Raw genomic sequence first — 57671 nt, forward strand, 5'->3', positions numbered from 1 at the left:
CCGCAACCCCCCACCCCTCGGTGTCGGGGGGGCTGGTTTTTTTTTTTACCACCCCGGCGCCGCTCCCCTCGCGAGGGGAGCGGCGCCGTCGGGCGTTCGTGGAGCGGGAGACGTGCACCGTGACGCTCGGCCCGGCACTCCGGGAGGAGGAGCCCCCGGGAACCCGCTAGGCGCGCGCGGCCTGCCCGCGGTCGTCCGCGAAGTCGCCCGTGACGAGGAACGTCACGCGCTTGGCGATCGAGACGCCGTGGTCGCCGAACCGCTCGTAGTAGCGGCCCACGAGCGTCACGTCGACCGTCTCCTGCGGGGTCCCCGTCCAGTCCGGGCCCAGGACCGCCGCGAACGTGTCCTGGTGCAGGTGGTCCAGCAGGTCGTCGTCGCGCTCGACGTTCGCTGCGACCGTCAGGTCACGCGTCGTCAGGAGCGTCGTGGTGCGGCGCGCGACCCGCGTCGCGGCGTCGTGCATCTGGGCGAACGTCCCCTCCAGCAGAGGGTGGATCGCGTGCGCCGGGTAGCGGCCGCGTGCGACCTGGGCGACGTGCCGGGCGAGGTCGCCCATGCGCTCGAGCGTCGCGCTCATGCGCAGTGCGCTCACGACGACGCGGAGGTCGGTCGCGACCGGCTGCTGCTGCGCGAGCAGCAGGACGCAGCGTTCGTCGAGCTCGCGCTCGAGGGCGTCGATCGCGTGGTCGGACGCGATGACGGACTGTGCGAGCTGGAGGTCGGCAGTGAGCAGCGCCGTCCCCGCCCGACTGATGGCAGACTCGACCAAGCGACTCATCTCGGCAAGGTCGTCACCGACCTGCTTGAGCTCGGCCTCGAAGATTTCCCGCATCGCATCCCTTTCATGGTGACCAGCAACCCCCACCATGTCAGGCCAGGTGAACCGGGAGGTGAACGGTCAGGTGAACGACAGGACGCCGCCAGGTGAACTCTTGGGCGCGCCGCACCGGAACCGTCCCGGAACGGGCGCGGACGGTCCGGCGGGGTCCTCTCCGACCGTACGCTGGAACCGTGGAAGGAATCCAGGAGGGCGTCGGGCTGCTCGTCGCCGGGGTCATCGGGCTGCTCGTGGGCGTGTTCGCGACGCTCGCGTTCCGGTTCAGCGAACGCAGCGCCCACCGCATGCCCGACGGGGAGGCCCCCGAGCTCGACGAGGGGCTGGTGCGCGTGCTCGCGGTGCTGCGCTCGGCCGCCGTGGTCCTCGACGGCGAGGGCGAGGTGGTGCGGGCCAGCCCACCGGCCTATGCCTTGGGCGTGGTGCGGGGTGACGCGGTCGTGCACGCCGCGATCCTCGACATGATCGCCGAGGTCCAGCGCGACGGGGTGATCCGCGACGAGGAGCTCGAGCTCCCGCGCGGCCCGGTCGGCCGCGGCATGGTCATGCTCCAGGTCCGCGTCGCGCAGGTCGGCCCGCACCACATCCTCGTGCTCGCCGAGGACCGGACCGAGGCGCGACGCATCGACGCGATCCGCCGTGACTTCGTCGTCAACGTCTCGCACGAGCTCAAGACCCCGGTGGGCGCGCTCGCGCTGCTCGCCGAGACGGTCCAGGACGCCGCGGACGACCCCGTCGCGGTCCGCCGGTTCACCGGACGCATGCAGCAGGAGGCCACGCGCCTGTCCGCGCTGGTCCAGGAGATCATCGAGCTCTCCCGCCTCCAGGTCGCCGGCGCGCTCCAGGCCGTCACGACCGTCCCTGTGCGCGGCGTGGTCGAGGAGTCCGTCGACCGGGCGCGCACCAACGCCCAGGGCAAGGGCATCGTCCTGACGGTCGGAGGCGACCTCGACGCGGTCGTCTACGGCGACCACGCGCTGCTCGTGACCGCGGTCCGCAACCTGCTCGACAACGCGGTCGCCTACTCGGGCGAGAACACGCGCGTCGGGGTCGGCGTGAGCGTCGTCGGAGACCTCGTCGAGATCGCTGTCGTCGACCAGGGCATCGGGATCTCCGCAGGTGAGCAGCAGCGCGTGTTCGAGCGGTTCTACCGGGTCGATCCCGCGCGCTCGCGCGACACGGGCGGCACGGGCCTCGGCCTCAGCATCGTCAAGCACATCGCTGCCGACCACGGCGGCGAGGTGACCATGTGGTCCGAGCCCGGCCGTGGTTCCACGTTCACGCTGCGCATCCCGGCGGCGGACCCGACCGCGGTGGAGGCTTCGCCGTCGGGCACCGAGGGTGCTGAGGACGCAGGCGGCGCAGAGAACACCGACGGCGCGGCGGACGTTCCCGTGACCCCGCCCCTCACCGAGGCCCAGGCCCCGACCGACGTCGCCGCCCCCTCCCGGGCGGGCGACCCACAGACCGATCCCTACCCCGGCACGTCCCCCAGAACCAAGGAGGTGGGTGCGTGACGCGCATCCTGGTCGTCGAGGACGAGGAGTCGTACCGCGACCCTCTGACCTATCAGCTGGCCCGCGAGGGCTTCGACGTCGTCGAGGCGGCGACCGGGCCCGAGGCTCTGGCCGCCTACGACGCGGGCGGCGCGGACCTCGTGCTGCTCGACCTCATGCTCCCCGGCCTGAGCGGCACCGAGGTCTGCCGCGAGCTGCGCCAGCGCGGCAACGTGCCCGTCATCATGCTCACGGCCAAGGACTCCGAGATCGACAAGGTCGTGGGGCTCGAGCTCGGTGCGGACGACTACGTGACCAAGCCCTACTCGTTCCGGGAGCTCCTCGCGCGCGTGCGCGCCGTGCTGCGGCGCCAGGGCGGGCCGGAGGCCGCCGCGGGGGAGCCCGAGGACGACGGGGCGCTCGAGGTCGGTCCGGTCAAGATGGACGTCGAGCGGCACACGGTCTCGGTGCACGGTGAGCTCGTCTCGTTCCCGCTCAAGGAGTTCGACCTGCTCGAGCTGCTGCTGCGCAACGCGGGCCGGGTCCTGACGCGCGGGCAGCTCATCGACCGCGTGTGGGGGGCCGACTACGTGGGTGACACCAAGACCCTCGACGTGCACGTCAAGCGCATCCGCTCGAAGATCGAGCCCGACCCGGCGACCCCGCGCTACCTGCTGACGGTGCGTGGGCTGGGCTACAAGGTGGCCGACGGCGACGCGTAGCTCAGGTGCGGTGCCGACCCGTCGGGGCGGGCACCGGCGTGTCCGGGCCGGAGAGCTCGGACACGCCGCTCAGCCGCCGCTGGTCCCGCCGGGCGCGCCGGGGTCACCGGGCTCGCCGGGGCTACGGGACGTGCCGGGGCCGCTCGGCTGGTCGCCGCCGGGGCGGCGCCTCGGGCGCCCGCGCAGGGCACCGCGTCGTTCGGGTCCTCGCCGCTCCGCGGCAGGCCTGGGCGCCTGGGGGACGTCGCTGCCGTAGAGCTCGTCCCACTGCTCGGAGATGGTCTCGGTCACGCGGCGCGTGACGTGCTGGGTGAGGACCAGGCGGGCCTGGGCCCGTTCGGCGCGCAGGATCGCGCTGTGCTCCTCACGCAGCGCGATCACGGTCGACAGGGCCATGCCGATCATGACGACCGAGAACGGCAGGGCGATGAGGATCGCGGCCGTCTGCAGAGCGGTGAGCCCACCCGAGATCAGGAGGGCCATCGCGAGGAGGCCCGACAGCACGGCCCACAGGATGCGGTTCCAGACCGCGGGGTGCGGGTCGCCACCCGAGGTCAGCATCCCGACGACGAACGAGCCCGAGTCGGCCGACGTCACGAAGAACACCCCGATGAGCACGATCGCGAGCACCGTGAGGACCGGGCCGCCCGGCAGGTCGCCCAGGAGCTGGAACAGCACGGTGTCGGTGTCGACGCTCCCGTCGGCGCCTACGAGCCCGCCGTCGCCGAAGATCTGCCGGTAGAGCGCCGAGCCGCCGAAGATCGAGAACCACAGGAACGTCACGAGCGTGGGGACCAGGAGCGTGCCCATGACGAACTCGCGGATGGTGCGCCCGCGCGAGATGCGCGCGATGAAGACGCCCACGAACGGGGCCCACGAGATCCACCAGCCCCAGTAGAAGATGGTCCACGACGACTGCCACTCGAGCCCGGCGTCGCCCTGGAAGGCCGTGGTGTCGAACGTCAGGCGGATGACGTTCTGGAGGTAGTACCCCATGGACTGCACGTAGTCGCGCAGGAGGAACAGCGTGGGGCCCACCACGAGCACCGTGAGGGCCAGGACGCCGGCCAGGACCATGTTCCCGTTGGAGAGCCATTTCATGCCGCGCCCCAGGCCCGAGGCGACCGAGAGGGTCGCGACGGCCGTGATCCCGATGATCAGGCCGATCTGGAGCGCCAGGCCCGGCTCGGCGACGTTCAGGAAGCCGAGCCCGGCCCCGATCTGCAGCACGCCGAAGCCCAGCGAGGTCGCGACACCGAACACCGTGCCCAGCACCGCGACGACGTCGACCACGTCGCCGAGGCGGCCCTTGACCCGGTCGCCGAGCAGGGGTTCGAGGGCCCACCGGATCGAGACGGGCCGCCCCTTGCGATGGATCGCGTAGGCGAGCGCGAGGCCCGCGACGACGTAGATCGCCCAGGCGTGCACGCCCCAGTGAAGGTAGCTCTGCCCCATCGCGGCCTGCGCGAGGGCCGCCGGGTCGCCCGTGACGCCCGGCTTGGGCGACGCGTAGTGCGTCAGCGGCTCGGCCGCTCCCCAGTAGACGAGCCCGATCCCCATGCCGGTCGCGAACAGCATCGCGAACCACACGGGCAGCCGGAACAGCGGGGTCTCGTCGTCCTTGCCGAGGACGATGTCGCCGAAGCGGCTCAGGCCCATCCACAGCGCGAAGATGACGAACCCGGCCACGATCAGCACGTAGTACCAGCCGAACGCTCCGATCACGTCGGCCTGGAGCGTGCCCAGGACCGCCGTGGTCCCGTCCGTGAACACCATCGCGAGCAGGACGAACAGCAGGATCAGGCCGGCCGCAGGGTAGAAGACGCGGGGGTACATGCGCCCGGGCGGCACGGGGAGGGCCGCGGCGGCGGCCCCGGCCTCGGTGCCCGACGCCGGGGCGGGAGCGGGGGAGGCGGCGCTGTCGCCCGCCGGCGCGGTCCCGTCCTCGCTCGCATCGCTGGTGGGGTGGTCGCTCGTGCCGTCGTCGCTCACGCGGGGTCTCCTGACGTTCGTCCGTGCGGGTCGTGCGGTGCCCGTGAGCGAGGGGCCGACGACGTGCAGGTCCGGCTCGGTCTGCTCGACGACCTGTTCCTGCCAGCGTTCCCGACCTGCCTGGATGAGGCAACCGCTGGCCCCAGGGAGGGGGCCGCGGCGACCCCGTCACAGTGGTTTATCCACAGGCCGCAAGAGTCTGTGCACTGTTCATCTGTCGTTCACCCGGACAACCGGAGCGCGTCACCCGGGCTGCTTAGCGTCGTTGTTGTCACCGGCGCTCGCTGGTGCCGCCCCCGCGTTGAACAGGATGGAAGAAGAGAGTGAAGCTCAGCCGATTCACCCGCGCAGGTTCCGCAGCAGCCGTCGGCATGCTCGCGTTGACGTTGGCAGCGTGCGGCTCGAACAGCACCGACTCCGGTGGCGACGCCACCACTGATGGCGCAGCGAGCGGCTCGACCGAGGACCTCACGGGCACGCTCGCCGGTGCCGGCGCCTCGTCCCAGGAGAAGGCCGTGGCCGGCTGGATCGCCGGCTTCGGCGACATCGCCCCCGGCGTGACCGTCAGCTACGACGCGGTCGGCTCCGGCGGAGGCCGCGAGCAGTTCCTGTCCGGCGCCACGCAGTTCGCCGGCTCCGACGCCGCCCTCAAGGAGGACGAGCTCGCGACCGCGACCGACCGCTGCTTCGGCGGCGAGGCGATCGAGGTCCCGCTCTACATCAGCCCCATCGCCGTGATCTACAACCTGCCCGGTGTCGACACCGAGCACCTCCAGCTCTCGGCCGAGACGCTCGCGAAGATCTTCAACCGCGAGATCACGACCTGGAACGACCCGGCGATCGCCGCGGAGAACGAGGGCGTCGAGCTCCCCGCGACCGCGATCATCCCCGTGAACCGCTCGGACGAGTCCGGCACCACGGAGAACTTCACCGAGTACCTCGCGGCCGCCTCGAACGGCGCCTGGCCGCACGAGGCCAGCGGCGACTGGCCCCTGTCCGGCGGTCAGTCGGGTCAGGGCACCCAGGGTGTCGTCGACACCGTCACGGGTGCCGAGGGCGCCATCGGGTACGCCGACGCCTCGCGCGCCGGTGACCTGGGCACGGTCGCGATCAAGGTCGGCGAGGAGTACGTGCCGTTCTCGCCCGAGGCCGCGGCCAAGGTCGTCGACGCCTCGCCTCGTGCGGAGGACGCGACCGACAGGCGCCTCGTCGTCGAGATCGACCGCACCACGACCGAGGCCGGCGCCTACCCGCTGGTCCTCATCTCCTACTCGATCGCCTGCGACACCTACGACAAGGCCGAGGACGCCGCGAACGTCAAGGCGTACCTGACCTACGTCGCCAGCGAGGAGGGCCAGGCACGCGCTGCCGAGGCCTCCGTCGCCGGCTCCGCCCCGATCTCGGACGCCCTGCGCACCGAGGTCCAGGCAGCGCTCGACTCGATCACCGTCAAGAGCTGATCGCAGAACTGCACACGGTCACACACCCAGGGGCGGGTCGCGTCGAGGCTGTCAGCCTGATGCGGCCCGCCACGGGCGCGTGACTCCCGGATCGTCGTCCTACCACCGCCGCACCTCAGTCATCGGAGCATCAGTGGCCGTCACCTCTCCTCCCTCCACCCGAGCCGGGCTCGGGTCCGAGCCCCAGGTCCCCGCGACCAAGGGCGGCCTGGCCGGCCGGGTCTTCGCCGGCCTGTCGACCGGTGCCGGGATCCTCATCCTCGTGGTCCTCGCCGCGGTGGCCGTGTTCCTCGTCATCGAGGCGTGGCCCGCGCTGACGGCCAGCCCCGAGGAGCTCCAGGAGATCTCCTGGTTCAAGGCGGACTCGCTGCTCGCGTACGTCGGCCCGCTCGTGTTCGGGACGCTGCTCGCCTCGATCCTGGCGCTCGCGATCGCGGTCCCGGTCTCGGTGGGCATCGCGCTCTTCATCTCGCACTACGCGCCACGGCGCCTGGCGCAGGGGCTCGGCTACCTGATCGACCTCCTCGCGGCCATCCCGAGCGTCGTGTACGGCCTGTGGGGCGCCCTGTGGCTGCTCCCGATCCTCAACCCGTTCTTCACGTGGCTGAGCGGGACGCTGGGCTTCATCCCGTTGTTCGCGGGCTACCAGGCCCCGGCCAAGAACATCATGTCGGCCTCGATCGTCCTCGCGGTCATGATCCTGCCGATCATCACGGCGGTCTCGCGCGAGGTGTTCCTCCAGACCCCGGTGCTCCACGAGGAGGCCTCCCTGGCCCTCGGTGCGACGCGCTGGGAGATGGTCCGCATGGCGGTCCTGCCGTTCGGCCGCTCGGGCGTGATCAGCGCCTCGATGCTGGGCCTCGGCCGCGCGCTCGGCGAGACCATGGCCGTGCTCATGGTCATCTCGCCCGGGTTCCTCTACTCGCTGTTCCTCCTCAAGCCGGGGCAGCAGCAGACGATCGCCGCGAACATCGCCTCGAAGTTCCCTGAGGCGAGCGGCCTCGCGGTGAGCACCCTCATCGCGACGGGCCTCGCGCTGTTCGTCATCACGTTCGTCGTCAACATGATCGCGCGCTGGATCATCGCGCGCCGCAAGGAATTCTCGGGAGCGAACTGATGACGGTCACCGACCTCACCCCCGCCACGCCCGGCGTCCCGGACGGCTCGGGCACCGTCCAGCTCGTCGCGACGCAGAAGCGACTGCCGCGCTGGGCGCCGTGGGCCTTCGCCGCGGGCGGCGTGCTCGTCGCGTTCGGCATCCTCGCGGTCACGGGCACCCCGACGATCGCGGGCGTCCTGGGGCTGGGAGCCGTGCTCTACGCCCTGGGCCTCACCATCACCTCGCGCGTCGTCGAGGGCGCCCGCTGGGCCACCGACCGCCTCGCGACCACGCTCGTCACGTTCGCGTTCCTGCTCGCGCTCATCCCGCTGGTCTCGCTCCTGTGGATCGTGGTCACGCGCGGCGCGAAGCTCTTCGGGGCGACGTTCCTGTCGACCGACATGGTCGGCGTCTACGGCGACATGACGAGCGGCGGGATCTGGCACGCGATCGTCGGCACGCTCCTCATCACGGGGGCCGCGACGATCATCTCGGTCCCGATCGGCCTGCTCACCGCGATCTACCTCGTCGAGTACGGGCGCGGCGCCCTGGCCCGCTGGATCACGTTCCTCGTGGACGTCATGACGGGCATCCCGTCGATCGTCGCGGGGCTGTTCGCGTTCTCGCTCTTCACGCTGATCTTCGGCCCGGCGTACCGCGCCGGGATCATGGGCGCGGTCGCGCTGTCGCTGCTCATGACCCCCGTCGTGATCCGTTCGGTCGAGGAGATGCTGCGCCTGGTCCCCAACGAGCTGCGCGAGGCGTCGCTCGCCCTGGGCGTGCCCAAGTGGCTCACGATCGTCAAGGTCGTCCTGCGGACCTCGATCGCGGGCATCGTCACGGGCGTCATGCTCTCGATCGCCCGCGTCATCGGGGAGACGGCACCCCTGCTCCTCACGGTCGGTCTCATCACGCAGGTCAACTGGGACCTCTTCGACGGTCGCATGGCGACCCTCCCGGTCTTCGCCTACCGCCAGTACGAGCAGGGCGGCGTGGGGATCGACCGGGCCTGGGCCGCGGCCCTGACCCTGATCCTGATCGTCATGCTGCTCAACCTGATCGCCCGGCTCATCAGCCGCCTGTTCTCGCCCAAGACCGCTCGCTGAGCCGAGCCCACCAGTCGAGCCGGACCGCGCACCCCGCGCGACCGGCCACCGGAAGGAAGCACATCATGTCCAAGCGAATCGACGTCTCGGACCTCAACGTCTACTACGGGGACTTCCTCGCCGTGGAGGGCGTGACCATGGCGATCGAGCCACGCTCGGTCACGGCCCTGATCGGCCCCTCGGGCTGCGGGAAGTCGACGTTCCTGCGGACGCTGAACCGCATGCACGAGGTCATCCCGGGCGCCCACGTCGAGGGCAAGGCCGTCATGGACGGCCAGGACCTCTACGCGCCCGACGTCGACCCGGTCGCGGTCCGTCGCCAGGTCGGGATGGTCTTCCAGCGTCCGAACCCGTTCCCGACGATGTCGATCAAGGAGAACGTCCTCGCGGGGGTCAAGCTCAACAACAAGCGCATCTCCAAGTCGGACGCGAACGACCTGGTCGAGTCCTCGTTGCAGGGTGCGAACCTCTGGAACGAGGTCAAGGACCGCCTCGACCGTCCGGGTTCCGGACTGTCCGGCGGTCAGCAGCAGCGCCTGTGTATCGCCCGTGCGATCGCGGTGCGCCCGCAGGTGCTCCTCATGGACGAGCCGTGCTCCGCGCTCGACCCGATCTCGACCCTCGCGATCGAGGACCTCATGTCCGAGCTCAAGGACGACTACACGATCGTGATCGTCACGCACAACATGCAGCAGGCGGCCCGCGTGAGCGACCGCACGGCGTTCTTCAACATCGCGGGCACGGGCAAGCCGGGCAAGCTCGTCGAGATGGGGGACACCGCGACGATGTTCTCCTCGCCGACGGTGCAGGCGACCGAGGACTACATCTCGGGCCGCTTCGGGTGATCGGTGCGGTGCCGAGCCCGAGGTTCGTCGCCGCCCGCGAGATGCACGACGGCGAGGCTCCCCCAGGAGGGGAGCCTCGCCGTCGTGCGTGGGGCAGCGGTCAGATCGCGGAGCCCTTGAGGGATCCGGTCGTCGGCTCGGTGCCGGCGGTGATGAAGCACTGGACCACGCGGTCGTCGTCAGTCTCCCACCCGACCTGGACCGGGAGCATGGGCCAGATGTCGAGCGACGACTCCTCGTAGCTCAGGCCGACGAAGCCCTCGAACTCGGCGAGGCAGAACTCCTCGGTCAGCGAGGCGATCGCCTCGTCTCCCGGGTAGTCCCCGGCCTCGAGCTCCTTCTCGGCGTAGAGCTCGTCGGTGTGCGGGTCGCCGCACGGGACGACGGGCATGGAGCTGACTTCTTCGTAGTCGTCGCTGTCGGTCGGCTGCTCCGCGTCGGCAGCCACCTGGTTGACGCAGTCGCCGATCTGGAGCGAGAACACGTCGGCGTCGGAGGCCGCGGTGACCTCGCCGCCGGGCTCGTCGCGCTGGGCCTCTTGCGGGCCGAGGATCGCGCTGCAGCCGGAGACGAGGAGCACCGACGTGAGGAGGACCGCGCCGACCGCGAGAGATCGCGTGGGGCGAAGGTGGGGGAGAGCCACTGGCGTGCCGTTTCTACGAGGGGGAGGCCGCGACGGCCGATCCCGATGGCGGGATGCTACCGGCTGCCGCAGACAAACGTCAGGGTGATTTCTCCGTTTCACCCTGAGGCGGGACGCACGACGGCGAGGCACCCCCTCGGGGCGCCTCGCCGTCGTGCACCGCTCGTCGCGCGGAGGGCACCGACCCTTCCGTCGTGCGGGAGGCCGGGCCGTCAGCCGCGGATCAGGGCAGGTAGTCCTCGTACTCCGGCAGCAGGCCGTTGAGCACCGGGACCTCGGCGGTCTGGGTCTCGCCCGTGCTCGACGTGAGGGTCACCGAGATGGTGCCGCCCGGCGGCACGTCGATGTTGCCGAACTGGGCCTCGAAGCCGTTGTCGACGCTCAGGTAGACGGTCTCGCCGGCCTCGAGCGGGATGTCGATCGGGTCGGTGCCCTCAGGGGCGACCGTGATCTCGACGGGCTCGTCGGAGTCGTTGGCCATGCCGCCCAGCAGCGTGCCGGGCTCGCCCTCGGCGGCCGAGATGATGAGCAGGTTGAGCCCGCGCACCTCGTCGGTGAGGTTGATGCGCACGCCGTCGGACGGCGAGTAGGCGATGTCCGTCGTGATGGGCGAGCAGGCCGACACGGCGAGGACGCCGGCCACGATCGCGGGGATCGCGAGCACGAGCGATCGCCGAGTCGTGGTCAAGCGGGACGGGGTGCTGGTCACGTGCGCTCCAATGTGCTGCGGGCAGTCTCGGTGTGCGACGGGTGGGGCCGGTGCTCGGCGCCCGGGCGCACATGACCACAGCCTAGTCGCTCCGACGGATGCGCCGCTCGGGCGGCGTGGCGACGACGTGCGCGCCCCGAGCAGAGCGGCCTGGTCGCAGCCCGGGGCGCCATGGCAGGCGATCCCGTCGGCCGCGATCCGTGCGCCCCGGGCCCCACGGGACGGGTGAACCGCCCGTGAACGGCCTCGGACGTCAGGGGACTGCGGGCGTGATCAGCGGAATCACGGGGCTCTCGCGGGCCACGGGCGAGGCGAGGGCTCGGAATCGCAGGGGCCCCCGTGGTAAGATCGACCTCCGCGAAAGGGGACATCTGCAGATGACGTTCACAGTAGGCGAGACCGTTGTCTACCCACATCACGGTGCCGCAAAGATCGAAGAGATCAAGACCCGCACCATCTGCGGGGAGGACAAGATCTACCTGAAGCTGAAGGTGGCTCAGGGCGATCTGACGATCGAGGTCCCGGCGGACAACGTCGACCTGGTGGGCGTCCGCGACGTCGTCGGCCAGGAAGGTCTCGACAAGGTCTTCGAGGTTCTTCGCGCACCATACACGGAAGAGCCGACCAACTGGTCGCGCCGCTACAAGGCCAACCTCGAGAAGCTGGCCTCGGGTGACGTGATCAAGGTGGCAGAGGTCGTCCGCGACCTGTCGCGTCGTGACGCAGACCGCGGCCTGTCGGCCGGGGAGAAGCGCATGCTCGCGAAGGCTCGACAGATCCTGGTCTCGGAGCTGGCCCTGGCCGAGCACACCGAGGAGGACAAGGCTGAGGCCATCCTCGACGAGGTCCTGGCTTCCTGAGCCACGAACTCACCACGTACCACCGACGACGCACGGGCTGCTGGCAGCCCGTGCGTCGTCGTCTGTGGGCGGTCGGCCGCGCGGGCGCGACGAGCTCCTCGACAGGGCGCTCAGGGCTCTCGGCGCCGACCGGTCGTCTCGACCGCGGGCCGACGACGGTCCACAAGCCGAGATCGTCTACCGTGACGTTGTGACGACCCTTGCCATCCTGACCGCCGCCGGCTCCGGCACGCGCCTCGGTTTCGATCTCCCCAAAGCCCTGGTCCCGCTCCGTGGACTGCCCCTCGTGCTGCACGCCGCGCGCCGCCTCACCGCGTCGGGCGTGGTCGACGCGCTGGTCGTCACGGCACCGAACGGGCTCGTGTCCGCCATGTCGGACGTGCTCGAGCACGACCCGCACGTGAGCGTGCCCGTCGTGGTCGTCCCGGGTGGCGCCACGCGCCAGTCCTCCGTGGCGGCCGGGTTGTCCCGTGCACGCGCGGACGTCGACGTGGTCGTCGTGCACGACGCCGCGCGCCCGCTCGCCCCGGCAGCCATGATCCGACGCATCGTCGAGACCGTGCGCGAGGGGCACCAGGCGGTCATCCCGGGCCTCCCGGTCGTCGACACGATCAAGCTCGTCGCACCCCGGGACCCTCAGAGAGCTCTCCCGGACGGGGTGGACCGGGTCGCTTCGACCCCCGAGCGCACCCTGCTGCGCGCGGTCCAGACTCCTCAGGCGTTCGACCGCGCCCTGCTGGTGCGCGCGCACGCCGCGGGAGCGGCACGAGCACGCACCGAGGCCACGGCGGCGACCGACGACGCGAGCCTGGTCGAGGCGCTCGGCGAGGAGGTCTTCGTGGTGCCGGGACACGAGCTCGCGATGAAGGTCACGACGGCGCGCGACTTCTACTACATCGAGAAGCTCCTCACGGAGGAGGTCCGATGATCCTGCCACGCACCGGGATCGGGACCGACGTGCACGCGTTCGCGCCCGAGGGGCAGGACCGCGACCTGTGGCTCGCGGGGCTGCACTGGCCGGGCGAGCGCGGCCTCGCCGGGCACTCCGACGCCGACGTCGCGGCGCACGCGGCCGCCGATGCGCTCTTCTCGGCGTCCGGCCTGGGCGACCTCGGCTCGAACTTCGGGACGAGCGCGCCCGAGTGGGCCGGGGCGAGCGGGGCGTCGTTGCTCGCCGAGGCCGCGCGGCGTGTCCGCACCGCGGGGTTCGAGATCGGGAACGTCGCGGTCCAGGTGATCGGCAACCGTCCCCGCCTCGGGCCGCGCCGTGCCGAGGGGGAGGCCGTGCTGAGCGCGGCCGCCGGCGCTCCCGTGACCGTCACGGCGACCACGACCGACGGTCTGGGGCTCACGGGGCGCGGCGAGGGTGTGGCCGCGATCGCCACGGCGCTGGTCGTCCCGACCTCGGACTGACGCGCGACGCGGCGGACGCCTGCGTCGTCGGGGGCGCGGGGGAGGTGCGTCCTGGGCCGTGCAGGCGGGTCCGGGGCCAGGACCCCCGGTGCCCGCCCGCACGGCCCAGGACGGGTCGGGTCAGGCTGTCGGGAGCCAGATGCGCATGGTCGACGGGCCGCGGTTCGCCCAGTCGTGGTACGGCGTCAGGACGACGTCGAACGGATCGTCCGCTCGGCCGGGGCCGTCGCCCGTGCCGCCCGGAGCCGCCCCCGGGCTCTCCGGGTAGGGCCACGCGGCGTCCGCCGGTGCAGACCTCCACCCGGTCGCGACCACGTGCCCGCCCTGCTCGCGCAGGGGGGAGGACGGGTCGACCACGAGAGCGGCGACGTCGTCGACGGTCTGGTCGAGCGACTCGGCGCACAGCACCTCGGGCCCGCGCTCGACCGCGACGCAGCCGCGCACGGCGTCGATCCTGTCGTCGGCCGTCACGACGCGGGGCGACACGTCGAGCTCGAGGAGCACCTCGTCGCCCGCCCGGAAGGCCCGCCGGACCTCGGCCGTGCCAGGCTCGACGCTCCAGGTCTCACCACCCGAGGACAGCCTGGCCGAGGCCGACCACGCCGGGACCCGTACCCGCAGGGACAGCTCGCGGCCGGTGTCCCGCAGCACGCGGAAGGTCACGGCCCCCGAGTCGGGGAAGTCGGTGTGCACGTCGACCTCGACGGGCGTCCCGTCCGGCAGAGCCGTGCGGATCTCGGCGTCGGCGTACTGGTGCACCTGGAGGCCGTCCTCGTCGACGGTCGCGAAGTACGTGGCGAGGCTCGCGAACGTGCGTGCGACGTTGGGCGGGCAGCACGAGACCTCGAACCAGGGGGCCCGGAGCGAGGAGGAGGCGCGCGCGCTCGCGACGTCGACCGGTGGTACGACGCCCGGCACCCGCTGGTGCAGGGTGTTCGTGTAGTAGAACGACGTGCCGTCGTGGGCCGGTGACGTCGCGACGACGTTGAAGAGCGTGCGCTCGACCAGGTCGGCGTAGCGCGCCTCGCCCGTGGCGAGCAGGAGGCGCCAGCTCGTCATGATCGAGCCGATCCCGGCACAGGTCTCGGCGTACGCACGGTCGGGCGGCAGGACGAAGTCCTCGCCGAACGCCTCGTCCTGGTGGTGGGAGCCCTGGCCGCCCGTGATGTAGGTGCGCCGAGCGACGGTGTTCTCCCACTGGGTCGCGACCGCGCGCAGGAGGTCGTGGTCACCCGCGTCGGCGGCGACGTCGAGCGCACCCGCCGCGAGGTAGTTGGCGCGCACGGCGTGCCCCCGGAAGACGGTCGCCTCCCGGACGGGCTGGTCGTCCTGGAAGTAGGAGCGACCGAACTCGATGTCGCGCAGCGTGCCGTTCCCGTGCCGCTCGACGAACAGCGCCGCCTGCTCGAGGTAGCGTCGCTCACCCGTGACGCGGGACAGCTCGGCGAGCGCGACCTCGATCTCGGCGTGCCCGCAGATCCCCTGGTTGCCCTGGGGCCCGAAGGTCGCGCACACGTGGTCGGCGGCACGCCGGGCCACCTCGACCAGGAGTTGGTCGCCTCCCGTGCGGGCCCGGGCCACCGCGGCCTGGATCAGGTGGCCGTAGCAGTAGAGCTCGTGCCCCCACTCGAGGTCCGAGTAGCGCGCCCCCTGGCCGGGACGTCCGAACATCGTCGACAGGTAGCCGTCGGGCTCCTGCACTGCGGCCACACGCCGGACGATCGCGTCGAACCGGGCGTCGAGCTCGTCGTCGGGCCTCCTGCCCAGCTCCCAGGCCATGGCCTCGAGGAGCTTGTACACCTCGGAGTCGGAGAACTCGCGGCCCCGGCGGGCTGCGGGAAGGCGACCCTCGACCGCGGCGTCGAAGTTGCCCAGCCAGCCCTCCTTCTCGAGCCAGTGCTCGATGTGGGTCAGGGTCGCGACGCGGTTCGTCTCCTGACGGTCGGCCCAGAAGCCGCCCGTGATCCGGACTTGGTCGAGCCCGAGCGGGCGCAGGACCGACGAGACGGGGACGACCGGTCGGCCGCCGGTCGACCGGCTGGTGGTGGTGGTCACGGATTTCCTCCGGTGAGGTCGATGCCCACGAGGATGGGCGAGGTGATGGGTGGGGCGGGACGGCGCGGGACGACCGGAGGTCAGCCCTTGAGGGCGCCCGACATGAAGCCCTGGACGTAGTGGCGCTGCAGCAGCAGGAAGAGGACGACGCACGGCAGGGCCAGGACGACCACGCCCGCCTCGGTGGCCCCGTAGTCGACGATGCCCATGATCTGCTGACGCATGTTGGCCACGGCCAGCGGCAGCGGGAGCTTCGACGAGTCGGAGATGAGGATCAGCGGCGCGATGAAGTCGTTCCAGGCTGCGAGGAACGCGAAGAGGCCGACCGTGATGAGCCCGGGCTTGACCGCGGGCAGCAGGACCCGGCGCAGGGCTCCGAACGACGTGCACCCGTCGACCAGGGCGGCCTCCTCCATCTCGGTGGGGACGGACTCGAACGAGATCCGCATCATGAAGGTCGCGAACGGGAGCTGGAACATGGTCAGGACCAGCGCGAGGCCCAGGAGCGAGTTCTGCAGGTGCAGGGCGTTCAGGAGGACGTACAGCGGGATCAGCAGGGTCGCGTAGGGCACCATCAGGATCCCGAGCGTCAGCATGAACAGGATGTTCTTGCCGGGGAACGCGAAGCGGGCGAACGCGTACCCGCCGAGGAGCGAGGTCACGAGGGTGAACAGGACCGTCAGGCCGGAGACGACGACCGAGTTCAGGAGGTACTGCCCGATCCCGGCCTGGTAGCCCGCGAGGGTCACGTAGTTGCCGAACCCCCAGCCGTCGGTCTGGGCGCTGCCCGCCTGGGGCGAGACCGAGGCGACCCCGGCCCAGATGAGCGGGAAGAGGAAGATCAGGGCGAGGCCGCCCGTGAACACGTAGTACGGGGTCCGCAGGGCGAGCCCCCCGAGCGTCGTGGTCGGGGCCGCGCGTCCCACCATCCGCCGACGGCGCCGAGCCGCAGGGGGTGCGGCCGGGGCGGACGACGGGACGGGAGCGGACGGGGTCTCGGTCGTGGTGGGCATGTCCGGGGTCCTCACTTCTCGTCCGTCTGGCGCATGCCGCGGAACTGCAGGGCGTTGATGACGATCAGGGCCAGGAGCACGAGGATCGACAGGGCGGCAGCACGGCCCAGGTCGTTCTGTCCCTGGAACGCCATGTTGTAGATGAGCTGGACGACCGTGATGGTGCTGTTGTCCGGGCCGCCCTTGGTCAGGATGTAGAACTGGTCGAACGCGAGCAGCGACCCCGTGACGCACATGATCGTGCAGAGCATGAGCGAGGGGCGCAGGAGCGGCAGGGTGATGCTCCGGAAGATCTGGAACGGCTTGGCACCGTCGATGCGCGCCGCCTCGTAGACCTCACCAGGGATGTTCTGCAGGCCCACCAGGAGCAGGAGCATGTAGAAGCCCGCGAAGCGCCACACGATGAGGAAGACGGTCGACCAGAGGGCGGCCGTGGGGGTGCCGAGGAACGAGATCGGCTCGTCGACCAGGCCGAGCTTCTCGAGGAAGGGGCTGATCGGGCCGGACTGCGGGGAGTAGAGCGCGTAGAAGAGGAGCGAGGCCGAGGCCAGCCCGAGCGCGCTCGGGACGAGGAACGCCGTGCGCAGGAACCCCTTCCACCGCGTGCTCTCCTGGACCAGCAGCGCCATCCCGAGCCCGAGGCCCAGGAGGAGGACCGTCGCGATCACGGTGTACTTCAGCGTGAAGACGATCGAGGGCCAGAAGTACTTGTTGGCGACGACGTCCTGGAAGTTCTCGGGGAAGTTGGGCCCGCGGTTGCCCGCCAGCAGGGGCCAGTCGGAGACCGACATCTGCACGACCAGGAGGATCGGGACGATGAAGAAGAGGCCGACGAAGACGGCGGTGGGCATCGCGTAGAGCCAGCCCTGGGCTCCCCGGCCTCGCAGGGCGCTGCGTCGACTGCGGCGCCCGGCGGGGCGCGCCGCGGGCCTCGGGGTGCTCACGGGGGCCGTGGTGTGCGTGGTCACGGGAGTCCTCTCTGACTCGGGTGGACCGTGGTGGGTGCGACGGTCCGCACCCACCACGGTGCTCGTCCTGGGTGGACGGAGCTGGCTACTGGTCGAGGACGGCCGTGATCTCGTCGTTGTCGGCGTCGATGCTCTTCGCGTCGCCGAACACCGCTCCGCGCACGAGCGTCAGCCACGGGCTGTCGGGAGCGTTGAACGCCTGCTGGAAGTTGATCGCGACGGGTGTGCTGCCCTTGGCCGCGACCTCGTTGATGGTCACGAGGCGCGGGTCGACGGCCGCGTACTTGTTGTCGGCCAGGTCCGCGCGCGACACGACGTCGTTGTTCTTGGCCAGGACCTCGACCTGCGCGTCCTCGCTCGTGAGCCACGAGAGGAAGTTCCAGGCCGCGGCCTCGTTCTTCGAGTCCTTGGAGATGCCGATCCCGTCACCGCCCACGAACGTGGACTCCCCGCCGTCGGGTCCGGGGATCGGGGCGACGCCGACGTCGACGGTCTCGGCCGCGGTCGACAGCAGGGTCGCGGGGTACGGCATCACGCCGACCTTGCCCTCCTGGAAAGGACCGGTCCACGTCGCGCCGGTCTCGTCCTTGGTGCCGTTGCCGATCGCGCCGGAGTCGACCATGTCCTTGTAGACCGCGTAGACGTCCTTGGCGGTGTCGCTCGCGAGCAGCGACTCGGTGCCGTCCGCGCTCAGGACCTGGTCGCCGCCGGCCCAGACCGACGGGAACCACGTGAAGAGCGTGCACCCGCCGCAGTTGCCGCCGAAGTACGTGCCGGACACGCCGTCCTTGCCCAGCGCGCTGATGGCCTTGGCGTGCTCGCCGTACTCCTTGAGCGTCGTCGGTGGCTTCTCGGGGTCGAGCCCGGCCTCGCGGTAGAGGTCCTTGTTGTAGAACATGACCGAGAGGTCGAGGACGAACGGCAGGACGTACTCCTGGTCCTCGTACGTCCCGGCGTCGATGTGGCCCTGCGCGAGCTCGTCGGCGTAGGGGAGCCCGTCGATCCGGTCGGTGATGTCGGTGAACAGGCCCTGGGAGGTCCAGTTCGGGACGTAGACGATGTCCGCGGCGAAGAGGTCGGGGAGGCTGCTGCTGCCTGCCGCCGCGCCCACCTTGGCGACGTAGTCGTCGTTGGGCGTGATGGTCAGGGAGACCTGGTTCTCGTGGCTCGCGTTGTACGCGTCGACCAGGAGGGTGGCCTGCTTCTCCATCGGGGCGCGGGTCCACAGCGTGAGCTGGGTACCGTCGTCGACCCCCTCGGGCGAGTCGCTCGCGGCCGTGTCGCCGCCCGCCCCGCTGTCGCTGTCCTCGGCGGGCGAGCACGCCGCCAGGCTCGTGACCAGCATGCCGGCCGTGAGGAGGGCCGCCAGCGGGCGGACTGCGCGGATCGACTTCCGTGTGGTGCTCATTCGAGCCTCCAAGCTCTCTTCGTTGAGGGTGGTGCGGGGTGTTCGGGTGCTGCTCTGCACGTCCAGGGGTCCTGCACACGGCGACGAAACCGTTTCGGAAGTGCGTCACGATCATCTGGCGATCGAGACGCTCCTACCCCCACGACGAGATCTTTTCGCTGAATGAGGCCGCTAGGAGCACGTTAGCGCTCACATCGCCTCTTGCGAAAGATGCCGAAAAGGTTTTCTGAGACTATTGCGGAGTCGGGGAGCCGTCAACCCGCTCAGGGGGTTACAGTTTCGTCACGACCTCCGGATCCATCAGGGACCGGGACATCTCGAGGGAGCAGGACGATGGTGCGCGAGGACGAAGGGGGATCCCCGCCGGTCGACAGGGCCAAGCGTTCTGTCACGCTGACCGACGTCGCACGGCTCGCCGGGGTCTCGGTGGCGACGGCCTCCAAGGCGCTCAACGGGCGCGACCAGGTCAAGGCCGAGACCAGGACGCGGGTCATGGAGGCCGCCGAGCGGCTCTCGTTCCAGCCCAACGCGCTCGCCCGCGGCCTCCTCGCGGGCAGGACGGGGACGGTCGGCCTGCTGACGAGCGACCTCGAAGGGCGCTTCGTCATCCCCATCCTCATGGGAGCCGAGGACGCGTTCGGCGCCGGTCGCGTCTCGGTCTTCCTGTGCGACGCGCGAGGCGACTCGATCCGCGAGCAGTACCACCTCCAGGCCCTGCTCTCGCGTCGTGTCGACGGGCTGATCGTCGTCGGGCGCCAGACCGACCTGCGTCAGTCCCTGGGGCAGCGGCTCCCCGTGCCGGTGGTCTACGCCTACGCGCCGTCCCAGGACGACGCGGACCTCTCGATCGTCCCCGACAACGTCGCGGGCGGCCGGGTCGCCGTCGAGCACCTGATCGCGTGCGGGCGCCGCCGCATCGCCCACGTCTCGGGCGACCCCACGTACGCCGCGGCCCAGGACCGGGCGGCCGGCACGGCAGCGGCGCTCTCGGCCGCGGGCCTCGAGCTCGCGGGTGACGGCGTGCTGTTCGGGGAGTGGTCGGAGCGGTGGGGTCGGAGCGCCACGGCCATGCTCCTGGCCAAGGACCCGTCGATCGACGCGATCTTCGCGGCGAGCGACCAGATCGCCCGAGGCGTGCTCGACACCCTCCGTGAGCTCGGCCGCGACGTACCGGGCGACGTCTCGGTCATCGGCTTCGACAACTGGGAGCAGTTCGCGCTCGGCGCGAGGCCCGAGCTCACGAGCGTCGACAACAACCTCGAGGTCCTGGGACGCTACGCCGCACAACGACTGTTCGCCGCGATCGACGGGCAGCGGGCGTCGGGCGTCGAGAAGCTCCCGTGCCGCCTCGTGCCGCGCGGATCGACCTCGCCCGTGGGCGCGCTCGGGGCCTAGGCGCGGCAGCCCGTCATCCGGCGGGCGTCACGACCAGGCTGTCGGTCACGGCGCGGGCCTGTGCTGCGCCGTCGGTGTCCTGCGTCGCGTACGACTCCGTGACGAACACGAACGCGGTCCCCGTCCCGGTCGCGACCTCGACGATCGTCTCGACCTGGGAGACCTCGACGCCGTCGACCGAGCGCGTGCCGCCGAACCGGTGGGCGGGGAACCCTGCGAGCTCGATCGGCCCGGGCTGCGTCGGGTCGACGGTCCAGTCGTCCGTCTGCGCCAGGTAGTCGGCGGCTGCGGCGGTCTGCTCGGCGAGCGTCGAGGTGCCGGGGGCCTCGGTCGTGACGACCACGTTGGCCGTGAACCCCGGGTCGCCGAACGGCTTCTCCGTCCGGACGACGAGGGGCGCGTCCTGCCCGGCACGGTCCCAGCCCGCGGGGACGGTCAGCGTGACCGAGACCCCGTCGTCCGTGATCTCGGCCGCGTGCGCGGTCGCGGTGGGCGGCGCCGCTTCCTGCGTGGCGCCGCCGCACCCCGCGAGCAGGGGCACGAGCAGCGCGCAGGCGGTGACGAGGAGGAGCGGGCGGTGCGAGCGGGCCACTGGTGTCCTTTCGGCCGAGACGTTCCCGACGGGAACCGATCCTCCCAGCCTGCCACGTCCAGGTCGTGGCCCGTCCTGTCCTCGCGGCTCCCACATGCGAATATGCGACATTGAAGGCATGGTGGACAGCAGCGGGCGACGTTCGTGCGCACCACCGAGGTCGGTCACGAAGGAGTTCGACGATGAGCCGCATGTCCATCGAGGAGCGCCGCGCACAGATCGTCGACGCGGCGATGTCGATCGCCATCCGTGAGGGTGTGGAGGCCGTCACGGTGCGCGGGGTCGCGGCCGAGGCCGGGATCTCGCTCGGGACGGTCCACTACTGCTTCGAGGACAAGGACGCGATGCTCCGGGCCATGGGCCACAGCGTCGCGCTCGTCGCCTCGGACCCTGTCCGCATGGCGCTGGACCCCACCCAGGACCTGTACACGATCGCGCACGCGGCCGCCGACGGGCTGTGGCAGGGCCTCACCCCGCGCCGCCACATGCGGTTGCTGACGTTCGAGTTCGCGACGGCCGGTTCGCGCAACCGTGCGCTGCGCCCGGTCGCGCGGGCGCACCTCGAGCAGACGTGGGCCATGACGCAGGGCATCCTGGACCAGCTCTCGGAGATCGCGGGCATCACGTACTCGATGGACACGCCGTTCCTCGCGCGCATCGTCGCGGGGTACATCGACGGGATCGAGATCGCGTGGCTCGTCCAGCAGGACGACGAGGCGACGATCCGCAGCTTCCACGCGCTCGCGGACTACGTCCTGTCGCTCGTGGTGCACCCTGACGGGGCGGCGGACGCTGCGGGCCCCGCCGAGGCGTCCTAGCGGGCCCAGCAGCCTCGGCGGCTGCCGTCCGGTCCGCAGGCCGCGGCCGGTCCGCAGCAGGCCCGACGACGCCGCTCACCCCGGGTGGCCCGCTCACCCGCGCGGGGCCGTCAGCGCGGCCCGAACACCTGGTCCGTGTAGGGGTTCGCGAACACCCCGCCCGGGTCGGCCTGGGCGCGGACCCGGCGGAAGTCCTCGAAGCGCGGGTAGCGCTCGGCGAGGTCCTCGGCGCCCAGGGTGTGGAGCTTGCCCCAGTGCGGTCGTCCGCCCACGCTCGCGACGATCTTCTCGACCCCCTCGAAGTAGCGTTCGTGCGGGAGCCGGAGGTACTGGTGGACCGCGACGTAGGCGCTCTCGCGTCCGTGGGCGGTGGAGAGCCACACGTCGTCGGCCGCGGCGAACCGGACCTCGACGGGGAACGGGACGTTCTCGCCCGAGGCCCTGACCCAGGCGTCGATCTCCTCGAGCACGTCCACGAGGGCCGCGCGAGGCACCGCGTACTCCATCTCGCGGAAGCGCACGCGCCGCGGCGAGACGAACACCTCGTGCGAGGGAGCGACGTAGGTGCGGGGAGCGAGCGCACGTGCCGAGAGCGCGTTGATGCGGGGCGTCGCGCGCGGCAGGGCCGTCGCGAGCCGGTTGACGACCTCGAACGCCCCGTTGGACAGCAGCTCCTCGTCGACCCAGGCGCGCGCCCGGGTCACGGCGTCCGGCCGCTCGCCGCGGGCCGCGTGCAGGGAGGCCGCGGCCTCGTCGTCGGGCGCCAGGCGGTCGTTGCGCTTGGTGAGCGCGCGGCGCGTGTGCGGGAACCAGTAGAACTCGAAGTGGTCGTGCGCGTTCTCGAGGCCCTCGGCGTCCGTGCCGCCCCCGCGGCCGCCCGAGGCCGTGCTGAGCTCCTCGAGGACCCGGTCGAGCGGCCAGGGCTCCTCCTGGGCGCGCAGGTGGAACGCCGGGACGACGTCGAGCGTCACGGCAGCGAGCACGCCCGTCGAGCCGAGGCCCAGGCGGCTCGCCTCGAACAGGTCCGGGTTCTGCTCGGGCGTGGCCTCGGTGACCGAGCCGTCGGCCCCGACCACGCGCACCCCGCGGACCTGGGTCGCGAGCCCGCCGAGCGAGGCCCCCGTGCCGTGCGTGCCGGTCGAGATCGCGCCCGCGATCGACTGGCGGTCGATGTCGCCGAGGTTGCGCATCGCGAGCCCCGCCGACGCCAGGACCTGGTTGAGCCGGTGCAGGCGGATGCCTGCCCCCACGGTCACGCGCGCGCCGGTCTCCGTGCGCGTCACGTCCTCGACCCTCTGCAGGTGGTCGAGGCTCAGCAGGAGTCCGTCGGTGACCGCGGCTCCCGTGAACGAGTGCCCGGCGCCGACCGCACGGACGTGCAGGCCGTCGTCGGCCGCTCGGCGCACGGTCCGCGCGAGCTCGTCGGTGTCACGCGGGGCAGCGCGGCGCAGGGGATCAGCGGTCTGGTTTCGCGCCCAGTTCGTCCATGAACCGGGAGCCTGCTGGCTCGTCACACCCGGCACTATCTCACGAGGGGTAGGTTTCCTACCATGACGTCGACGCCCGTGCAGAGCAGCACGCAGGACCCGTCCGCCCGGTCCCTCGGGGACGCTGCGACCGGTAGGCCCCGATCATCCGCTTCGTCCGCGGAGACGCGCACCCTGGGCGAGCGGCTGTCGGCCGCGACCGAGCGCGTCCCCGGCCCTGTCGCGGTCGTCGACCTCGACGTGTTCGATGCCAACGCGCGCGAGTTGCTGGCACGCGCCGGGGGAGTGCCCGTGCGCCTCGCGTCCAAGTCCGTGCGCGTGCGCTCGCTCGTCGAGCGCGCGGGCCGGCTCGGCTTCGCGGGGATCATGGCGTACTCGCTGGCCGAGGCGCTGTGGCTCGTCGAGCAGGGCGCGCGCGACGTGCTGGTCGCCTACCCGACGGTCGACCGCCGGGCGCTCGCGGAGCTCGCCGCGGACCCGGCCGCACGCCGGGAGATCACCCTCATGGTCGACGACGTCGCACAGGTCGCGCTCGTGGCGACCGCGCTCTCGGGGCACCGGGGGGCGGACGCGGTGGGGCGCGGGGCCGGTGCGGGCGAGGCGGACACCCCGCCCGTCCTGCTGTGCCTCGACATCGACGCCTCGCTGCGGCTGGGGGTCGGACCCTTCACCGTCCACCTCGGGACCCGCCGCTCGCCCGTCCACACCCCCGCGGAGGCCGCGGCGCTCGCGCGCGCGATCGCGACCCTGCCCGGGCTGCGCGTGCGCGGCCTGATGTTCTACGAGGCGCAGGTCGCGGGGCTGCCCGACACGAGCCCCGCGGTGCGGCTCGTCAAGAAGGCCTCGGTCGCCGACCTGTCCACACGCCGGGGCGAGGTCATCGCAGCCGTGCGCGACGCCGTCGGGCACGAGCTCGAGCTCGTGAACTCCGGGGGGACCGGCTCGCTCGAGACGTCCGCCGCAGACCCCGTCGTGACCGAGGTGACGTCCGGCTCGGGCCTGTTCGTGCCCGGCCTGTTCGACGGGTACCGCTCGTTCGTGCCGCACCCCTCGGCGTACTTCGGGCTCGACGTCGTGCGCGTCCCCGCGCCCGGCTACGCGACCGCGTTCGCGGGCGGGTACGTGGCCTCGGGGCCCGCCGGGGCCGCGCGCGTGCCACGCGTCGTCGAGCCCGGGTGGCGGCTCACGTCGTCCGAGGGCGTCGGCGAGGTCCAGACCCCCCTGCACGTCGCCCGAGGGCACCGTGACGCGCGTGAGCTCGCGGTGGGCGACCGCGTCTGGTTCCGGCACGCCAAGGCGGGCGAGCTCATGGAGCGCTTCGACCGCGTGCAGCTCGTGCGCGGCGACCAGGTCGTCGAGGAGGTCCCCACCTACCGGGGCGAGGGCAAGAACTTCGGGTAGCGCCGCCGTCGGGCCCGCGTCCCACCTGCTGAGAAGGTGGCGACCTGCGGGAATACGCGCGGGCGCCGCGCGATTGAGCACGGCATGACGAGCCTTCCCGACGCCGCCAAGGCGCTCCTCGACGCCCCCGAGTTCGCCACCGTCGCCACGCTCGAGGCGGACGGCAGCCCGCAGACCTCGGTCGTGTGGGTCGCGCGCGACGGCGAGGACATCGTGTTCTCGACGATCCACGGCCGCCGCAAGACCGACAACCTGCGCCGCGACCCCCGTCTGAGCGTGCTCGTCTACCCGCGCGACGCCCCGTACCAGTACCTCGAGGTGCGCGGCGAGGCCGCGATCGAGGAGGACCCCTCGGCCTCGCTCATCCACGCGCTCGCGCAGAAGTACACGGGAGCCGAGCGCTACACGGGTGACGACGGCACGGACAACCGCCGAGTGGTCGTGCGCGTGACCCCGACCAAGGTCCACTGGCGCGACTGACGACGGCCCCGTGCCGCTGCGCCGTCCGACGGCGGCCGCGGCGACGGCCCTCGGGACGACGACCTCGGAGGGCGCCGGGGAGACCCGCGCGACCGGCTCGCGCGGGTGAAGACGCGCACCGGTACGCCGCCCCCGCCGGGGCGGGTTCTGCCGGGAGGGGTGCACCCCGGTAACCTTGCGGGCGTGAGCCTTCGACTGTTCGACACCGCGACGCGGGACGTGCGCGACTTCATCCCCCAGAACCAGGGTGAGGTCGGCATCTACCTGTGTGGGGCGACGGTCCAGTCGGCGCCGCACATCGGGCACATGCGCTCGGCCGTCGCGTTCGACGTCCTGGTGCGCTGGCTGCGTCGCACGGGCTCGCGCGTGACCCTCATCCGCAACGTCACCGACATCGACGACAAGATCCTCGCCAAGTCCGTCGACGCGGGCGAGCCCTGGTGGGCGTGGGCCGCGATCAACGAGCGCGCCTTCACCGCGGCCTACGACGCGCTGGGCGTGACCCCGCCCACGTACGAGCCCCGCGCCACGGGGCACGTCCCGGACATGGTCGAGCTCATGCAGCGCCTCGTCGACTCGGGGCACGCCTACACGACCGGCCCCGGCGACGTGTGGTTCGACGTCCGTTCCTGGGCGGACTACGGCTCGCTCACCAACCAGCGCCTCGAGGACCTCGCCCCCGCCCCTGCGGACCCGGCCGAGGACTCCCTCAAGCGCGACCCCCGCGACTTCGCGCTCTGGAAGGCCCCCAAGCCCGGCGAGCCCGCCACGGCCTCGTGGGACACCCCGTTCGGGCGCGGACGGCCCGGCTGGCACCTCGAGTGCTCGGCCATGGCCCACCGGTACCTGGGGAGCACGTTCGACATCCACGGCGGCGGCCTGGACCTGCGGTTCCCGCACCACGAGAACGAGCAGGCGCAGTCCCGTGCGGCCGGCGACGGGTTCGCCCAGTACTGGCTGCACTCGGCCTGGGTCACCCAGGGCGGCGCCAAGATGAGCAAGTCGCTCGGCAACGGGCTGCTCGTCCGCGAGGTGCTCTCCACGACCAGCCCGGCCGTGCTGCGCTACGCGCTCGCCGCGGTCCAGTACCGCTCGATGCTCGAGTGGACCCAGGACACCGTGACCGAGGCCGAGGCCACGTGGGAGCGGCTCAGCGGGTTCGTCCAGCGTGCGAGCGAGCGCGTGGGCGAGGTGGACGTCGCCGACGTGCGCGAGGCCGAGCTCCCGACCGCGTTCGTGACGGCCATGGACGACGACCTCAACGTGCCGGCAGCGCTCGCCGTGGTCCACGAGCACCTGCGGGCGGGCAACTCCGCGCTCGCGGACCGTTCGCCGGCCGCCGACGCGGTCGCCCGTCACCACCTCGTCTCGCTCCGCGCGATGCTCGACGTGCTGGGGCTGGACCCCGCGGGCGAGCAGTGGGCCGACGCCGGGGACACCCGCTACCGGCATGCGCTCGACGCGGTCGTGACCGCCGAGCTCGACGCCCGCGCCCAGGCACGGGCGGCACGCGACTTCGCCACCTCCGACGCGATCCGGGACCGCCTCGCGGCCGCCGGGGTCGTCGTGGAGGACTCCAGCGACGGGGCCCGCTGGTCCCTCGCTGCACGCCAGGGCACCTGACCAGGGGCCCTGGCCCGACGGCCGGACGGCGCCCACCGGGGCGCGGGGTCCGCCACCGACAACTTCACTCACTCACATCGACCGACGGGGCAGACCCATGGCTGGAAACTCACAACGACGCGGCGCGACCCGCAGCAGCAACAAGAAGGGCGCCGTCGCCGGCACGGGCGGCAAGAACCGTCGCTCGCTCGAGGGCCGTGGCCCGACGCCCAAGGCCGAGGACCGCACCTACCACAAGGCGCACAAGGCCAAGGTCGCGGCCGAGCGCCGCGAGGCCACCTCGACGGGTCCCCGCTCGCACGACGCCAAGAGCGCAGCCCGTGGCGGGCGCCCCAGCGGCCGCACGCCCTCGCGCACGACCCGCTCGAGCAGCGCCAACGAGGTCGTCAACGGCCGGAACGCGGTGCTCGAGGCGCTCCGTGCCTACATCCCGGTCTCCGCGGTCTACATCGCGACCCGCCTCGAGGCCGACGACCGCACCAAGGAGATCCTGAACATCGCCTCCGGGCGCGGGTACAACCTCCTCGAGGTCACCAAGGCAGAGCTCGACCGCATGACCGACGGCTCGGTCCACCAGGGCGTCGCGATCCAGGTCCCGCCCTACGACTACGCCGACCCCGAGGACCTCCTCGACCGTGCGCACGAGGCGGGCGAGCCGCCGCTCATCGTCGCGCTCGACGGCGTCACCGACCCGCGCAACCTCGGCGCCGTCCTGCGTTCCGCGGGCGCGTTCGGTGCGCACGGCGTCCTGGTGCCCGAGCGCCGGGCTGCCGGCGTCACGGCGTCGGCCTGGAAGGTGTCCGCCGGTGCCGCGGCGCGCGTGCCCGTGGCCCGCGCGACGAACCTCGTGCGCACGCTCACCGAGTACAAGGCCGCGGGCTGCTTCATCGTCGGGCTCGACGGCGGCGGCCCGGTCGCCGTGGGCGAGCTTGCGTTCGGCAAGGACCCGCTCGTGCTCGTCGTCGGCTCCGAGGGCAAGGGTCTCTCGCGCCTCGTGCGCGAGACGTGCGACGTCGTCGCCTCGATCCCGATCCTCTCGGACGTCGAGTCGCTCAACGCGGGCGTCGCGGCCGGCATCTCGCTCTACGAGGTCGCGCGCCTGCGCGCCGCCGAGGACTGAGCCTCCGCACCACGCCGCCCCAGGGCGCCCCGCAGGCCGCCACCAGGCGGCGCGCGGGGCGCCCTGCGCGCTTCCGGGGCTCTTGGGGGCTCAGGACGCCGGGCCTGGGCCCGGAAGCGCGGCGCGGGTCCGGGCTCCGCGGGTGCGCCGCGTGGACTCCCGGGGCATGCTCGCGACATGGACCCTCGCCCCGTGCATCGGCACTACCGGGTGCTGCTCCTCGTCCTGACGTTCTCGACGGGCATCATCGACGGCATCTGCTACCTGGCGCTCGACCAGGTCTTCACGGCCAACATGACCGGTAACGTGCTCATCCTCGGGATGGGGCTGGCCGGCGGGCAGGACGTCCCCACCGCCGGCCCGCTCGTCGCGCTCCTGGCCTACGTCGCGGGGGCTGCGGTCGCCGGCTACGCGTTCCGCAACCATCCGGCCGGCTGGCACCGGACGACCACCGGGTTGTTCGCGGGCGTCGGCGTGGGGGTGCTCGCCGCCTCGGTCGTGGTGTACGTGGTGGGCGAACCCCGGGGGTGGCGCCTGCTCCTGGTCGTGGCGGTGCTCGGCGTGTCGATGGGGGTGCAGGCCGCGACGGCGCGGCACCTGTCCGTCAAGGACCTCACGACGACCGTGGTCACCTCGACCCTGACGGGGCTGGCCGCCGACTACTTCCAGGACAGCCACGGCCGCGAGGCGTGGGTCCGGCGCGTCTCGGCCGTCCTGGCGCTCGGCGCGGGGGCCGCGACCGGGGCGCTCGTGCTGCGCGCAGGGCTCGAGGTGGCCCTCGTGGTGCCGGGGGTCATCGCGCTCGGTGCAGCCCTCGTGGGCGAGCGCTACCGGCGCCAGGACGTCGGGGCAGCACGAGCAGCCCGCCCCTTGCCGTCGGGGTCCTGACCGTCGCGGCCCCGGAACCCCGGAGTCCGGCGCGCCGGGTCCCGCCCAGGGGACCTCACTCCTGCTGGTCGACCTCGCCCGGCGCCAGGCCCAGGATCGCCTTCTCGTCGGGCCGGTGCCGGAGCACGTTCTCCACGTACGACGCCGTGGCCTCGGGCATGGGGATGTCACGCCCGGCCTTCTCGGAGATGAACCAGCGGTGGTCGAGGATCTCGTGGAAGAGCTGCGCAGGCTGCAGCTTGCGCCGCAGGTCGCGCGGCACGGCTTGGATCGTGGGCTCGAACACGCCGCTGAGCCAGTCGTGCGCGACGAACTCCTCGTCGTCGTTCTGCCGCTCGGCCGCCGCCCGGTAGGAGTCGAGGTCGTTGAGGAGCCGGCGCGCCTGGTTCTCCTGGACGTCGAGCCCCGTGAGCCGGATGAGGCGGCGCGAGTGGTGCCCGGCGTCGACGACCTTGGGCTGGATCTGGACCGTGGTCCCGTCGATGTCGGTCGTGATGTCGAGCTCGCCGACGTCGAACCCCAGGTTGTTGAGGCGTTCGATGCGGGCCGCGACGCGCCACCGCTCGTCGGACGCGAACGACTCGGCGTTCGTCAGGGCGTCCCAGAGCTCGTTGTACCGGGCGACGAGCGCGTCGCCCACGAGGATCTCGTCGATGTCCTCGTCGAGCAGCTCACCCGCGGAGAGGTCCATGAGCTCGCCGATGATGTTGGTCCGGGCGAGGTCCACGTCGTAGTTGCGCTGGCCCGGGCTCAGCTCGCGGTGCAGGTCACCCGTCTCCGCGTCGACGAGGTAGGCCGCGAAGGTCTCGGCGTCGCGTCGGAAGAGCGTGTTGGACAGCGACACGTCGCCCCAGTAGAAGCCGATGAGGTGCAGGCGCACGAGCAGCACGGCGAGGGCGTCGATGAGCCGGGTCGCGGTGTCCGGCTGGAGGGCCTGGCTGAAGAGCGCGCGGTAGGGCAGCGAGAACTGCAGGTGCTCGGTGATGAGCACGGCCTCGAGGCGCTCGCCGTTCGCGTCCGAGCGGCCCGTGATGACCCCCACGGGCACGACGCTCGGCACGTCCATGCGGCTGAGCTGGCGCAGGAGCTCGTACTCGCGGTACGCGACGGACTCCCCGATCTCCTTGATCGCGATGACGCGCCCGGACATGCGCACGAAGCGCACGATGTGGCGGGAGATACCGCGGGGGAGGGCTGCGAGCACCTCGTCCGGCCACTGCTCGAGCGGGATGTCCCAGGGGAGGTCGAGCAGGGCTGGGTCGGGGGCTGACGCGGTGATCTGCAGGTTCTGCACCATGACAGGTCCTTTCTCCGCGGTGGCCGGTCGCGCGGGGTGGCTCGACGGACTGCGGTGCGCGCCGTGCGGCAGGTCGCCGCGGGTCCGCACCCGACGTCGGTCACGACTGCGGACGTTCCGCAGCCACGGGGAAGGATATGCGAAAGGGGCGGACCCGGCACACAGCCGAGCCCGCCCCCGTGTCGCTGTGGGTCAGCTGAGACGCAGGCCCGTCGCGGTCGAGAAGATGTGCGTGTTGCCCGGGCGGATCGCCACGTGGATGCGCTCGCCCTTGGCGGGCACGTTGCGCGGGTCGACGCGGACGATGATCTGGTTGTCACCAGCACCCGAGTGGACGTCGGCGCTGGCCAGGTCACCCTTGAGGGTGCCGTAGACGAACGCGTCGGAGCCGAGCTCCTCGACGATGTTGACCTCGACGGCGAACGCGTTCTCGTTCGCCTGCGTGGTGACCTCGAGGGACTCGGGGCGGAAGCCGACCGTGACCTTGCCCTTGTCCGCCTCGGTGATCTTGGCGACGACCTCGCGGTCGAGTGGGATGCGCGCCGCGCCGACCTCGGCAGCACCGTTGTTCACGGTGAAGGTCGCGAGGTTCATGGCCGGCGAACCGATGAAGCCGGCGACGAAGACGTTGGCCGGGGTGTCGTACATGTCGCGCGGCGTGCCGACCTGCTGCAGGAGGCCGTCCTTGAGGACCGCGATGCGGTCACCCATGGTGAGGGCCTCGGTCTGGTCGTGCGTGACGTAGACGGTCGTGACGCCGAGACGGCGCTGGAGCGACGCGATCTGCGTACGGGTCTGGACACGGAGCTTGGCGTCGAGGTTCGACAGCGGCTCGTCCATGAGGAAGACCTGCGGCTGGCGGACGATCGCGCGGCCCATGGCCACACGCTGGCGCTGACCACCCGAGAGGGCCTTGGGCTTGCGGTCCAGGTACTCGGACAGGTCGAGGATCTTCGCAGCCTCCTCGACGCGCTGGCGGATGTCCGCCTTGGGCGTGCCGGCGATCTTCAGCGCGAAGCCCATGTTGTCCGCGACGGACATGTGCGGGTACAGCGCGTAGTTCTGGAACACCATCGCGATGTCGCGGTCCTTGGGCTGCACGTCGGTGACGTCGCGGTCACCGATGAAGATGTGCCCGCCGTTGACGTCCTCGAGGCCCGCGAGCATGCGGAGCGAGGTCGACTTGCCACAACCCGAGGGGCCGACGAGGACGAGGAACTCGCCGTCCTCGATGTGCAGGTTGAGCTGGTCCACCGCAGGGCGCTCGGTCCCCGGGTAGAGCCGCGTTGCGTGGTCGAAAGTGACCGTAGCCATGATGGGTACATCCCTCCACCGGCAGGTACGTGCCGGACGATCCGTTGTGTAGTGACGTGCCGCGCTTTCACGTGGTGCGTGTCTGCTGTGACACAGAAGAAGCCGAACCTCCAGGAACTCCGGTCTCCCGGGGGACCTGGTGGTCCGACGTCATCGTTGCTCGGCATCCTACCCCCGCATGCTGAGTTCTCCGTCACACCCGGGTCACGTGCGGGTAACGGTCCTCAGGCGCCCAGCAGGTCGGCGAGCACCGTGAGCGCGAGGGCCGCCTCGGCGGGGTCGGCGACGCGCCGGCGTGCGAGCGTCTCTCCCGGACCGACCTTGATCCCGAGGTCGGACGCGCCGAGCACGGCGAACGCCCTCTCGTCGGTCACGTCGTCGCCCAGGTAGAGCACCGCGGGCGAGCCCAGCGCGGTGCGCAACGCATCGAGCGCGATGCCCTTCGAGGTGCTCGTGACCGCGATCTCGACCACGTTCTTGCCCGTCATGGCGTGTGCGCCCAGCTCGTCGCCGAGCCGTGCGGCGGCGACCGCGGCCTCGTCGGCCGCGGGCTGGGGCGACAGACGGGTGTGCAGCACGGCCGCCGAGGGCTTGTGCTCGACCCATGCTCCCTCGACGGGGTCCGCGATCTCCTCGAGGCCCTGCGTGACGTGGGTCAGGAGGGCCGTCTGGGCGTCGTCGAGCGCGACGGGCACGAGGCGGACCCGGGCGGTCGTCCCGTCGGCACGGACCTGGCTGTGCGCGCCCGGCGCCTCGGCGTCCGGTGAGGAGGCCAGCACCTCGCCCGTCTCGGCGCCGTGGCTGCCGACGAGCAGCGCCCCCACCGGGGGCGAGGCCAGACGCGCGAGGTCCTCGATCCGTCGACCCGACACGAGCGCGACTCGCACGCGGTCCGGGCCGAGCGCCGCGAGCCGCGCGAGCGCGGCGGCCGCGGCCGCGGTGGGGCGCGACGCGAGCGGGTCGTCGCCCAAGGGGGCGAGCACCCCGTCGAAGTCGCTCGCCACGAGCAGGGGCCCGCCCGCCGGCGCGCCGCCGTCGGGCGTGCGGGGGACGAGCGCCGCGAGCGCGGCGAGGTCGCGTCCGAGCCCGTCGTCGAGCGAGGTCCCGGGGCCCGACGCCGTCACGCGCCCTCTCCCTCGACCGGCTCCTGGCGTCGGGGCGTGTCGCGCGACGGCATGGCCTGCAGCACGCCCAGGAAGGACTCGGACCACTTCGAGACGTCGTCCGCGAGGACGCGTCGACGCAGGCGGCGCATCCGCTTGCGCTGCTCACGCGGGTCCATGTGGGCCGCCGCGACGATGATGTCCTTCATGCCGTCGATGTCGTGCGGGTTGACGAGCAGGGCACCGCTCGCGAGCTCGTCGGCCGCGCCCGTGAACTCGGACAGCACGAGCACGCCCTGGTCGTCCGAGCGGGCCGCGATGTACTCCTTGGCGACGAGGTTCATGCCGTCGCGCAGCGAGGTGACGAGCATGACGTCGGCCGCGAGGTAGAGCGCGGCCATCTCCTCGGGCGGGTACGAGTGGTGGAGGTAGTGGATCGCGGCGTGGCCGATCTCCGCGTACTCGCCGTTGATGCGCCCCACGAGGCCCTCGACCTGCTCGCGCAGCTCCTGGTAGGCGCCCACGTTCTCGCGGCTGGGGCTCGCGACCTGGACGAGCGTGACGTGCTCGACGTCGATCCGCCCGTCCTGGAGGATCTCGCCGTAGGCCTTGATCCGGTGCCGGATGCCCTTGGTGTAGTCGAGCCGGTCGACCCCGAGCATCATGACCTCGGGGTCCCCGAGGTCGGCCCGGATCTCGCGCGAGCGGGCCTGGACCTCAGGGGTCCGGGCGAGCTCGTCGAACGTGTGCGAGTCGATCGAGATGGGGAAGGCCGCGGCGCGCACGTGGCGGGCGGGGCTGTCCTCGGTCGCGGGGGTCGTGACGATGGGACCGCGGGTCGTGTACCCGGTCAGGCGGCGCACGGCGCGGATGAAGTTCGACGCGTCGCCCGCGCGCTGGAAGCCGATGAGGTCCGCACCCAGGAGCCCGTCGATGACCTGGCGGCGCCACGGGAGCTGCTGGAACAGCTCGAGCGGGGGGAAGGGGATGTGGTTGAAGAAGCCGATGCGCAGGTCCGGTCGCTGCTCGCGCAGCATCCGGGGCACGAGCTGGAGCTGGTAGTCGTGCACCCAGACGGTCGCGCCGTGGTCGGCCTGTGCGGCCGCGGCGTCGGCGAAGCGCTGGTTGACGCGCCGGTAGGCGTCCCACCACTGCCGGTGGAACGCGGGGGGAGCGATCACGTCGTGGTAGAGCGGCCACAGCGTGTCGTTCGAGAAGCCCTCGTAGTAGCGCTCGATCTCGGTGGCGGACAGCGTCACGGGCACCAGGCGCATGTCGTCCGCGTCGAAGGGCTCGACCTCGAGGTCAGGCGCGCCGGACCAGCCCACCCAGGCGCCGTCGGACTTCTGCATGACGGGCTCGAGAGCCGTGACGAGCCCTCCCGGAGAGCGCTTCCAGTCGACGCGTCCCTCGTGGTCGACCGTGAAGTCGACCGGGAGCCGGTTGGACACCACGACGAGGTCGTAGCCGTCTTTGCCAGTCAATGGAGATCTCCTTGATATTCGGTTGGACGTCCGTGAATCTCCACCCAGGTTATCTGTGCCGCGTCTCACCTGCTCACGGGAGAGCAGGGCGCGGACGCGAATTGTCGATACCTTGACACCATGGAGGAGCCCAGCAGCAGATCTGTCGACCCGGCGCGGAGCAGCGGCACCGCGCGCCGTGGCGGGCTGCCGGCGGGCAGCGAGGTCGGTGGCTACCGCATCCTCGCGCGGCTCGGCGCCGGCGCGATGGGGGCGGTCTACGAGGCCGAGGACGGCGGCGGGAACCTCGTCGCGATGAAGTTCCTGCACGCGCACCTCGACGTCGACGCCCAGGGCCGCGACCGCCTGCGCCGCGAGGCCGTCGCGCTCCAGCGGCTGCGGCACCCCGCCGTCGCGCAGATCCTCGACGTCGAGCTCGACGGCTCGGACGCCTTCATCGTGACCGAGCTCGTCGACGGCCCCAACCTCGAGGAGGAGATCGCGACGGGCGGCCCGCTCGACGCACGCGACCTGTTCGAGCTCGCGGACCAGCTCGCCGAGGCCCTCGAGGCGGTCCACAGCGCGGGCGTGGTGCACCGCGACCTCAAGCCGAGCAACGTCCTGGTGACCCAGAACGGCCCGGTCCTCATCGACTTCGGGATCGCGCACGGGCTCGACGAGGCCCGCGCGACCTCGACCGGCCTGGTCATGGGCACGCCCGGGTACCTCGCCCCCGAGCTGCTCGAAGGGGCGGCGCCGAGCGCGAACAGCGACTGGTGGGGATGGTCGGCCGTGCTCGCCTTCGCCGCAACGGGCCGCCCGCCGTTCGGCATGCGTCCGGTCGAGGCGGTCCTGGCGCGCGCACGGACGGGCGAGGCGGACCTCGCGGGACTGGGGCCCCGCACTGCGGCCGCGCTCGCGGCGGCGCTCCGGGCAGATCCGGCGCAGCGCCTGGGGCCGTCGGAGGTCGCGGAGGTCCTGCGGCGTGCCGCGGACGAGGGCGACGGCCCGACGGCGCCCCCCGCCACGGGAGCGACCGCGATCGTCCCGCCCACCTTCAGCGGGCAGGGGGTCGGCGCCGGAGGCGCCGTGGCGGCGACCCTCGCCGCCGCGGCCACCGTGGCGCTCCCCGCGTCGGCCGTCGACGTCATGCCGACCAGCGTGGTGTCGGCGACCCGTTCGGCGGTCCCGGTCCCCGGCGCTCCCTCGATCCCGCCGCTCGCCGCGACCCAGGTCATCGCCAACGACGGCCGGACCGTCGCGATGCCCGCAGTCCCGCCGGGTGCGCCCGCGCCTGCGCCGCCTCCCTCGGTGGCCCCACGCGTCTCCCCGGTGCAGCTCCAGGGCCCCGTTCCTGCCGCAGCTCCGGGACGCGCCCCGGTCCCTCCGCCCGGACACGGTGCGGCCCCGTCCGTGCCGACGCCCTACCCGCCGCAGCCGGGCCCGCCTGCCGGCCCACCCGCCGCGGCCCCCGGGCATGACCCGCTGTTCGACGCCTTCGGCCAGCCCGTCACGGAACCGCCCGGCAGCTCCTACGCGCGCCCGTCCCACCGGCAGCGGTCCGGGACCCTGCTCGCGCTCGGGCTCCCGCTCATGCTCCTCGCCGGGCGCAGCCCCGGGGTCGCGTTCGTGCTCCTGTGCCTGCTCGTGGTCGCCGCCCGTGTCGTGGGCGTGGCCGCCGACTCGTTCCACGCGCACCGCGAGCGCAAGGGCGTCCAGCGCAGCGACGGCGTCCGGGTCGCGGTCGCCGTCCCCTGGTACGCGCTGCGGGCGGCCGTCGGAGCACTGCCGTCGCTCCTCGTCGCGCTGTGCGGCGGGCTGCTCGTCGCGGTCGGGGCGTGGTGGCTGCTCGCGCCCGGGATGGTCGTCCTCGCGCCCCAGCAGACGGTCGAGGCGCGGTCGGCAGGAGGCATGAACGAGGACTGGGTCTTCACCGTGGTGCTGTGCCTCGCGATGGCGGTGGCGGTGCTCCTCGCCTGGTTCGGCCCGCTCTCCGCGCTGACGCGGTTCGGGGCGCGCACGACCCTCGTGCACGTCGCACCGGGACGGGTGGGGGCGATCGTCCTCGTCGTGGTGGGGCTCGCGTTCGCGGCCATCGTGCTCTTCTCGCTCGGGAACGGGGCTCCCGTCGAGTGGGCGCCGTTCCCGGGTCCACCCCCGAGCATTTGATCCTGCAGCCTCACCGGAAACTCCCAGGCTGTCCGAGTACCCTGATCCCGTGACCAGGACGTCCGCACCGGGCGCACCACACGGTGCGTCGCCCGGATCGCCCCCGAACGAGACCGCGCCACGCGCTGCGGTCCGTACGGTCGTGCGCGCCCGGTCCGTCCACCGGACCTCCGCGGAGGCCTCGGTCCGCCGGTTCTCGACCGTGACCTCGCTCGTCGTCGCCGGGTTCCTGCTCGTCGTCGGAACCCTGTCCCTCCTCGCGGACCGCGGCTTCAGCGTCGTCCACCAGTGCCTGCCCGCCCCGGGAGGCTGGGGCGTCGCCGGTATCCACCTGGCCCTCCTGCGAGAGACCGCCGAGTGCCCGGCCGGGACCGCCGCCCTGGGGGGAGACCCCACGCGGGTCGTCACGGTCGTCGGGGTGCTGGCCCTGCCCGTGCTGCTCGCGCACCTCGCGCTCCTGGTCGCGGGCTGCGGCCTCGCCGCCGTCGCGCTGCGCGTCCGTGACCGGCTCGTGGGCGTCCTGCGCCCCCGGAACCTCGCCGTGCTGCTGCCCCGCCCGCTCGCCCCTGTCGCCGACGCGTGCCGCCAGGTCGTCCGCTCGGCCACCAAGGTCCTGCACCATCTGGCGCTCGCCGCGGTGCGGTCGCTGCGGGGGCCACCGGTGGCTCTCGCGGCCGCCTGACGACTCGCCACCCGACTCGTCACCGCCGCGCGACCGGTGCCACCCGCACCCCGGCGCGCGCGGCACGGCCGCCTTCACGCGACCTGCGCGGCCCCTTCCGGGACACCGCGCCCCGAACGACTTCCAAGGACTCTCATGTCGACGAACGAATCCCGTCAGACCAAGGCCGACCGCCGCGACGCGGCCCGAGCCGAGGCCCTCGCGCTGCGCGAGGCACAGGCCAAGCGCGACAAGCGCAACCGAGCGATCACGATCGGCGCCCTCGTGGGCGGCCTCGCGGTCCTCATCGGCGCCTTCCTCTGGGTGTTCATCCCCGCGATGAACCAGAAGGAGGCTCGCGTCACCGAGCCGCTCACCGGAGTCACCGCGCCCGGCACGGCGAGCGACACGGCCGGCATCTCCATCGGGGCGGACGGTGTGGCCGGCACCAGCACCGACGGCGCGGTCGACGTCGGCGTGTACTTCGACTACATGTGCCCCATCTGCGGGCAGTTCGAGGAGATCAACGGCGCCTCGCTCGACCAGCTGCGCGAGGCCGGCGACGTGAACGTCGTGCTGCACCCCGTGGCGATCCTCGACCGCATGGCGAACGCCCAGCAGTTCTCGACGCGCTCGGCCGCTGCCGCCGCCTACATCGCCGAGCACGCTCCCGAGCAGCTCAACGCGTTCAACTCGGCGATGTTCGTCAACCAGCCCGAGGAGAACAAGGAGACGCTGACCGACCAGCAGATCGCCGAGATCGCCAAGAGCGTGGGCGTCCCGGCCGACGTGGCCGACAAGATCGCCGCGGGCGACGCGGTCGACCAGTTCGGCGACTGGGTCGAGGGCGCGACGAACCTGGCGACCCAGAACCCGGACCTCGCCAACCCGCAGAGCGGTGGGTTCGGCACGCCGACCATCACGATCAACGGTGAGCGCTGGGACGGGAACTGGAGCGACCCGACCGCTCTCTCCGCTGCGGTCGAGGCGGCCAAGGGCTGACCCCCTTCCGGTGCCGAGCATGCGGTTGCCGTCGTTCCCGGGCTGGGAACGGACGCCGACCGCATGCTCGGCGCACGCCGACCGCATGCTCGTGCCGCGGCGGCCCCCGGCGATGCCCGGTCGAGGGACGTCCATCGGATGCACCGGACGTCCACGGCACGCCCGGCACCCGGTAGGCTGTTCGCGCACCTCAGGGTGCCGCTGCCCTCGGGTGGCGTGCCGCCTTAGCTCAGCTGGTAGAGCACTCGCCTTGTAAGCGAAAGGTCGTCGGTTCGAACCCGACAGGCGGCTCCGTCAGGAACGACGAAGGCCGGTGTCCCGCAGCTCGAGCTCGCGGGACACCGGCCTTCGTCGTCGCAGCACCAGGGGTGCTCGTGCCTCAGGGACGCCGGCACCCTGCAGGCGCCCGGGCCTTGTGCCCGGCTCGCTACTGCGACTGCACGGGCGTCAGCACGGGCACCTTGGGCTCTCGCAGGTCGCCCGAGGACTGCCCGCGGAGCCGCCGCGTCGCCCACGGGTACACGTGCACCCGCACCCACTCGGCGTTCTGCCGGGCGCGGTCGAGGAGCGGGACGGGCGGCAGGGGCGACAGCGGGTCGTCCCACGCGGCGTCGTCGGGCGCCTGGCCCAGGCCCACGAGCGCGGCCTGCGCGACGCGCCGGTGCCCGTCCGGGGTCAGGTGGATGCGGTCCTCGGACCACATGCGCCAGTCGTGGAGCGACGCCATGCCCCACAGGTCCAGGACGTGCGCGCCGTGACGGCGCGCGATCGACCAGATGTGGGTGTTGTAGACGCCCACGCGGCCGCGCGTGAGGCCCACGAGGGGCGACCCCGACGTGTCGAAGCCCGTGCCCAGGAGGACGTCGATGCCCTCGGCGCGCAGCCGGGCGACCGCGTGCTCGAGGTTGCGGGCCAGGCGGTCGACGTCGGCCGCGGGACGCAGGATGTCGTTGCCGCCGCCGATGAGGCTCACCAGGTCCGGCTTGAGCGCGATCGCGGCCGGCACCTGCTCGGTCAGGATCGAGCGCAGGAGCCGGCCGCGGATCGCGAGGTTGGCGTACTGGAGCGGGGCCCGGCCTGCGGCGCTGCGTCGCGTCGACAGGTGCCCTGCGAGGAGGTCGGCCCAGCCGCGCTGGCGGTCCGGGTCGTTCGGGTAGGGGTCCCAGAGTCCTTCCGTGAACGAGTCGCCGATCGCGACGTAGCTGGCCCAACGGGGCGTGTTCTCATCGTCCGGGTGCGAGGTGGTCACCGGTCCATTGTGTGACAACGGGGGCCGTGCGTCGCGTGACCTTCCGGCCCGACGGCACGACCCGGCCCGGCCCGACGCCGTGCCTCAGGCCGCTGGCAGCGTCCAGTCGACGGGGGCCGCACCCTGGGCGACGAGCAGCTCGTCGACGCGCGAGAACGGCCGGGACCCGAAGAACCCCCGCTGGGCGGACAGCGGGCTGGGGTGCGCGCTCTCGACCACGGGCGTGCTGCCCAGGAGCGGCTTGAGCGTCGCGGCGTCGCGTCCCCAGAGGATCGCGACGAGCGGGCGGTCGCGGGCCACGAGCGCGCGGATCGCGGCCTCGGTGATGGCCTCCCAGCCCTTGCGGCGGTGCGACCCGGCGTCGCCGTCGCCGACCGTCAGGACCCTGTTGAGCAGCATGACGCCCTGGTCGCTCCACGCGGACAGGTCGCCGTGCACGGGCGTCGGTGTCCCGAGGTCGGTCGCCATCTCGGCGTAGATGTTCTGGAGCGAGCGTGGCACGGGGCGCACGTGCGGCTGGACGGAGAACGACAGGCCCATGGCGTGGCCGGGTGTGGGGTAGGGGTCCTGGCCCACGATCAGGACGCGTACGTCGGCGAGCGGGCGCTGGAAGGCCCGCAGGATGTCCGACGGCGCAGGCTGGTACGGGCGTCCGGCCGCGGTCTCCGCGCGGAGGAAGTCGCCCACGGCGCGCAGCTGCGGCTCGACGGGAGCGAGGGCGGCCGCCCAGTCGGGGGCCATGATCTCGTCGAGCGGTCGTTGCGGGACGGTGGCCGAGGAACGGTCGAGGGAGTCGGCGGAGGCGGGCGTCGCGGAGCTGTTCACGCGGCGAGAGTACGCGAGCCGCTGAATGACACCCTTGTCGTTCGCGCGTAGGCTGGAGACGCCCAGGTCCCCACCGTTCGTCGGTGCCGGACGTCCCGACGAGTGAGGAACTGCCCATGAGCGAAGCGTTCGCCGAGACCGAGCACCTCGTCGCACCGTCCCTGGACAGCACGGGGCCGGACGAGCAGCAGGGTTCTGGACTCTCGGAACGCGACCAGCAGATCCTCGCTTTCGAGCGTCAGTGGTGGAAGTACGCGGGCGCCAAGGAGCAGGCTGTCCGCGAGCTCTTCGACATGACGGCGACCCGCTACTACCAGGCGCTCAACGCCCTCATCGACTCCCCTGAGGCACTGGCCCACGACCCCATGCTCGTCAAGCGTCTGCGCCGGATGCGGTCCACGCGTCAGCGCGCCCGCTCAGCTCGCCGGCTCGGCGACGTTTAATCTGCCGGGCGAGACGGGCTACCCTGTCGGCGTGAGCAAGAGCGATTACCCCTACGCGCCCGACGAGTTCGACGTCCCCGCGCCCGAGGGCGCGCCCGTCGGGGTGTACCGCGCTCCGCGCAGCAGGTGGAGCAAGACCTGGCCGTTCCTGCTCGTCGCCGGGATCTTCGCTGTCGTCGGGATCGGCGGCGTCTACGCGGTCTCCGGAGGTTTCGGCGGAACGACGCCCGAGGCCGAGGCCAAGCCCCCGGCAGCGTCGGCTCCCGCCGAGGAGCCCGCGACCGAGGAGACCCCGGTCGAGGAGGAGCCCTCGACCGAGGAGACGCCGGTCGAGGAGGAGTCGCCCGCGGACCCCGCGACCGACATCACCGCCCTGCTGGCAGCAGCCGACAAGGGAGCGTTCGTCCGCGTCCTCAACGACAAGGGCCCCGAAGGGGAGTCTCGTGTCGGCAAGGCAGCCCTGGACGCCAAGGGGTTCACCAAGGTCGAGTTCGCGGCCTACCCCGGTGACTCGGGCGTCACGGTCAACTCGATCTGGTACGCCGCGGACCGCAAGGAGACGGCGATGGCCGTCGCCGCTGTCCTGGGTGTCCCGGCCGAGCAGGTCAAGCAGGTGGACGTCCGCGAGGGCGACGTCCTGGTGATCGTGAAGTCCGCGCTGACCGTCGCCCCCTGACCTGCCGCGTGCGGGTCTGCGGCGGCTTCTCGTCGGCTGACGGACCGCAGCGCTCAGGGTCCCGTCCGTCGCCGCCCCCTTCCTGAACGTCCTCGGCGTGCACGGCGTCGCGCGTACCGGTGACGGCACGCACCCCGCGGGCTAGGCTCGGAGGCACCGAGGGCGGTGGTCGTCCTCGGGCGACCGCGGCAGGTCCGCGCCGGCACACGAGGAGACGTCCATGGCCCAGGGCACCGTCAAGTGGTTCAACGCCGAGAAGGGCTTCGGCTTCATCACCCCCGACTCGGGCGGCCAGGACCTCTTCGTCCACTTCAGCGCGATCCAGAACGACGGATACCGCACCCTCGACGAGGGGCAGGCCGTCGAGTACGAGCCAGGACAGGGCCAGAAGGGCCCCCAGGCAGAACAGGTGCGCCCGCTCTGAACGCCGTGACCCCGGCGCGTCACCTGACCGAGGTGGACGTCGTCGTCGTCGGATCCGGGCCCAACGGCCTCGCCGCGGCGGTGACGTGCGCCAGGGCCGGGCTGTCCGTGCGGGTCCTCGAGGCACAACCCACGATCGGGGGCGGGTCGCGGACCCTGGACCTGGGGCTGGCCGAGGGCTTGGTCCACGACATCTGCTCCGCGGTGCACCCCATGGCGTGGGCGTCGCCGTTCTTCCAGGCGTTCGACCTGCCCTCGCGCGGCGTCGAGCTGCTCGTCCCGGAGGTCTCGTACGCCCAGCCGCTCCCGGGGGGCCGTGCGGGGATCGCCTACCGCGACCTCGACCGGACGGTCGACGGGCTGGGGGTCGACGGCGCCGCGTGGCGTTCGCTCGTCGGCTCGCTGTCCCGCAACACGGGCCATGCGGTCGCGACCGCTCTGGGCGACAAGCGGAGCATCCCGGCGGGGCTCCTCCCGCGCGGGGTACCGACCGCGGCCCGGTTCGGGCTCGGCGTCCTCGAGCAGGGCACCCGGGCCTGGGACCGACGCTTCGTCGGGGACGTCGCCCCCGCACTCTTCACGGGCGTCGCAGCGCACGGGATCGCGCCCATGCCCTCGCTGGCCTCGGCCGGGGTGGCGATGCTGCTCGCGTCGCTCGCGCACACCGAGGGCGGCTGGCCCGTCCCGCGCGGCGGCTCGGGGGCGATCGTGACCGCGCTGGTCGCGGACCTCGAGGCGCACGGGGGTGAGGTCGTGACGGACCACCCGGTGCGCTCGGAGTCGGACCTCCCGCCCGCCCGGGCCGTCATCTTCGACACGACTCCCCGCACCGTGGTCGAGGTGTTCGGTTCCCGTCTCACGGGACGCGCGGCCAGAGCGCTCACGGCGTTCCCCTACGGCAACGCGGCCGCCAAGGTCGACTTCGTGCTGCGAGGCCCCGTGCCGTGGCAGAACGCCGAGGTCGGGCGTGCCGGGACGGTCCACGTGGGTGGCACACGGGCCGAGATGGCCGCCGCGGAGGCCGCGGTCGCGCAGGGGCAGCACGCCGAGCGGCCCATGGTCCTCGTGAGCGACCCGAGCCTCGTCGACGAGACGCGTCGGGTCGGTGACCTGCGACCCCTGTGGTCGTACGCGCACGTCCCGGCCGGCTCCACGCTCGACGTCACCGAGGCGATCACCGCCCAGATCGAGCGCTTCGCACCGGGCTTCCGCGACGTCGTCGTGACCTCGCGGTGCGTGCCCGCCGCGCGCATGAGCGAGCACAACGCCAACTACGTGGGCGGGGACATCGCGGCGGGGGCCGTCAGCATGTGGCGCGTCCTGGCACGCCCGAGCGCGCGTCTCGACCCGTACGCGACCGGCCTCGACGGGGTCTACCTCTGCTCGGCGTCGACCCCACCGGGACCCGGTGTCCACGGGCTCGGCGGGTGGTACGCGGCCCAGCGCGTGCTGCGGCGGGAGTTCGACGTCCCGCACCTGCCCGCGCTGGCTCCCTGACGGCTGCCCGACCTCGGACCGCGCGAGGAAGGCACGAGGGCCCCACGAGGGAGCTCCTGCGTCCGGACCCGCAGGGAGCCGGGTCTCGGGTGGTTCAGGCCCAGACCCAGGCCCAGGCTCAGGGGGCTGGGGCCTCCGCCTCGGCCGCTGCCTCGATGCGCCGTTCCTCGAGCTCGACCAGGGTCAGCACCACGAGCGACGAGCTCCACGTGAGCGGCGCGACCGCCGCGGGCGAGCCGTCCGCGAGGACCTTCTCGGGGATCGCGCCGGACTCCGTCCGGTGCGTGCCGAGCCAGTCGAGCCAGCTCTCGGCGGCCTCCTCCTCGCCGATCGAGGCGCCGGCGAGGGCGAACAGCGCGGTCTGGGGCGTCCAGGAGACGCCGTCGGTGCGCCACCCGGCCCCCGGAGCCACGCCCCCGGCGGGCCGGAGCATCGACATGACCGAGGACCGCCAGGCGTCCTCGGCCCCGCTGAGCGCCGTGGGCTGGAACGGGGGGAGCGCGAACGTCGTCGCGGCGTCCTGCGCCCCGCCCGACACGGCGCGCGGGTAGCCCTGCGAGCCGAACCGGTCCTCGATCGCGGACCGCAGGCGCATCGCGGCGCTCGCCGCGTCGGCCGCACGGTCCCACTGCTCGCCGTCGCGGTAGAAGGCCATGGCACCCTCGAGCCCGGCGAGCAGGGGGGCGGCGGTCCCGAGGGTCAGGTCCGTCGGGTGCACCTCCCAGTAGTCGCTCGACGGCGGCGGCAGGTCCGTGTCGTCGTCGAGCAGCGCGAGCACGTGCTCGGTCGAGGCGTCGACGAGCGGGGCGAGGCGCTCACGGGCGTCGTCCCGCTCGCCCGGGGCGTCGATCTCGTCGAGCACGGTCCAGGCCGCCCACAGGGCCCACCCGTTGCCGTCCGACTGGAGCCCGCGGTCGTCGGGGACCCCCGAGGCGTCGGGGAGGTAGCGGGCGTGGAACGAGCCGTCGGGCTCCTGGACCGAGCGCAGGAAGTCGAGCACGCGCAGCGCGTCGTCGACGTGGCCGGTCCGCGCGTACGCGGCCGCGGTGAACGACGAGTCGCGCGGCCACACGTAGCGCCAGCGAGGGGACGCCGCGGCGAGCGAGGCGCCGTTCTCGAGAGTCAGGGCGTGCAGGTCGAGCAGGGCGTCCTCGCCGAGCTCCTCGAAGCGGGTGCCGGCGCCCGGGACGCGGCCGTCGGCGAGCCATGCCCGGGACGCGGCAGCGGCGCGCTCGGCGCCTGCGACGTCGAGCAGGGACCCGGCGGTCACGGGGGAGCCCGCGACCTGGCTGAGCCGGTCCACCTCGCCGTCGGCCGCGTCGATCCCGTCCGTGAGCCAGGGGGGGTCGAGGGCCGCCGGGTCGAGGACCCTGCTGCCGTCGAGGTAGGTGGCGCCCATGCCCGCGGGGAGCCGCAGGAGGACGCCCGGGCCTGCGGTCGCGACGCCGTCCTGGTACAGGTCGATCTGGACGTCGGTCGGCTGCGGGGACGGAGTGGCCCCGGCCGTCACGAGCACCACGACGGGGGCGATCGCCGCTCCGAGCACCGCCAGTCGCCACCTCTTTGTCGCGAAACTCACACTGGGCATCCTAGGGCGAGCCGGACGTGCGTCGTTCCGCTGGGGGCGATAGGGGCCGTCCGGTCTTGCACTCGCACCGGCAGAGTGCCAATAATGGCGTTAGCACTCTCGTCATGAGAGTGACAGTTTTCTCTGGTCGTCAGGTGAGGCCCGCGAGTCGGCGTGACAGGAACGTCGTCGTGCGCGAGCCGTCCGTCGCGGGCGCCGACCGACCGTCACACGCCACCAGCGGAGGATCAATCCCCATGGCAAAGATCATCGCCTTCAACGAGGAGGCACGTCGCGGGATGGAGCGCGGGCTCAACGTCCTCGCCGACACCGTGAAGGTCACGCTCGGCCCCAAGGGTCGCAACGTCGTCCTCGACAAGAAGTGGGGCGCGCCCACCATCACCAACGATGGTGTGAGCATCGCCAAGGAGATCGAGCTCGACGACCCGTACGAGAAGATCGGTGCGGAGCTCGTCAAGGAGGTCGCCAAGAAGACCGACGACGTCGCGGGTGACGGCACCACCACCGCGACCGTGCTCGCCCAGGCGCTCGTGCGCGAGGGCCTGCGCAACGTCGCGGCCGGGTCCAACCCGATCGCCCTCAAGCGCGGTATCGAGAAGGCTGTCGAGGCCGTGACGGCCCAGCTGCTCGTCGCCGCCAAGGACATCGAGACCAAGGAAGAGATCGCTGCCACGGCCGCGATCTCGGCCGGTGACCCCGCGATCGGCGAGCTCATCGCCGAGGCCCTCGACAAGGTGGGCAAGGAAGGCGTCATCACCGTCGAGGAGTCGAACACGTTCGGCCTCGAGCTCGAGCTCACCGAGGGCATGCGCTTCGACAAGGGCTTCCTGGCCCGCTACTTCGAGACCGACCCCGAGCGTCAGGAAGCGGTCCTCGAGGACCCGTACGTCCTGATCGTCGAGTCGAAGATCTCGAACGTCAAGGACCTGCTGCCGCTGCTCGACCAGGTCATGAAGGCCGGCCGCAGCCTCCTCATCATCGCCGAGGACGTCGAGGGCGAGGCCCTGGCCACCCTCGTGCTGAACAAGATCCGTGGCACGTTCAAGTCCGTCGCCGTCAAGGCTCCGGGCTTCGGCGACCGCCGCAAGGCCATGCTGCAGGACATCGCGATCCTCACCGGTGGCCAGGTCATCTCCGAGACGGTCGGCCTCAAGCTGGAGACCGCGACCCTCGACCTGCTCGGCCAGGCTCGCAAGGTCGTCGTCACCAAGGACGAGACCACGATCGTCGAGGGTGCCGGCGACGCCGACCTCATCGCGGGTCGCGTGAACCAGATCCGTTCCGAGATCGAGAAGTCGGACTCCGACTACGACCGCGAGAAGCTCCAGGAGCGCCTCGCCAAGCTCGCCGGTGGTGTCGCTGTCATCAAGGCCGGCGCCGCGACCGAGGTGGAGCTCAAGGAGCGCAAGCACCGCATCGAGGACGCCGTCCGCAACGCGAAGGCTGCCGTCGAGGAGGGCATCGTCGCCGGTGGTGGCGTGGCCCTCATCCAGGCCGGTGCCGTCGCGTTCGACACCGCTGCGATCACCGACCTGGTCGGCGACGAGGCGACCGGTGCGCAGATCGTGCGCGCCGCGATCGACGCCCCGCTCAAGCAGATCGCGGTCAACGCTGGTCTCGAGGGTGGCGTCGTGGCCGAGAAGGTCCGCAACCTCCCCTCGGGCCACGGCCTGAACGCCGCGACCGGCGTCTACGAGGACCTGCTCGCCGCAGGCGTCAACGACCCGGTCAAGGTCACGCGCTCCGCGCTGCAGAACGCTGCGTCCATCGCAGCGCTCTTCCTCACGACCGAGGCGGTCGTCGCGGACAAGCCGGAGAAGAACCAGCCGATGCCGGGTGGCGACGGCGGCATGGGCGGCATGGACTTCTGATCGGTCCGTCCGCGCCGCGGGGCTCGTAGAGCCCGCGCAGCCGACACGAAGGGCCGTCCGGCCAGGGAGACCTGGCCGGGCGGCCCTTCGTCGTTCCCGTGACCCGATCGTGACCCGGGAAACGGAGCGTTAACACCGCGGGCAGCGCCGGCGAAACACCGTCTCCCTAGCGTCTACACCAGTGGGCACAGCGTTGTATACGCCCCTCGTGGACGGCCGGGAAGCGGTCGCCCGAGGGCGCCCACCGACCGCACGACGGACCGCTCGGCACCGAGCGCTCCGGTCCTGTCGACCTTCGGTGAAAGGAACCTCGGTGGCCACCTCACGAGCAACCGCACGCGCTCTGCCCGCTGCAACCCTCGTCCTCGCGCTCGTCCTCTCCGGGTGCGGCGCCCGGACCGACGCGAGCGGGGGGAGCGCCTCGTCCGCGGCGGCCAGCTGCGTCGACGTCTCGGGCGACAGCGTCAAGATCGGACTCCTCAACTCGCTCTCCGGGACCATGGCGATCTCCGAGCAGACGGTCCACGACTCGCTCCGGCTCGCGGTCGCGGAGATCAACGCCGACGGCGGCGTGCTCGGCAAGCAGCTCGAGGTCGTGGCCGAGGACGGCGCGTCCGAGCCCACGACCTTCGCCGAGAAGGCCGAGAAGCTCATCACGGACGACTGCACCGCGGCGGTCTTCGGCGGCTGGACCTCGGCCTCGCGCAAGGCCATGCTCCCGGTCTTCGAGAACAACGACGCGCTGCTCTTCTACCCCGTGCAGTACGAGGGCCTGGAGTCCTCCCCGAACATCTTCTACACGGGCGCCACGACCAACCAGCAGATCGTGCCGGCCCTCGACTACCTCAAGGAGCAGGGGGCGACGTCGGTCTTCCTCGTGGGCTCCGACTACGTGTTCCCGCGCACCGCGAACAAGATCATCAACGCCTACGCCGAGGCCAACGGCATCGAGGTCCTCGGCGAGGAGTACGCGCCGCTGGGCCACACCGACTTCTCGACGATCGTCAACAAGGTCAAGGCCGCCGGCGCCGACGCCGTGTTCAACACGCTCAACGGCGACTCCAACGTGGCGTTCTTCAAGGAGTACAAGAACGCGGGCCTGGGCCCGGACGCCATGCCGGTCGTGTCGGTCTCGATCGCCGAGGAGGAGGTCGGGGGCATCGGCATCGAGAACGTCGAGGGCCAGCTCACGGCCTGGAACTACTACCAGACCATCGACAGCCCCGAGAACACCACGTTCGTCGAGGCCTTCAAGGCCGAGTACGGCGACGACCGGGTCACGTCCGACCCCATGGAGGCCGCGTACGCCTCGGTCTACCTCTGGAAGGGCATGGTCGAGAAGGCGAAGTCCTTCGCGGTCGGCGACATCCAGGAGGCCGCCGGCGGCGTGACCTTCGACGCCCCCGAGGGGACGGTCACGGTCGACGGCGAGAACCACCACATCGCCAAGACGGCGCTCATCGGCAAGATCGGCCCCGACGGGCTGATCCACACCGAGTGGAGCTCGGGCGAGCCCATCGAGCCCGACCCGTTCCTCACGGGCTACGACTGGGCCGAAGGCCTGTCCTGACCTGACCCCGCACCCGGTGGGCCCGACGGCGGAACGCACGCTCCGCCGTCGGGCCCGCCGGGGGCGCGGTGCCCCCGTCCCGCACGCACCCCACCGGAAGGCTGACCGCCCATGGACGTGCTGTTCCCACAGCTCTTCGCCGGGCTGAGCCTCGGCTCGGTCCTGCTCCTGGCCGCACTCGGCCTCGCCCTGACCTTCGGGCAGATGGGCGTCATCAACATGGCCCACGGCGAGCTCATGATGGCCGGCGCCTACACGGCGTTCGTCGTCCAGGGCATCGTCTCGGACGCGGGACTGTCGCTCCTCGTGTCGCTGCCGGTCGGCTTCCTGGTCGGCGGGCTCCTGGGACTCCTCCTCGAGGTGACCCTGATCTCGCGCATGTACCGGCGCCCGCTCGACACCCTCCTCGTGACGTGGGGGGTCGCGCTCGTGCTGCAGCAGGTCGCGCGCGACGTGTTCGGCGCGCCCAACGTGGACGTCCGCGCCCCGTCCTGGCTGAGCGGCGCCGTCGAGATCTTCGGCGTCGGGGTGCCCAGGACGCGCGTGTTCATCCTCGTGCTCGCGCTCGTCTGCGTGGGCGTCCTGGCGCTGGTCCTGCGGACGACGCCCCTGGGGCGCCGCATCCGCGCCGTGGTGCAGAACCGCGACCTCGCCGAGGCCTCGGGCATCTCGACGCGCCGCACCGACCGCCTGACGTTCTTCATCGGCTCGGGCGTCGCGGGGGTCGCGGGCGTCGCGCTCACGCTGCTCGGCTCGATCGGCCCGACGCTCGGCACCAACTACATCGTCGACGCGTTCCTCGTGGTCGTCGCGGGCGGGATCGGCCAGATCAAGGGCACCGTGATCGCCGCGTTCGGCCTCGGGATCCTCCAGGCGACCTTCGAGTACTCGACCACGGCGAGCGTCGCCAAGGTCCTCGTGTTCGTCGTGATCGTCCTCTTCCTCCAGGTCCGCCCCCAAGGACTGGTCACCGTCCGGACGAGGAGCCTCGCATGACCTTCCTCCAGCGTCTTCTCACCACCCCCCGCAGCCGGGTCCTCCTGGGCTTCGCGCTCGCCGCGGTCCTGCTGTTCGCGGTCGCCCCGGCGACCATGTCCACGTTCCGGCTCAACCTGCTCGCCAAGTTCCTGTGCCTCGCGATGGTCGCGGTCGGGATCGGTCTCGCCTGGGGCCGGGGCGGGATGCTGACGCTCGGCCAGGGAGTCTTCTTCGGTCTCGGCGCATACATCATGGCCATGCACCTCAAGCTGGCCGACGCGGGGCCGGGCGGGGTGCCCGACTTCATGATGCTCTACGGGTCGGGCGTCGTCCCGGCCTGGTGGGAGCCGCTGCGCAACCCCGTGCTCGCGGTGCTCCTGGTCGTGCTCGTCCCCACGGCTCTCGCGGTGGTGCTGGGGCTCGCGATGTTCCGTCGGCGCGTGCGGGGGGCGTACTTCGCGATCCTCAGCCAGGCGCTCGCAGCCGCGTTCGCGATCCTCCTGGTGGGGCAGCAGGCGACGACGGGCGGGACCAACGGTCTCAACGGCTTCCGGTCGTTCTTCGGGTTCGACCTGACGGACCCGGTCAACAAGCGCATGCTCTTCTTCATCGCCGCGGGCACGCTGCTCGTGATGGTGGCCGTGGTCCGTCAGCTCATGCTCTCGCGGTTCGGCGAGCTCCTCGTGGCGGTGCGCGACCAGGAGAACCGGGTGCGCTTCCTGGGGTACGACCCCGCGACGATCAAGGTCGTCGCGTACGCGGCCGCCGCGGCCATGGCCGGGATCGGCGGGGCGCTGTTCGTGCCGGTCGTCGGGATCGTCTCGCCCGCCGACGTGGGCGTCGTGCCCTCGATCGGGTTCCTCATCGGCGTCGCGATCGGCGGTCGGGCCACGCTCCTGGGCCCGGTCCTGGGCGCGGTGGCGGTGAGCTGGGCGCAGACCTCGCTCTCCGAGCAGTTCCCGTCGGGCTGGATCTACTTCCAGGGCGCGCTGTTCGTCCTGGTCGTCGCGTTCCTGCCGGGCGGTCTCGCGTCGCTCGTCTCGCGGTGGGCCCGACGCCGGAGCGCGTCGCCCGCACCCGGTGCGCCGCCCGCGGGGCTCGCCCCGGAAGAAGCACCCGTCGTCGGGAGGCCGGCATGACGCAGGAGGAGAACATGGAGACGACCGAGGGTCCGGCCCCGGTGGGCATCGACCTGGCCGCGGCCGACGCGGTCCTGGGGGCCGACGACGAGCGCTTCCGTCACGACTACCTCGAGGTCCGGGGCCTGCACGTCGAGTTCGACGGGTTCGTCGCGGTCCAGAGCGTCGACCTCACGGTCGTCCAGGGCGAGCTGCGCTTCCTCATCGGTCCCAACGGTGCGGGCAAGACGACGATCGTCGACGCGATCACGGGGCTCACGCGGGCGAGCGGGTCGGTGCGCTTCGGCGGGACCGAGCTGCTCGGGCGCAAGACGCACAAGATCGCGCGCGCCGGCGTGGGACGCACGTTCCAGACCGCGAGCGTGTTCGAGGAGCTCACGGTCCTGCAGAACCTCGACATCGCCGCGGGGGCCGGCCGGGGGCCGCTCACGCTGCTGCGGCAGCGCCGGGGCGTGCCCGAGCCGGTCGAGCAGGCCCTCGAGACGATCGGCCTCGCGCACCTGCGCGACACCCGCGCGGGCGTCCTCGCGCACGGGCAGAAGCAGTGGCTCGAGATCGGGATGCTCCTGGTCCAGGACGCGCGCCTCCTGCTGCTCGACGAGCCGGTCGCGGGCATGAGCCAGGCCGAGCGCGAGCAGACGGGGCTGCTGCTCCAGCGGGTCGGCGAGCAGCGCACGGTCGTCGTCGTGGAGCACGACATGGAGTTCCTGCGGAGCTTCGCGTCGTCGGTCACGGTGCTGCACATGGGGTCGGTGCTCTCGGAGGGGACCTACGCGCAGGTCCAGGCGGACCCGCGTGTGCAGGAGGTCTACCTCGGTGCGGCGGGGGCCGCACGCGGGGCCCGACGGCGCCGCTCGCCCGGGGCCGGGACCTCGCCCGGTGCGGAGGCTCCCTCGGGCGGGCCGGCTCGCCCGGGCGAGCCGGCCGCGCCTCTCCGGGCGCCTGCCGACGCGATGCCCGCCAACCCCGACGAGCCGTCGCCGAACGAGGCCCCCGCGCCTCCGGGCGCCCCGGCCGTCCACGACCCCTCTGCTGCGGCCGACCGCACGGCCGTCGCACCGACGACGAAGGAGGGCTGATGCTCGAGATCACCGACCTGCACGTCGGCTACGGACGCACCGAGGTGCTGCACGGGGTGGACCTGAGCGTGCCCCCGGACGGGGTGGCCGCGGTCCTGGGGCACAACGGGGCGGGCAAGACCACGCTGCTGCGTGCCGTCGTCGGGCTGCTGAAGGTGCGCACGGGGACCGTGTCCTTCGACGGGACGGACATCACGCGCCTGCCCACGTTCGAGCGGGTCCGTCGCGGGCTCGCCTACGTGCCCCAGGGGCAGCAGGCGTTCGGCGACCTCACGGCCAAGGAGAACCTCCAGCTCGTCGCCGACACCCGGCGCGACGGGGCCCGGCGCACCGACGAGGCGCTCGACCTCTTCCCCGCGCTGCGGGGGCTGCTCGACCGCCGGGCCGGGCTGCTGTCCGGCGGTCAGCGGCAGCAGCTCGCGATCGCGCGTGCCCTGGTGACCGCGCCGCGGCTGCTGATCCTCGACGAGCCGACCGAGGGGATCCAGCCCTCGGTCGTGACCGAGATCGAGGACGCGATCCTCTCGCTCACCGAGGCCGGCGGGCTCTCGGTGCTGCTCGTCGAGCAGCACGTGGGCTTCGCGCTCGGGGCCGCGGAACGCTTCGTGGTCCTCGAGTCCGGCCGGGTGAGCGCCGAGGGCGAGGGCGGCGCGAGCGCCGAGGCCGACGTGCGCGCGATGATGGCAGTGTGATGACGGGTCGGGCGCTGCCTGCACGACCCGACGGCGGAGGGAAGTGGGCCAGATGAGTGGGACGACCGAGGCGGCGGAGGTCGCGCCGACCTCCCTGCGAGAAGCGGTCTACGCGGCCCTGCGGACCGAGATCCTCAACGGGCGCGTCGGGCCGCGCGAGCGGCTCACCGAGCCCAAGCTCAGCAAGCGGTTCGAGGTCTCGCGCACGCCCGTGCGCGAGGCGCTGAGCCGGCTGCTGTCCGACGGCCTGGTCGAGCGGACGGACTTCGGCTACGCCGTGGTGCTGCCGAGCCTCCAGGACCTGCGCGACCTCTACGAGCTGCGGGTCACGCTCGAGCTGCGCGGGGTGTCGAGGATCATCGAGAACGCCGACCTCGCGTACGACCTCCCGGCGGTCCGTGCCGAGCTCGACCGGTGGTACGAGATCCGCAAGGACGTCCCGCCGCCGGACCCGGGCTTCGTGATGCTCGACGAGCAGTTCCACACCGCGCTGTCCCGTGCGGCCGGCAACCAGCGGCTGACCGACGCCCTCGTGGTGGTCAACGAGAAGGTGCGGGCCGTGCGCATGTACGACTTCATCGAGCACGAGCGCATCCAGGTCACGGTCGACGAGCACATCGAGATCATGGAGCTCGTCCTGGCCGACGACCTGCTCGCGGCCAGGACGGCGCTGCACAAGCACGTCGGCGAGTCGCTCGAGGTCGTCATGGAGCGGGCCAGCGGGGCCATGTCCCGCATGGCGCTCGCGGGCTGAGCGGCCGCGGCCGGTCCGGACGGGTCCTGCCCGACCGGACCGGCCGTCTCGTAACACGCGCTTAACGGCGTGACCGACCCTGCGAAACAGCCGCTTCCTAGCGTGTGAGCACTGGATACCGAGGTGTATACACCCCGGTCCACCTGTGCTCCGGACCGACCGGAGACCGTCCTCACGGGGGTCCTCATGTTCGACACGCTGCTGGTCGCCAACCGGGGCGAGATCGCCGTCCGGATCATCCGGGGGGCGCAGGGCCTCGGTCTGAAGACCGTGGCCGTCTACTCCGACGCCGACCGCGACGCACCGCACGTCCGGCTCGCCGACGCCGCGGTCCACCTGGGGCCCGCTCCCGCCGCGCAGAGCTACCTCGACGTCGAGCGCGTGCTGGGCGCGGCCGCGGAGTCCGGTGCCGGTGCGGTGCACCCCGGCTACGGCTTCCTGTCCGAGAACGCGGCGTTCGCAGCCGCGGTCGAGGCGCGCGGGATGGCTTTCGTCGGGCCGACCCCCGAGCACCTGCGGGTGTTCGGCGACAAGGCCTCGGCACGCGAGGCCGCCGCGCGCAGCGGGGTCCCGCTCGTCGCCGGCAGCGGCGTGCTCGACGGCGTCGAGGACGCCCTGGCGCAGGCCGGGCGCATCGGGTACCCCGTGATGCTCAAGGCCGTCGGCGGGGGCGGCGGGATCGGGATGCACGCGTGCCACGGGCCCGCCGACCTGACCGACGCCTACCTGCGCGTCGAGCGGCTCGCGGCGTCGAGCTTCGGGTCGGCGGGACTGTTCCTCGAACGGTTCGTCACGCGGGCCCGGCACCTCGAGGTCCAGCTCTTCGGCGACGGGAGGGGCCGGGTCGTGAGCCTCGGCGACCGCGACTGCTCGCTCCAGCGCCGTCACCAGAAGGTCGTCGAGGAGGCCCCCGCGCCGGGGCTCGACGACACGCTGCGCGAGCGGCTGCACACCTCGGCGCGCCGCCTCGCGGCCTCGGTGGGCTACCGCTCGGCGGGCACGGTCGAGTACGTGTACGACGTCGAGCGCGAGGAGCTCTCGTTCCTCGAGGTCAACACCCGTCTCCAGGTCGAGCACCCGGTGACCGAGGCCGTCACCGGGGTCGACCTCGTCGCCTGGATGCTGCGCCTCGCGGGCGGCGAGGACGACCTCCTCGACGGCGTGCCCGACGAGGGCCCGACCCGCACGGGGCACGCGGTCGAGGCGCGCGTGTACGCGGAGGACCCGCGCCGGGACTACCGGCCGAGCGCAGGTCTGCTCACGCACGTCACGCTCCCCGAGGACGAGCCGGGCATCCGGGTCGACACCTGGGTCGAGGCCGGCCAGGAGGTCACCTCGCACTACGACCCGCTGCTCGCCAAGGTGATCGGGCACGGTGCGGACCGCGAGGCGGCGCTCGACGCCCTGGCGACGGCGCTCGCGGGCTCGCGGCTCGTGGGCCTGCAGACCAACCTGCCGCTCCTGCGCAGCGCGCTCGACGACGCCGTGGTCCGCGCGGGCGAGCACACGACCGGGACGCTCGCGTCGGTCGTCGACGACGAACCGTGGATCGAGGTCCTGGCCCCCGGCGTCATGACGACCGTCCAGGACTGGCCCGGGCGCGTGGGGCACTGGGACGTCGGGATCTCGCCCTCGGGGCCCATGGACGACCTGTCGTTCCGGCTCGGCAACCTGGTGCTGGGGAACGGTGAGGGAGCGCCCGGGCTCGAGTGCACCCTCACGGGGCCGCGGCTGCGCTTCTCGCACGGCGCGACCGTGTGCGTGACGGGGGCCGACGCGCTCGTCACGGTCGACGGGGAGCCCGTGCCCCAGTGGGAGCCCGTGGTCCTCGCCGCAGGCTCCGTGCTCGAGGTCGGGGCCCCGCTCGACGCAGGGCTGCGCACCTACGTCTTGATCGCCGGAGGCCTCGACGTTCCCGACTACCTGGGCTCGGCCTCGACGTTCACGCTCGGCGGGTTCGGCGGGTACACCGGTCGGGCCCTCGTCCTCGGCGACGTGCTGGTCCCGGGCGCGGCCGCGACGTCGACCGGGCCCGCGACCCGCGCCGTACCCGTGGCCGACCGCCCCGTCCTGGGGCACGCGTGGGAGATCGCGGTCCAGGAGGGACCCCAGCCGGCGCCCACCTACTTCACGCGGAGCGACATGGAGCTGATCTACGGCACCACCTGGGGCGTCCAGTCGCACGCCAACCGCACCGGGATCCGGCTCACCGGACCCGCGCCGACCTGGGCGCGCCCCGACGGCGGGGACGCAGGCCTGCACCCGTCGAACCTGCACGACAACCCCTACTCGGTCGGCGCGCTCAACGTCAGCGGCGACACGCCCATCCTGCTCGGCCCCGACGGACCCAGCCTCGGCGGCTTCGCGTGCCCGGTCACGGTCGTGGCGGCCGCCCGCTGGAAGCTCGGTCAGATCCGGCCGGGGGACACCGTCCGGTTCGTGCCGGTGACCCCGGCCGCCGCGGACGAGCTCCGCCGCTCCGACCGGCTGCGTGCGCAGCCCACCGTCCCGCCCGGGTCCGTCCGCACGACGGGCGACGACGGCGTCCTGGCGAGGTCTGGCGCGCGGCGAGGGACGCCGTCGGGAGACCGGCCCGAGGTCGTGTACCTGCGCGGAGGCGACGACAACCTGCTCGTGGAGTACGGCGAGCGGACGCTCGACCTGGGCCTGCGGATGCGCGTCCACGCGCTGTCCGAGGCGCTGCTCGCGCTGGGGCTCGCGGGTCTGGTCGACGTGACGCCGGGGGTCCGGAGCCTGCACCTGCACGTCGATCCGGACGTCCTGCCCGTCGGGCGGCTCGTCGGGATCCTGCAGGACCTCGAGGAGGACCTGCCCGCGACCGTGGACCTGCGCGTGCCCAGCCGCCGCATCCACCTGCCGCTGAGCTGGGACGACCCCTCGATCCAGGAGGCCGTCTCCCGGTACGCCGCGGGCGTCCGCCCCGAGGCCCCGTGGCTCCCGTCCAACATCGAGTTCATCCGGCGCATCAACGGCCTGGACACGGTCGAGGACGTGCGACAGGCGGTGTTCGACGCCGAGTACCTGGTGCTGGGCCTCGGCGACGTCTACCTGGGCGCGCCCCTCGCGGTGCCGCTCGACCCGCGCCACCGGCTCGTGACGACCAAGTACAACCCGGCCCGCACGTGGACCCCGTCGGACGCGGTCGGCCTCGGGGGCAAGTACCTGTGCGTGTACGGGATGGAGAGCCCCGGCGGGTACCAGCTCGTCGGCCGGACCGTGCCCATCTGGAGCGGGCACCGTCAGCGCGGCGTGTTCGAGCAGGGCAAGCCCTGGCTCCTGCGCTTCTTCGACCGGGTCGTGTGGCACCCCGTGAGCCCCGAGGAGCTGATCGAGCAGCGCGCCGACTTCGCGGCCGGGCGGCTCGACGTCGAGGTCGACGACGAGACGTTCGGCCTCCGCGAGCACCTCGACTTCCTCGCGGAGAACGCGGGGTCGATCGAGGCGTTCACCGCTCGCCAGGACGTCGCCTTCGCCGCCGAGCGCGCGGCCTGGGCGGCCTCGGGCGAGCTCGACCGGGGGAGCGAGGGCGAGGCTCCCGGACCGTCGACGGGGACCGGCGCGGCCGACGGCACGCTCGACGTCGACGTCCCCGACGGCCACCACGTCGTGCACGCCCCCATGGTCGCGAGCGTCTGGCGGCTCGAGGTCGAGGTCGACCAGGTGGTCGAGCAGGGGGACCCGCTGCTCGTGCTCGAGGCCATGAAGCTCGAGCTGCGGGTGACCGCGACGGGCGCCGGTCGCGTCGCCCGCCTCCTGGTCGAGCCCGGGCGGCTCGTCGGACCCGGGACGCCGCTGGTGCTCGTCGCCGACGTGTGAACGCGTCGCGCCCCCTACCTGCCGGCCAGCAGGTCCGGGGCGCCTCCCCAGCCCAGTCCCGCACGAACGACGGAGAGCCGAATGACGACCACGCACGACCACGCGACGACCGACGGGCGAGCGCTCACCCCTGACGGACCGGACGGCCCTGCCGCGACGAGGGTCGCCGCGGCCTACGCACGCCTGCGCGAGGTCGACCGGCCCGAGGTGTGGATCACGGTCGTGGATGAGGCCGTGGCGCTCGCCGCCGCCCGCGAGGTCGACCGCCGGGCAGCAGCGGGCGAGGACCTGCCGCTCCACGGCACGGCGCTCGCGGTCAAGGACAACATCGACGTCGAGGGGCTCCCGACGACCGCCGCGTGCCCGTCGTTCGCCTCGGTGCCGGGAGCGAGCGCGACCGCGGTGCAGCGGCTCGTGGACGCCGGGTGCGTCGTGATCGGCAAGACGAACCTCGACCAGTTCGCGACGGGGCTCGTCGGGACGAGGAGCCCGTACGGCGCGGTCCGGCACGCGTCGCTGCCCGACCGCGTCTCGGGCGGTTCGAGCTCGGGCTCGGCCGTCGCCGTCGCGCTGGGGATCGTCGACGTCGCGCTGGGCACCGACACGGCCGGCTCCGGGCGCGTCCCGGCTGCCCTCCACGGGATCGTGGGCATCAAGTCGACGATCGGGCTCGTGCCCGTCACGGGGGTCGTCCCCGCGTGCCGGAGCTACGACGTCGTCACCACGTTCACGCGCGACGTCCGGCTCGGCGCGGCCGCGACCGCGGTGATGGCCGGGCCCGACGGCCTGGACCCGACCGTCCGGACGTGGCCCGCCGACGCCCGGGCCGCGCTGCGCGAGCGACCCGTCGTGGGGCTGCCCACGAGCGAGGGCCTCGCGGCGCTCCAGCCCGCGTGGCGGAGCGCGTTCGAGAGCGTGCGCGGGCGGCTCGCGGCGATCGGCGCCGAGGTCGTCGAGGTCGACATCCGTCCGATGCTCGACGCCGCGAGGCTCCTCTACGACGGCGCGATCGTCGCGGAGCGGTTCGCCGCGGTCGGTGCGCACATCGAGGCCGGGGGGCCGGGGCTCGACCAGACGGTCGCGGCGATCATCCTGGGAGGCAAGGACATCCCCGCCGCGCGGTACGTCCAGGACCGCGAGACGCTCGAGCGTGCACGGGTCGCGACCCTCGCCGCGATGGCGGGGGTCGACCTCCTGGTCCTGCCCACCACGACCGAGCACCCCACGCTCGCGGCGGTCGCGGCGGAGCCGGTCGAGATCAACCGTCGCATGGGGACGTTCACCAACTTCGTGAACCTCCTGGACCTTGCGGCGGTCGCGGTCCCCGCGGGCGAGGCCGACGGCGGGCCGTTCGGGATCAGCGTCATCTCCCGGGCGTTCGACGACGCGTCGGCGCTCGACCTCGCCGAGCGGTTCGTCGCCGGGGGAGAGGTCGGGCTCGCGCCCGGGGGGCGGGGGGACGGCGGGCCACGGTTCGGGCCGCCGGTCCGGCGCCTCGCGGTGTTCGGGGCCCACCTGCGGGGCCAGCCGCTCAACGGACAGCTCCAGGACCTCGGGGCACGCTACGTGGGTCCCACGCGGACGAGCGACGCGTACCGGCTCGTGGCCCT

The 57671-nt window shown here is 72.5% G+C and carries 49 protein-coding genes and 1 tRNA gene (1 of these 50 running past the window's edge); 33 read left to right on the forward strand and 17 right to left on the reverse strand.

Features of this window, described 5'->3' with window-relative positions:
* Nucleotides 1–166: 166 nt before the first annotated feature.
* Nucleotides 167–835 carry a phosphate signaling complex protein PhoU gene (phoU, locus tag ACFWGN_RS20255; RefSeq protein WP_191802066.1) on the reverse strand — a complete coding sequence of 223 codons (669 nt, stop codon included), beginning with the start codon at nt 833–835 and terminating at the stop codon, nt 167–169.
* Nucleotides 836–1014: 179 nt separating this feature from the next.
* Here phoU and ACFWGN_RS20260 point away from each other — a divergent pair, with 179 nt between their 5' ends.
* The gene (locus tag ACFWGN_RS20260; protein ID WP_191802065.1) at nt 1015–2355 is read left to right on the forward strand and encodes a cell wall metabolism sensor histidine kinase WalK; all 1341 of its coding nucleotides are present in this window, start codon (nt 1015–1017) and stop codon (nt 2353–2355) included.
* On the forward strand, nt 2352–3056 hold the full coding sequence (locus ACFWGN_RS20265) for a response regulator transcription factor (RefSeq protein ID WP_191802063.1): 705 nt from the start codon (nt 2352–2354) through the stop codon (nt 3054–3056). The genes ACFWGN_RS20260 and ACFWGN_RS20265 overlap by 4 nt, the downstream gene beginning before the upstream one ends.
* Before the next feature lie 69 nt (nt 3057–3125).
* Here ACFWGN_RS20265 and ACFWGN_RS20270 read toward each other — a convergent pair whose 3' ends face one another.
* The gene (locus ACFWGN_RS20270) at nt 3126–5048 is read right to left on the reverse strand and encodes a BCCT family transporter (protein ID WP_377619451.1); all 1923 of its coding nucleotides are present in this window, start codon (nt 5046–5048) and stop codon (nt 3126–3128) included.
* Between the two features lie 371 nt (nt 5049–5419).
* Between ACFWGN_RS20270 and pstS the strand changes: the two genes are divergently transcribed.
* The 4 genes from pstS (at nt 5420) to pstB (ending at nt 9558) form a co-directional block, all read left to right on the forward strand.
* Nucleotides 5420–6508, forward strand: coding sequence for a phosphate ABC transporter substrate-binding protein PstS (pstS, locus tag ACFWGN_RS20275; protein WP_377619531.1), 1089 nt, complete (start codon nt 5420–5422; stop codon nt 6506–6508).
* Nucleotides 6509–6641: 133 nt separating this feature from the next.
* A complete protein-coding gene (gene pstC / locus ACFWGN_RS20280; protein ID WP_056645239.1) occupies nt 6642–7625 on the forward strand; it encodes a phosphate ABC transporter permease subunit PstC in 984 nt (327 codons plus the stop codon).
* Nucleotides 7625–8713 carry a phosphate ABC transporter permease PstA gene (gene pstA, locus ACFWGN_RS20285; RefSeq protein WP_191802061.1) on the forward strand — a complete coding sequence of 363 codons (1089 nt, stop codon included), beginning with the start codon at nt 7625–7627 and terminating at the stop codon, nt 8711–8713. Before pstC ends, pstA begins: the two co-directional genes overlap by 1 nt.
* 65 nt (nt 8714–8778) lie before the next feature.
* Complete coding sequence (pstB, locus tag ACFWGN_RS20290; protein ID WP_191802059.1) at nt 8779–9558, forward strand: phosphate ABC transporter ATP-binding protein PstB; 780 nt, start codon at nt 8779–8781, stop codon at nt 9556–9558.
* 100 nt (nt 9559–9658) lie between these two features.
* Here pstB and ACFWGN_RS20295 read toward each other — a convergent pair whose 3' ends face one another.
* Together ACFWGN_RS20295 and ACFWGN_RS20300 are read right to left on the reverse strand one after the other, a co-directional pair.
* On the reverse strand, nt 9659–10201 hold the full coding sequence (locus ACFWGN_RS20295; RefSeq protein ID WP_377619453.1) for a hypothetical protein: 543 nt from the start codon (nt 10199–10201) through the stop codon (nt 9659–9661).
* A gap of 223 nt (nt 10202–10424) precedes the next feature.
* A complete protein-coding gene (locus tag ACFWGN_RS20300; RefSeq protein WP_191802055.1) occupies nt 10425–10910 on the reverse strand; it encodes a hypothetical protein in 486 nt (161 codons plus the stop codon).
* A gap of 377 nt (nt 10911–11287) precedes the next feature.
* On the opposite strand from ACFWGN_RS20300, the gene ACFWGN_RS20305 reads away from it, so the two are divergent.
* From ACFWGN_RS20305 to ispF, 3 genes are all read left to right on the forward strand, one after another.
* Nucleotides 11288–11770 carry a CarD family transcriptional regulator gene (locus ACFWGN_RS20305; RefSeq protein WP_377619456.1) on the forward strand — a complete coding sequence of 161 codons (483 nt, stop codon included), beginning with the start codon at nt 11288–11290 and terminating at the stop codon, nt 11768–11770.
* A 190-nt stretch (nt 11771–11960) separates the two neighbouring features.
* A complete protein-coding gene (gene ispD, locus ACFWGN_RS20310; protein WP_377619458.1) occupies nt 11961–12698 on the forward strand; it encodes a 2-C-methyl-D-erythritol 4-phosphate cytidylyltransferase in 738 nt (245 codons plus the stop codon).
* The gene (ispF, locus tag ACFWGN_RS20315) at nt 12695–13183 is read left to right on the forward strand and encodes a 2-C-methyl-D-erythritol 2,4-cyclodiphosphate synthase (protein ID WP_377619459.1); all 489 of its coding nucleotides are present in this window, start codon (nt 12695–12697) and stop codon (nt 13181–13183) included. Before ispD ends, ispF begins: the two co-directional genes overlap by 4 nt.
* 120 nt (nt 13184–13303) lie before the next feature.
* Here ispF and ACFWGN_RS20320 read toward each other — a convergent pair whose 3' ends face one another.
* The 4 genes from ACFWGN_RS20320 to ACFWGN_RS20335 form a co-directional block, all read right to left on the reverse strand.
* Nucleotides 13304–15238, reverse strand: coding sequence for a glycoside hydrolase family 127 protein (locus ACFWGN_RS20320; protein WP_377619461.1), 1935 nt, complete (start codon nt 15236–15238; stop codon nt 13304–13306).
* Between the two features lie 80 nt (nt 15239–15318).
* Nucleotides 15319–16251: a carbohydrate ABC transporter permease gene (locus tag ACFWGN_RS20325; RefSeq protein ID WP_377619463.1), complete on the reverse strand. Its 933-nt coding sequence runs from the start codon at nt 16249–16251 to the stop codon at nt 15319–15321.
* An 11-nt stretch (nt 16252–16262) separates the two neighbouring features.
* Nucleotides 16263–17219, reverse strand: a complete 957-nt coding sequence (locus ACFWGN_RS20330) for a sugar ABC transporter permease (RefSeq protein WP_318244415.1) — start codon at nt 17217–17219, stop codon at nt 16263–16265.
* Between the two features lie 85 nt (nt 17220–17304).
* Complete coding sequence (locus tag ACFWGN_RS20335; RefSeq protein ID WP_377619465.1) at nt 17305–18627, reverse strand: extracellular solute-binding protein; 1323 nt, start codon at nt 18625–18627, stop codon at nt 17305–17307.
* Nucleotides 18628–18960: 333 nt separating this feature from the next.
* Here ACFWGN_RS20335 and ACFWGN_RS20340 point away from each other — a divergent pair, with 333 nt between their 5' ends.
* Nucleotides 18961–20022 carry a LacI family DNA-binding transcriptional regulator gene (locus ACFWGN_RS20340; protein ID WP_377619466.1) on the forward strand — a complete coding sequence of 354 codons (1062 nt, stop codon included), beginning with the start codon at nt 18961–18963 and terminating at the stop codon, nt 20020–20022.
* 13 nt (nt 20023–20035) lie between these two features.
* Here ACFWGN_RS20340 and ACFWGN_RS20345 read toward each other — a convergent pair whose 3' ends face one another.
* Nucleotides 20036–20614, reverse strand: coding sequence for a hypothetical protein (locus tag ACFWGN_RS20345; protein WP_377619467.1), 579 nt, complete (start codon nt 20612–20614; stop codon nt 20036–20038).
* A 182-nt stretch (nt 20615–20796) separates the two neighbouring features.
* On the opposite strand from ACFWGN_RS20345, the gene ACFWGN_RS20350 reads away from it, so the two are divergent.
* Nucleotides 20797–21432, forward strand: a complete 636-nt coding sequence (locus ACFWGN_RS20350; protein WP_377619469.1) for a TetR/AcrR family transcriptional regulator — start codon at nt 20797–20799, stop codon at nt 21430–21432.
* A gap of 110 nt (nt 21433–21542) precedes the next feature.
* Here ACFWGN_RS20350 and ACFWGN_RS20355 read toward each other — a convergent pair whose 3' ends face one another.
* Nucleotides 21543–22946, reverse strand: a complete 1404-nt coding sequence (locus ACFWGN_RS20355) for a D-arabinono-1,4-lactone oxidase (protein ID WP_377619471.1) — start codon at nt 22944–22946, stop codon at nt 21543–21545.
* Between the two features lie 36 nt (nt 22947–22982).
* Here ACFWGN_RS20355 and ACFWGN_RS20360 point away from each other — a divergent pair, with 36 nt between their 5' ends.
* The 5 genes from ACFWGN_RS20360 to ACFWGN_RS20380 all read left to right on the forward strand — a co-directional run bounded on the left by ACFWGN_RS20360 (nt 22983) and on the right by ACFWGN_RS20380 (nt 28431).
* Complete coding sequence (locus tag ACFWGN_RS20360) at nt 22983–24320, forward strand: amino acid deaminase/aldolase (protein WP_377619473.1); 1338 nt, start codon at nt 22983–22985, stop codon at nt 24318–24320.
* A gap of 84 nt (nt 24321–24404) precedes the next feature.
* Nucleotides 24405–24800, forward strand: coding sequence for a PPOX class F420-dependent oxidoreductase (locus ACFWGN_RS20365; protein WP_068708564.1), 396 nt, complete (start codon nt 24405–24407; stop codon nt 24798–24800).
* A gap of 183 nt (nt 24801–24983) precedes the next feature.
* The gene (gene cysS / locus ACFWGN_RS20370) at nt 24984–26423 is read left to right on the forward strand and encodes a cysteine--tRNA ligase (protein WP_191802034.1); all 1440 of its coding nucleotides are present in this window, start codon (nt 24984–24986) and stop codon (nt 26421–26423) included.
* A 97-nt stretch (nt 26424–26520) separates the two neighbouring features.
* Complete coding sequence (gene rlmB, locus ACFWGN_RS20375; protein ID WP_056645268.1) at nt 26521–27543, forward strand: 23S rRNA (guanosine(2251)-2'-O)-methyltransferase RlmB; 1023 nt, start codon at nt 26521–26523, stop codon at nt 27541–27543.
* Nucleotides 27544–27720: 177 nt separating this feature from the next.
* A complete protein-coding gene (locus ACFWGN_RS20380) occupies nt 27721–28431 on the forward strand; it encodes a YoaK family protein (RefSeq protein ID WP_191802030.1) in 711 nt (236 codons plus the stop codon).
* Nucleotides 28432–28486: 55 nt separating this feature from the next.
* Here ACFWGN_RS20380 and ACFWGN_RS20385 read toward each other — a convergent pair whose 3' ends face one another.
* From ACFWGN_RS20385 to otsA, 4 genes are all read right to left on the reverse strand, one after another.
* Nucleotides 28487–29728, reverse strand: coding sequence for a DUF4032 domain-containing protein (locus ACFWGN_RS20385; protein WP_377619476.1), 1242 nt, complete (start codon nt 29726–29728; stop codon nt 28487–28489).
* Between the two features lie 192 nt (nt 29729–29920).
* Nucleotides 29921–31042, reverse strand: coding sequence for an ABC transporter ATP-binding protein (locus ACFWGN_RS20390; RefSeq protein ID WP_056645275.1), 1122 nt, complete (start codon nt 31040–31042; stop codon nt 29921–29923).
* Between the two features lie 224 nt (nt 31043–31266).
* Nucleotides 31267–32166: a trehalose-phosphatase gene (locus tag ACFWGN_RS20395; RefSeq protein WP_377619478.1), complete on the reverse strand. Its 900-nt coding sequence runs from the start codon at nt 32164–32166 to the stop codon at nt 31267–31269.
* Nucleotides 32163–33629 (reverse strand): alpha,alpha-trehalose-phosphate synthase (UDP-forming), encoded by a 1467-nt coding sequence (otsA, locus tag ACFWGN_RS20400; RefSeq protein ID WP_056645278.1) that lies wholly within the window; start codon nt 33627–33629, stop codon nt 32163–32165. The genes ACFWGN_RS20395 and otsA overlap by 4 nt, the downstream gene beginning before the upstream one ends.
* A gap of 120 nt (nt 33630–33749) precedes the next feature.
* Between otsA and ACFWGN_RS20405 the strand changes: the two genes are divergently transcribed.
* The 4 genes from ACFWGN_RS20405 (at nt 33750) to ACFWGN_RS20420 (ending at nt 37731) form a co-directional block, all read left to right on the forward strand.
* Nucleotides 33750–35777, forward strand: coding sequence for a protein kinase (locus ACFWGN_RS20405; protein ID WP_377619480.1), 2028 nt, complete (start codon nt 33750–33752; stop codon nt 35775–35777).
* A 49-nt stretch (nt 35778–35826) separates the two neighbouring features.
* Nucleotides 35827–36459, forward strand: a complete 633-nt coding sequence (locus tag ACFWGN_RS20410; protein ID WP_377619482.1) for a hypothetical protein — start codon at nt 35827–35829, stop codon at nt 36457–36459.
* 135 nt (nt 36460–36594) lie between these two features.
* A complete protein-coding gene (locus ACFWGN_RS20415; RefSeq protein ID WP_191802026.1) occupies nt 36595–37440 on the forward strand; it encodes a DsbA family protein in 846 nt (281 codons plus the stop codon).
* Nucleotides 37441–37658: 218 nt separating this feature from the next.
* Nucleotides 37659–37731: transfer RNA gene (locus tag ACFWGN_RS20420), tRNA-Thr, on the forward strand.
* A gap of 136 nt (nt 37732–37867) precedes the next feature.
* On the opposite strand, the gene ACFWGN_RS20425 is transcribed toward ACFWGN_RS20420, so the two are convergent.
* On the reverse strand, nt 37868–38689 hold the full coding sequence (locus ACFWGN_RS20425; protein WP_318244412.1) for an SGNH/GDSL hydrolase family protein: 822 nt from the start codon (nt 38687–38689) through the stop codon (nt 37868–37870).
* A gap of 84 nt (nt 38690–38773) precedes the next feature.
* Entirely contained in the window at nt 38774–39514 is a 741-nt protein-coding gene (locus ACFWGN_RS20430) for a uracil-DNA glycosylase (RefSeq protein ID WP_377619484.1), read from the reverse strand.
* A 116-nt stretch (nt 39515–39630) separates the two neighbouring features.
* On the opposite strand from ACFWGN_RS20430, the gene ACFWGN_RS20435 reads away from it, so the two are divergent.
* The 4 genes from ACFWGN_RS20435 (at nt 39631) to ACFWGN_RS20450 (ending at nt 42553) form a co-directional block, all read left to right on the forward strand.
* Complete coding sequence (locus ACFWGN_RS20435) at nt 39631–39957, forward strand: DUF3263 domain-containing protein (RefSeq protein ID WP_225220085.1); 327 nt, start codon at nt 39631–39633, stop codon at nt 39955–39957.
* A gap of 31 nt (nt 39958–39988) precedes the next feature.
* Nucleotides 39989–40633 carry a LytR C-terminal domain-containing protein gene (locus ACFWGN_RS20440; protein WP_191802024.1) on the forward strand — a complete coding sequence of 215 codons (645 nt, stop codon included), beginning with the start codon at nt 39989–39991 and terminating at the stop codon, nt 40631–40633.
* Nucleotides 40634–40853: 220 nt separating this feature from the next.
* Nucleotides 40854–41057: a cold-shock protein gene (locus ACFWGN_RS20445; protein WP_056645298.1), complete on the forward strand. Its 204-nt coding sequence runs from the start codon at nt 40854–40856 to the stop codon at nt 41055–41057.
* 5 nt (nt 41058–41062) lie between these two features.
* Nucleotides 41063–42553, forward strand: coding sequence for a phytoene desaturase family protein (locus tag ACFWGN_RS20450; RefSeq protein WP_377619487.1), 1491 nt, complete (start codon nt 41063–41065; stop codon nt 42551–42553).
* 118 nt (nt 42554–42671) lie between these two features.
* On the opposite strand, the gene ACFWGN_RS20455 is transcribed toward ACFWGN_RS20450, so the two are convergent.
* Entirely contained in the window at nt 42672–44141 is a 1470-nt protein-coding gene (locus tag ACFWGN_RS20455) for a glycoside hydrolase family 15 (RefSeq protein WP_377619489.1), read from the reverse strand.
* A 236-nt stretch (nt 44142–44377) separates the two neighbouring features.
* On the opposite strand from ACFWGN_RS20455, the gene groL reads away from it, so the two are divergent.
* The 9 genes from groL to atzF all read left to right on the forward strand — a co-directional run.
* A complete protein-coding gene (gene groL / locus ACFWGN_RS20460; RefSeq protein ID WP_377619491.1) occupies nt 44378–46012 on the forward strand; it encodes a chaperonin GroEL in 1635 nt (544 codons plus the stop codon).
* A gap of 313 nt (nt 46013–46325) precedes the next feature.
* Nucleotides 46326–47582, forward strand: coding sequence for an urea ABC transporter substrate-binding protein (gene urtA, locus ACFWGN_RS20465; RefSeq protein ID WP_377619494.1), 1257 nt, complete (start codon nt 46326–46328; stop codon nt 47580–47582).
* Between the two features lie 111 nt (nt 47583–47693).
* Nucleotides 47694–48578 (forward strand): urea ABC transporter permease subunit UrtB, encoded by an 885-nt coding sequence (gene urtB, locus ACFWGN_RS20470; protein WP_377619495.1) that lies wholly within the window; start codon nt 47694–47696, stop codon nt 48576–48578.
* Entirely contained in the window at nt 48575–49699 is a 1125-nt protein-coding gene (gene urtC / locus ACFWGN_RS20475) for an urea ABC transporter permease subunit UrtC (protein WP_377619496.1), read from the forward strand. Before urtB ends, urtC begins: the two co-directional genes overlap by 4 nt.
* Nucleotides 49696–50778, forward strand: coding sequence for an urea ABC transporter ATP-binding protein UrtD (gene urtD / locus ACFWGN_RS20480; protein WP_377619498.1), 1083 nt, complete (start codon nt 49696–49698; stop codon nt 50776–50778). Before urtC ends, urtD begins: the two co-directional genes overlap by 4 nt.
* Entirely contained in the window at nt 50778–51470 is a 693-nt protein-coding gene (gene urtE / locus ACFWGN_RS20485; protein ID WP_191802013.1) for an urea ABC transporter ATP-binding subunit UrtE, read from the forward strand. Before urtD ends, urtE begins: the two co-directional genes overlap by 1 nt.
* A gap of 52 nt (nt 51471–51522) precedes the next feature.
* Entirely contained in the window at nt 51523–52224 is a 702-nt protein-coding gene (locus ACFWGN_RS20490) for a GntR family transcriptional regulator (protein ID WP_377619499.1), read from the forward strand.
* Between the two features lie 186 nt (nt 52225–52410).
* Complete coding sequence (gene uca, locus ACFWGN_RS20495) at nt 52411–56061, forward strand: urea carboxylase (protein WP_377619501.1); 3651 nt, start codon at nt 52411–52413, stop codon at nt 56059–56061.
* An 81-nt stretch (nt 56062–56142) separates the two neighbouring features.
* A protein-coding gene (atzF, locus tag ACFWGN_RS20500) for an allophanate hydrolase (RefSeq protein ID WP_377619503.1) crosses the window boundary here: on the forward strand, nt 56143–57671 show its 5' portion. It continues 289 nt past the right edge of the window; 1529 of the gene's 1818 nt are visible here — the first part of the coding sequence; it begins with the start codon at nt 56143–56145; its stop codon lies beyond the right edge, outside the window.

The sequence above is a fragment of the Oerskovia sp. NPDC060338 genome (assembly GCF_042726295.1).
Lineage (GTDB): Bacteria > Actinomycetota > Actinomycetes > Actinomycetales > Cellulomonadaceae > Oerskovia > Oerskovia merdavium.

Excerpts from the sequence above, each read along its gene's own strand:
- phoU (WP_191802066.1), bottom strand. The coding sequence starts at position 835 with ATGCGGGAAATCTTCGAGGCCGAGCTCAAGCAGGTCGGTGACGACCTT.
- pstS (WP_377619531.1), top strand. The coding sequence starts at position 5,420 with ATGCTCGCGTTGACGTTGGCAGCGTGCGGCTCGAACAGCACCGACTCC.
- pstA (WP_191802061.1), top strand. The coding sequence starts at position 7,625 with ATGACGGTCACCGACCTCACCCCCGCCACGCCCGGCGTCCCGGACGGC.
- pstB (WP_191802059.1), top strand. The coding sequence starts at position 8,779 with ATGTCCAAGCGAATCGACGTCTCGGACCTCAACGTCTACTACGGGGAC.
- ACFWGN_RS20305 (WP_377619456.1), top strand. The coding sequence starts at position 11,288 with ATGACGTTCACAGTAGGCGAGACCGTTGTCTACCCACATCACGGTGCC.
- ispF (WP_377619459.1), top strand. The coding sequence starts at position 12,695 with ATGATCCTGCCACGCACCGGGATCGGGACCGACGTGCACGCGTTCGCG.
- ACFWGN_RS20325 (WP_377619463.1), bottom strand. The coding sequence starts at position 16,251 with ATGCCCACCACGACCGAGACCCCGTCCGCTCCCGTCCCGTCGTCCGCC.
- ACFWGN_RS20335 (WP_377619465.1), bottom strand. The coding sequence starts at position 18,627 with ATGAGCACCACACGGAAGTCGATCCGCGCAGTCCGCCCGCTGGCGGCC.
- ACFWGN_RS20340 (WP_377619466.1), top strand. The coding sequence starts at position 18,961 with ATGGTGCGCGAGGACGAAGGGGGATCCCCGCCGGTCGACAGGGCCAAG.
- ACFWGN_RS20350 (WP_377619469.1), top strand. The coding sequence starts at position 20,797 with ATGAGCCGCATGTCCATCGAGGAGCGCCGCGCACAGATCGTCGACGCG.
- ACFWGN_RS20360 (WP_377619473.1), top strand. The coding sequence starts at position 22,983 with ATGACGTCGACGCCCGTGCAGAGCAGCACGCAGGACCCGTCCGCCCGG.
- ACFWGN_RS20365 (WP_068708564.1), top strand. The coding sequence starts at position 24,405 with ATGACGAGCCTTCCCGACGCCGCCAAGGCGCTCCTCGACGCCCCCGAG.
- rlmB (WP_056645268.1), top strand. The coding sequence starts at position 26,521 with ATGGCTGGAAACTCACAACGACGCGGCGCGACCCGCAGCAGCAACAAG.
- ACFWGN_RS20380 (WP_191802030.1), top strand. The coding sequence starts at position 27,721 with ATGGACCCTCGCCCCGTGCATCGGCACTACCGGGTGCTGCTCCTCGTC.
- ACFWGN_RS20385 (WP_377619476.1), bottom strand. The coding sequence starts at position 29,728 with ATGGTGCAGAACCTGCAGATCACCGCGTCAGCCCCCGACCCAGCCCTG.
- ACFWGN_RS20390 (WP_056645275.1), bottom strand. The coding sequence starts at position 31,042 with ATGGCTACGGTCACTTTCGACCACGCAACGCGGCTCTACCCGGGGACC.
- ACFWGN_RS20405 (WP_377619480.1), top strand. The coding sequence starts at position 33,750 with ATGGAGGAGCCCAGCAGCAGATCTGTCGACCCGGCGCGGAGCAGCGGC.
- ACFWGN_RS20415 (WP_191802026.1), top strand. The coding sequence starts at position 36,595 with ATGTCGACGAACGAATCCCGTCAGACCAAGGCCGACCGCCGCGACGCG.
- ACFWGN_RS20435 (WP_225220085.1), top strand. The coding sequence starts at position 39,631 with ATGAGCGAAGCGTTCGCCGAGACCGAGCACCTCGTCGCACCGTCCCTG.
- ACFWGN_RS20445 (WP_056645298.1), top strand. The coding sequence starts at position 40,854 with ATGGCCCAGGGCACCGTCAAGTGGTTCAACGCCGAGAAGGGCTTCGGC.
- ACFWGN_RS20455 (WP_377619489.1), bottom strand. The coding sequence starts at position 44,141 with ATGCCCAGTGTGAGTTTCGCGACAAAGAGGTGGCGACTGGCGGTGCTC.
- groL (WP_377619491.1), top strand. The coding sequence starts at position 44,378 with ATGGCAAAGATCATCGCCTTCAACGAGGAGGCACGTCGCGGGATGGAG.
- urtB (WP_377619495.1), top strand. The coding sequence starts at position 47,694 with ATGGACGTGCTGTTCCCACAGCTCTTCGCCGGGCTGAGCCTCGGCTCG.
- urtC (WP_377619496.1), top strand. The coding sequence starts at position 48,575 with ATGACCTTCCTCCAGCGTCTTCTCACCACCCCCCGCAGCCGGGTCCTC.
- urtD (WP_377619498.1), top strand. The coding sequence starts at position 49,696 with ATGACGCAGGAGGAGAACATGGAGACGACCGAGGGTCCGGCCCCGGTG.
- urtE (WP_191802013.1), top strand. The coding sequence starts at position 50,778 with ATGCTCGAGATCACCGACCTGCACGTCGGCTACGGACGCACCGAGGTG.
- ACFWGN_RS20490 (WP_377619499.1), top strand. The coding sequence starts at position 51,523 with ATGAGTGGGACGACCGAGGCGGCGGAGGTCGCGCCGACCTCCCTGCGA.
- uca (WP_377619501.1), top strand. The coding sequence starts at position 52,411 with ATGTTCGACACGCTGCTGGTCGCCAACCGGGGCGAGATCGCCGTCCGG.